This is a genomic window from Terrabacter sp. 01T434, from assembly GCF_056398545.1.
Genome location: NZ_JBFTPP010000013.1, coordinates 1 through 57,671, shown reverse-complemented (window position 1 = coordinate 57,671; position 57,671 = coordinate 1). Strand labels below are relative to the sequence as shown.

Below are 57,671 nucleotides of genomic sequence, written 5' to 3'. Positions count from 1 at the left end.
TGCGCTCACCGTTGTCGATCTCGAGCTGCACCCGGTAGGCGGAGCGCTCGATCTCGCTCTTCTGGAAGCCCTGCTCGATGGCCGCGACGGCACCACCCTTGTCCTCGACGGCCTGGATCAGCGCGAGCGCCGCCGCCTCGATCTCGTCGGTCATCGACTCGACGACGTACGAACCGGCAAACGGGTCAACGGTTTTCGTCACGTCGGTCTCGTAGGCGATGACCTGCTGGGTGCGCAGCGCGAGGCGCGCCGCCTTCTCGGTCGGCAGCGCGATGGCCTCGTCGAAGCTGTTGGTGTGCAGCGACTGCGTGCCGCCGAGCACCGCGCCGAGGCCCTGGAGCGCGACGCGGACGAGGTTGACCTCGGGCTGCTGGGCGGTCAGCTGCACGCCCGCGGTCTGGGTGTGGAAGCGCAGCATCATCGACTTCGGGTTCTGGGCGCCGAACTCCTCCTTCATGATCCGCGCCCAGATGCGACGAGCCGCACGGAACTTCGCGACCTCCTCGATGAGGGTCGTGCGCGCGACGAAGAAGAAGGACAGGCGCGGCGCGAAGTCGTCGACGTGCAGCCCGGCGGCCTGCGCGGCGCGGACGTACTCCATCGCGTTGGCGATCGTGAAGGCGATCTCCTGCACGGGCGTCGCCCCGGCCTCGGCCATGTGGTAGCCGGAGATGGAGATGGTGTTCCAGCGCGGCATCTCCTTGCGGCAGTAGGCGAAGATGTCCGCGATAAGGCGCAGGGACTCGCGCGGCGGGTAGATGTAGGTGCCGCGCGCGATGTACTCCTTGAGCACGTCGTTCTGGATCGTGCCGGTCAGCTGGTCACCGGCGACGCCCTGCTCCTCGGCGACGAGCTGGTAGAGCAGCAGCAGCGTCGAGCCGGGCGCGTTGATCGTCATCGACGTCGAGATCTTGTCGAGCGGGAGCCCGTCGAAGAGGGTGCGCATGTCGTCGAGGCTGTCGATGGCGACGCCGACCTTGCCGACCTCGCCGTGCGCGATGGCCTCGTCGGAGTCGTAGCCCATCTGGGTCGGCAGGTCGAAGGCGACCGAGAGGCCTCCGGTGCCGGCCTTGACGAGCTGGTGGTAGCGCTGGTTGCTCTCCTTGGCCGTGCCGAAGCCGGCGTACTGCCGCATCGTCCACGGCCGCCCGGTGTACATCGACGGGTAGACGCCCCGCGTGAACGGGTAGCTGCCGGGCGCGCCGAGCTTGCTGTCGGCGTCGAAGCCGGCCAGGGCGGACGCGTCGTAGACGGGCTCGATGGGCAGGTCGGACTCGGAGCGCGCACCAGTGCTGTCAGCCATGCTGCCGAGCGTATCGGCGAGAGGGTCGGCCGCTGCCGTCCGGCCACCGAACGTTGTCGATCTCACGTCACCGAGGGCGTATGCCGTCAGCCCGGGTCCCGACCAAAGGCGGCCTTTCGACGGCGCCGAGGCGGCCACACGTGGCCTTTCGACGGGTGGGAGGCGGCCACACGTGGCCTTTCGACGGTTGAAGGGAGGGGGCGGGCTGGGGCGGGGGGTGGGGTGGGTCAGGCGTCGGTGGGCCAGGCTCTCGTGAGCTCGGCCTTGCGCTCGTCCCACTCCCCCTCGAGCGCCCCGAGCCGGTCGCCGAGGAACTCGAGGAACGCGACGGACAGCTGCAGACGCCGCCCGGCCGCGGTCTCGAGGCCGCCGACGGCCGGCACCCCGGCGCGCAGGCTCGTCTCGATCTGGGCAAGCACCCGGTCGCGCGAGAGCATGGCCCCGTGCCAGGCGTCGGCCTGCACGACGTAGACGTCGCGGCGCGAGCCCCGCTCGCGCTCCTTGCCGATGAGGTACGTCTGGGTCAGGTAGCGCACCGCCCCGGAGACCGCTGCCGGGCTGACATCAAGGGCCTCGGTGAGCTCCGCGGCGGTCATCCGGCCGTCGTCGTCGGCGAGCAGCTGCGCGAAGACGCGGGAGGCCAGTCGCGGCATACCGGCGTCGGTGAGGGTGTCGCCGAAGCGCTCGACGTAGGCGGAGACCGCCCGGTCGTCCCGCGTCGTCCTCGGTCGCGCTGTCGTCACCACGTCTCCTCCGTCGTCTGCGTTGATCCTGTCTCTACCATCATATCATTCAGTAAATCGTGAATCTTGTGTACTGTCGAATACATGACATCCGCGATCCAGGTGCAAGGGCTGCACAAGAGCTTCGGTCGCACGGTCGCCCTCGACGGACTCGACCTCGACGTGGCGACGGGCGAGATCCACGGCTTCCTCGGTCCCAACGGCGCCGGCAAGTCCACGACCCTGCGCATCCTGCTCGGGCTGCTGCGCGCCGACGGCGGCAGCGCGACCCTCCTCGGTGGCGACCCGTGGCGCGAGGTCGAGTCGCTGCACCGACGCCTCGCCTACGTCCCCGGCGACGTGGCCCTGTGGCCCAACCTCACCGGCGGCGAGGTCATCGACGTCCTGGCCCGCCTGCGCGGCGGGGTCGACGAGCAGCGCCGAGCCGAGATGATCGAGCGCTTCGACCTCGACCCGACGAAGAAGGGCCGGTCCTACTCCAAGGGCAACCGGCAGAAGGTGGCCCTCGTCGCGGCCCTGTCCTCCGACGTCGAGCTGCTCCTGCTCGACGAGCCGACCTCGGGTCTCGACCCGCTCATGGAGGCGGTCTTCCGCGACGTCGTCCGCGAGTTCCGCGAGGCCGGCGGCACGGTCCTCCTGTCGAGCCACATCCTCTCCGAGGTGGAGCACCTGTGTGACCGGGTCAGCATCATCCGCGAGGGACGCAACGTCGAGTCCGGCACCCTGGCCCAGCTGCGCCACCTGTCCCGCACGACGGTCCGCGCGACGTTGGCCCACCCTGTCGACGCGGCGCAGGTCGAGGCGCTGCCCGGGGTCGCCGACGTCACCGTGTCCGATGACCACGTGATGTGCACCGTCGGGAGCGACGACCTCGGGCGGCTGCTCGAGCTGCTCGGCTCGCACGGGATCACCGCCCTGACCAGCGCTCCCCCGACGCTGGAGGAGCTCTTCATGGAGCAGTACCGCTCGACCCCGGCGGCGGCGACATGACCACCGTGACCGCGCCGGCGCGCCCACCCGCTCCCCCGTCCACCCTCCGAGCCGGCGCCGGCCTCACCGGGACGATGGCACTGCTGCGTCTCGCCAGCCGCCGCGACCGGGTGCTCGTGCCGGCCAGCGCGTTCGGCCTCGCCGCCTTCGTCGCGCTGTCGGCCAAGGCGACCTTCGACCTCTTCCCCGACCTCAAGACGGCCCAGGCGTCGATGGCGTCGACGCTGGCCAACCCGGCCCTCGTCGCGATGTACGGCCCGATCTCGAGCCTCGGCATCGACTCGATCGCGACCTTCAAGTCGGTGCTTCTCGGGGCGGTCTTCCTCGCCCTGCTCGCCTACGTGGTCGTCCGACGCCACACGCGCACCGAGGAGGAGGCCGGTCGCCTCGAGCTGCTCGGCGCCGGCGTCGTCGGCCGGCGGGCTGCGCTGACGGCAGCCGTGCTGCTCGGCACGTTCGCCGTGCTGCTCACCGTCGTCCTCATGGTCGTGTGGGCCATCGCCGTCGGACTCGACCCCGCCGGCTCGGTCGCCCTCGGCGTCACGTGGCTTGTCATCGGCCTGTCGTGGGTCGGCGTCACGGCCGTCGCCGCCCAGCTGACCTCGAGCACCCGCGGCACGGCGGGATGGTCACTCGGGGCGCTGGCCGTCGCGTTCCTCGTGCGCGCCGTGGGCGACACCGCGGCCGCCGACAGCCCGGCGCGGTTCCTCTCCTGGGTCACGCCGCTCGGCTGGGGCGTCAAGGTCTCGCCCTTCGGGGAGAACCGCTACTGGGTGCTGGCGCTCGGCGTCCTGTTGTATGCCGGCCTCGTCGTCGTCGCCTTCGCGCTCCTCGACCGTCGCGACCTCGGAGCCGGGGTGCTGCCCAGCCGGGCCGGCCACGAGCGCAGCGCGATCGTCTCGCCGGTGGCCCTGACCGTGCGGCTCGCCCGCCCCACGCTCATCGGCTGGGTCGCGGCCTACGTGGTGCTCGGCCTGGTGCTCGGGTCGATCGCGGGCAGCGTCGAGAGCTTCGTCGACTCCCCCCAGATCGCCGACATGCTCAAGGCGATGGGCGGTGCTGCCGGCTCCGTCACCGATCTCTTCTTCTCCACGGAGCTGCACTTCGCGGCCGTCGGCGCGGCGGCGCTGGCGATCGCCCTCATCACGCGGATGCACACGGAGGAGACGACCGGGCACCTGGAGGCCCTGCTCGCGACCCCGGTGCGGCGGGTCGCGTGGGCGCTCGGCCACGTCGGGCTCGCGGTCCTCGCCACGGCCGTCGTCATGCTCGTCGGTGCCACCGTGGCCGGCGTCGTCCACGGAGCCGACGTCGGCGACATCGGCGGCACAGTGGGTCGCCTCGCGGGCGCGGCGCTCTCGACGCTGCCGGCGGTGTGGGTGGCCATGGCCGTCGCGCTGCTGCTCTACGGCGCCCTGCCCCGGTTCACCGGACTGGCCTGGGCCGCGCTGATCCTCTTCCTCCTGCTCGGTGAGTTCGGTGACCTGCTCGACCTGCCCGGCTGGCTCGTCGACCTCTCCCCGTTCACGCACCTGCCCGCGATGCCGGGAGGCGTGCTGGAGTGGGCGCCGCTCGTCGGGCTGACCGTCGTGGCCGTGGCCGTCGGCGCCGCGGGCCTGGCGGCGCTCCGCCGGCGCGACCTCGGCATCGGCTGACGGGTCGCCGACCTTCGCGTCCCCCGGGAACTGGATACGGTGTGCCCCATGACAGGCATCCCCGGTTTCTGGGCCGTGATCCCCGCAGGCGGCTCCGGCACCCGGCTGTGGCCGATCTCCCGGCGACACTCCCCCAAGTTCCTGCACGACCTGACCGGCTCCGGCCAGTCGCTGCTGCGCGCCACGTGGGACCGGCTCGAGCCGCTCGTCGGCGAGCGGATCCTCGTCGTGACCGGCGTCGCCCACGAGGAGGCCGTCCGCCGTCAGCTCCCGATGCTCGGCTACGACGCCGTCCTCGGTGAGCCCTCGCCCCGCGACTCGATGCCGGCCATCGGCCTCGCCGCCGCCGTCCTCGAACGCCGCGACCCGGAGGCCGTCCTGGGCTCCTTTGCCGCCGACCACGTCATCACCGAGCCCGACAACTTCCGGCGCGCCGTCGCCGAGGCGGTCGTCCTCGCCCGGCGCGGCGAGCTCGCGACGATCGGCATCGACCCGACCGGGCCGGCGACCGGCTACGGCTACATCCGCCTCGGCGACCCGCTGGACGTCGTCGGTGCGCCGAGCGCCCACCGCGTCGACGAGTTCGTCGAGAAGCCCGACCTCGAGACGGCGACCCGCTACCTCGACAGCGGTGAATACCGTTGGAACGCAGGCATGTTCGTCGTCGGTGCGACGACCCTGCTCGAGCTGCTCGCCGAGAACCACGCCGACATGGTCGAGAGCCTGCGCACGATCGCCGCCGACCCCCGCCGGATGCCGGACCTGTGGCCGTCGCTGCAGAAGATCGCCATCGACCACGCCGTGGCCGAGCCCGCCGCCGCCGCAGGCCGCGTCGCCGTCGTGCCCGCGGCCCTGGGCTGGGACGACGTGGGCGACTTCGCCTCGCTCAGCCGGCTCGCCCCCGTGTCGACCTCACTGCCCGGGATCACCGCCATCGGCCCGACCGACGACATCATCAGCATCGACTCGCGGGCCACGGTCGCGGCCGGCGGCCGGCTCGTGGCCCTCATCGGGGTCGAGGACCTCGTCGTCATCGACACGCAGGACGCCCTGCTCATCACCAGCCCCGACCGGGTCCAGGAGGTCAAGCAGGTCGTCGAGATCCTGACCGCCCGGGGCCGCACCGACCTCACCTGATCCGGCCCCCTTCCCGATCCTGCGAAACGCCGCCCGCGAGCGCCGCCCGGGTCGACAGTGGTGGCATGACCTCGATGCTGCCCGAGGAGGGTGAGCACCTGACGACCGGCTGGGAGGACGGCCTCGCCCCGACCGACTCGCTCGTGCGCCAGGCCGTCCTGGCGCACGTCTCCTGGGCCCGCGCCCTGACGACCGCCGCGCGCGGCACCTTCGCCGAGGGCCCGGACTGGTGCGCCGGCCGCGGGGGCGCCCCCTCGGCGCTGCACAACTGGGCGATCGTCACGCGACCACCGCGGGACTGGGCGCAGACCGTGGGAGCCATCGCGACGGCATACCCCGACGGTGTCGCGGCGCTCGTCATCAGCCCCTTCCCGACGCCGGACCTGACGCGGCACGGCCTCGGGCTCGTCGGTCACCCGCCGCTGATGTTCCGCCCGACGACCACCGTCTCGACGACCCCGGCCACCCCGCTCGACGTCCGGGAGGCGACGACGGACCAGCAGCTGCGGGACGCCGAGAGGGTCCTCATCGAGGGCTACCCGATGCCCGACATGGCCGACCTCCCGCCCGGCGACTTCTACCGCCCGGAGGTCGTGGTCGGTCCGACCAGGGTCTTCGTCGGCTACGACGGTGAGACCCCGGTCGCCACCTCGGCCGCGCACTCGGCCGCCGGTGTGACCGTCGTCGAGAACGTCGCGGTGCTCGCGAGCGCCCGCGGCCAGCGCGCCGGCGCCGCGCTCACGTGGGCGGCGACGACGGCATGGCCCGGGCAGAGCGCGGTCCTCATCGCGAGCGACGACGGCCAGCCCGTCTATGAGCGGCTCGGCTACCTGCGCCTCGAGCGCTGGACCTGCTGGCTCCGTCCCTGAGCCCCCACCGAGGGCGTATGCCGTCCGCGCGCCTCAGGCTCCCGGCGCCCCGGTGGGTTCAGTCCCCGCTCACTGCTGTGTGGCTTTGAAGGCCATGCACGCGGCGTAGGACGGAAGCAGCCCCGACTCCTCGGCAGCGGCGAGGGTCGGCGCGGCGGCGTCCTTGGGCGACAGGAGGGGCTCGATGCCGTCAGGGAGTCGCAGCCCCACGGTCGGGTCGAGCGGGTGGATGCCGTGCTCGGCGCCCGGGTTGTAGGCCGCCGAGCACAGGTAGTGGGCGGTGGTGTCGTCCTCGAGGGCGCAGAACGCGTGGCCGAGACCCTCGGAGAGGTAGACCGCGCGCCGGTCGACGGCGTCGAGCAGCACCGAGTCCCACTGCCCGAAGGTCGGCGAGCCGACGCGCAGGTCGACGACGTAATCGATGAGCGAGCCGGACACGGCGGTGACGTACTTCGCCTGCCCGACCGGCACGTCGGCGAAGTGGATCCCTCGCACCGTGCCGCGCGCGGACAGCGAGACGTTGCTCTGCACGACGTCGAGCCGGTGCCCCACGACCTCGGCGAGCAGGTCACCGCGGAACGACTCGAGGAAGACGCCACGGTCATCGGGGAAGATCCGCGGGGTCACCTCCCACGCGCCGTCGATCGACAGCGGTCGGATGTCCATCAGTGACCGTCCTTGCCCTCGGCCAGCAGGCCGTGGAGGTAGAGACCGTAACCACTCTTGGCCTGCTCGTCCGCGTGTCGGCGCACGCCGTCATCGTCGAGCCACCCGTTGCGCCAGGCGACCTCCTCGACGCAGCCGATCTTCTGGCCCTGCCGCGCCTCGACGACGTGGACGTACTGGCTCGCCTCGATGAGGCCCTCGAACGTGCCGGTGTCGAACCACGCCGTGCCGCGGGGCAGAACGCTCACCGACAGAGCTCCACGGCGGAGGTACTCGTCGTTGACGGCGGTGATCTCCAGCTCGCCGCGGGCACTCGGCGTCAGGTTACGTGCGATCTCGACGACGTCGTTGTCGTAGAAGTAGAGGCCGGGCACGGCATAGCTCGACTTCGGGTGCTCGGGCTTCTCCTCGATGGACACGACACGACCGTCCGAGCCGAACTCCACGACGCCGTAAGCCGTGGGGTCGGCGACCCGGTAGGCGAAGACGTGCCCACCGCACACGTCGGTGTTGTCCTTCAGCCGGGTGCCCAGGCCGGGACCGAAGAAGATGTTGTCGCCAAGGACCAACGCCACCCGGTCCTCGCCGATGAAGTCGGCCCCCAGCACGAACGCCTGCGCCAGGCCCTCGGGACGCGCCTGCACGGCATACGAGATGCTCATCCCCCACTGGGACCCGTCGCCGAGGAGGCGCTGGAACTGCTCCGAGTCGGCGGGCGTCGTGATGACGAGGACCTCGCGGATGCCGGCCATCATCAGCGTCGAGAGCGGGTAGTAGACCATCGGCTTGTCATAGACCGGCATCAGCTGCTTGCTGATGCCACGCGTGATCGGGTGCAGCCGGCTACCCGTGCCCCCCGCGAGAATGATCCCCTTCATGGTCGCCCACAGTAGGGGACGCCGCGGCCGGGCCCGTGACCCGGCCGGCAGGCGCCGGTTGGTGGGGATTTGGGTAGGCTCCGGGAATGCGTCTTCTCGTCACGGGTGGGGCCGGATTCATCGGCTCGAACTTCGTCCTCCGCACCCGCCAGACCCGGCCCGACTGGTCGATCACCGTGCTCGACTCCATGTCGTATGCCGCCAACCGGGCCTCGCTCGAGCCCGTCCTCGGCGACGGGGCTGGTGACGGGGCCGGCGACGTTCGCCTGGTGGTCGGGTCGGTGGCCAACGCCGCCGTCGTCGACCCGCTCGTGGCCGACTGCGACGTCGTCGTGCACTTCGCGGCCGAGTCGCACAACGACAACAGCCTCGACAGCCCGTGGCCGTTCGTCGAGAGCAACGTCGTGGGCACCTTCACCCTGCTCGAGGCGGTCCGCAAGCACGACAAGCGGATCCACCACATCTCCACCGACGAGGTCTACGGCGACCTGGAGCTCGACGACCCGCAGCGCTTCACCGAGACGACCCCGGTCAACCCCTCGAGCCCCTACTCGGCGACGAAGGCCGGCGCCGACCTGCTCGTCCGGGCGTGGATCCGGTCCTTCGGCCTCAAGGCGACCGTCTCGAACTGCTCGAACAACTACGGCCCGCGCCAGCACGTCGAGAAGTTCATCCCCCGCCAGATCACCAACATCCTCCAGGGCACCAAGCCCAAGCTCTACGGCTCCGGGCTCAACGTCCGCGACTGGATCCACGTCGACGACCACAACGACGCCGTCATCGCGATCCTCGAGCAGGGCCGTCTCGGCGAGACCTACCTCATCGGCGCGGACGGCGAGCGCAACAACCTCGAGATCGTTCAGCTGCTGCTCGAGCTCATGGGCCAGCCGGCCGACTGGTTCGAGCACGTCAACGACCGGCCCGGTCACGACCTGCGCTACGCCATCGACTCCTCCAAGCTGCGCGCCGAGACCGACTGGCGCCCCCACTACAGCGACATCCGCGCAGGCCTCGAGGCAACCATCGACTGGTACCGCGACAACGAGGCATGGTGGCTGACCGCCAAGGACGCCGCCGAGCACACCTACGCCAGGTTGGGTCGATGAGCCCGCTCCCAGGCGACTCGCTGCGGGTCCTCGTCACCGGCGCCAGCGGGATGCTCGCCTACGACCTCGTCCCCGCGCTGCGCGCCGCCGGGCACGTCGTCACCCCGCTGGGCCGCGGCGACCTCGACGTCACCGACCCGTCCGAGTGCCTCGCCGGCGTCGAGGGCCACGACCTCGTCGTCAACTGCGCCGCGTGGACCGCGGTCGACGCCGCCGAGACCGACGAGGCCGGAGCCTTCGCCGTCAACGCCGTCGGCGCCGCCAACCTCGCCCGCGCCGCGGCGCGCGCGAAGGCCCGCTTGGTGCAGATCTCGACCGACTACGTCTTCGACGGCAACGCCAGCGCGCCCTATCCCGTAGACCACCCCATCGCTCCCCGCTCGGCCTACGGCCGCACCAAGGCCGCCGGAGAGTGGGCCGTGCAGGCCCTGTGCCCCGAGTCGTGGATCATCCGCACCGCGTGGCTCTACGGCGCCGGCGGCGGCAACTTCGTCAAGACGATGCTCCGCCTGGCCGACGAGCGCGACACCCTGACCGTCGTCGACGACCAGGTCGGCCAGCCCACCTGGACCCGCGACCTGGCCGACCTCGTCGTGCGGCTCGTCGCCGACCAACCGGCATACGGAGTCCACCACGGCACCGCGTCGGGCCGCACCACGTGGCGCGGCCTGGCCCAGGCGGTCTTCGAGGAGCGGGGCCTCGACCCCGAGCGAGTGCAGCCGACGACGAGCGCGGCCCTCGGGCTGCCGGCGCCGAGGCCCTCGTGGAGCGTGCTTTCCCACGACTCCCTTGAGCGCGCGGGGATCGCGCCCATCGGCGAGTGGCGCGCCTCTGTCGCGGCGTATCTTGCGGGGAGCGCGACGGCCTGACCCACCGAGGGCGTATGCCGTCCGCGCGCCTCAGGCGCCCGGCGCGGGCTGCTCGGTCGCGTCCAGGACGAAGTCCCAGAACTGTCCCACCTGTTCGGGCGTCTCGATCCCGACGGGCGCGTAGTGCGTCGGGCGGCGGCGCCGGTCGTGCCAGAAGCCGCCGGTGCCGATGGCGTCGTCGGTGGCGGTGAGCCACACGGCGGTGTCGGCGCCCGAGTCGGCATCGCGCAGCAGCGGGCCGGTGACGGCGGCGAAACGGGGCAGCGAGTCGGTGACGCCCGGGGTGTCGGCCCAGCCGGGGTGCATCGAGTGGACGCTGATGCCGCCCGGCTCCAGGTCGCGGGCCCAGAGCTCGGTGAGCACGAGCTGCATGCGCTTGGTCCGGGCATAGGCCGTGACCCCGGAGTAGTCGCCCTCGGCATACTCCGGGTCAGCGGCGTCGAGGCGCTGGCCGTAGGCACCGCCCGACGTCACGAGGACGACCCGACCGCCGGCGAGCGCCTTGCGCAGGCCGTAGGTCAGCACGTGCGGGCCGAGCACGTGCGTGGCGAGGGTCAGCTCGTGCCCCTCCGGCGTGACGGTGCGCTTCGGCGGCATGGCACCGGCGTTGTGCACGACAGCGTGCAGGCGCGGCACGTCGGCGGAGAACTGCCGGGCGAACTCCGCCGTCGCGGCGAGGTCGCTGACGTCCGCGACGTGGGTCGTGACGTCGGCGACGGGCTGCTCCTCGAGCAGCAGCGACCGCGCGTCGTCAAGCCGCGAGGCGTTCCGGCCGGTGAGGTGCACGGCGGCCCCGAGCCGAGCGAGCCCGCGGGCGGTCGCGAGACCGAGCCCGCCGCTCGCGCCCGTGACGAGGACGTGGCGTCCGATCAGGGCGCCGGGCGCCGGGTCGTGCGGCCACCAGTTCCGGCGAACGGCGGGGCCGATCTTCGTGTAGCCGAGGACCAGCGACTTGTCCATCACCCAGTCGAGAGCCGCGGCCGCTTCATGGAGCACCATGCGCCCCACCCTAGGTGCGCCTGCACCACACGCCAGTCGGTCGTGATCACCCAGATGCGACGCACGGTGACACTAGAGTGAGCCGCGGCGCCCGACCAACGACGGTGGAGGTTCGCACGATGAGTGAGACGAGGCTCGACCCGGCTTCCAGCGGAAGCGGATCGTACGCGGGCGGAGTCGGCTCGCCGGGACGGGCGCAGATCGCCGGGCGCACCCTGCGCGGCGACCGGTGGTGGGTCCAGCCCGTCATCACCGCCACCCTGCTCGTCATCTGGCTGCTCTACGCGCTGGTGCGGACCTCCATGCAGCGGTACTACTTCGTGGAGCCGTACCACTACCTCACCCCGTTCTACTCCCCCTGCGTGACCGCCTCGTGCGTCCCGGACGCGCGCCACCTCGGCACCTGGATGGGTGAGCTCCCGCCGCTCGTTCCGTTCGCGTTCTTCGTGCTGCCGTTCCTGCTGGGCTTCCGCCTCACCTGCTACTACTACCGCAAGGCCTACTACCGGTCGTTCTGGCTCTCACCGCCGGCCTGCGCCGTGGCCGAGCCGCACGCCACCTACACCGGTGAGACCCGCTTCCCCTTCATCCTGCAGAACATCCATCGCTACTTCTTCTACGCCGCGATCGTCGTCTCGGCGATGAACACGCTGGACGCGTTCGACGGCTTCCACGGCAAGGACGGCAGCGTCGGCATGGGCCTGGGGACGCTCATCATGCTCGTCAACGCAGGCTTCCTCTGGCTCTACACGGCGTCGTGCCACTCGTGCCGTCACCTCATCGGTGGCCGCCTCAAGCACTTCTCCAAGCACCCGGTGCGTTACCGCGCCTGGACCGTCGTGTCCCGCCTCAACACCCGGCACATGCAGCTCGCCTGGATCACCCTGGGCACGCTGATGATCACCGACGCCTACATCGCCCTGGTCGCGTCCGGGGCCCTGACCGACCTGAGGTTCTTCAACTGATGACAGCGGCGCTGGAGACCTACGACTACGACGTCCTCATCATCGGGGCCGGCGGGGCGGGCCTGCGCGCCGCGATCGCCGCGCGCGAGGCGGGACTTCGCACGGCCATCATCTGCAAGTCCCTGTTCGGCAAGGCGCACACGGTCATGGCCGAGGGCGGCATCGCCGCGAGCATGGGCAACGTCAACAGCCACGACAGCTGGCAGGTGCACTTCCGCGACACCATGCGCGGCGGCAAGTTCCTCAACTCGTGGCGGATGGCCGAGCTGCACGCCAAGGAGGCCCCCGACCGCGTGTGGGAGCTCGAGACGTACGGCGCCCTCTTCGACCGCACCCCCGACGGACGGATCAGCCAGCGCAACTTCGGCGGCCACGAGTACCCCCGACTGGCGCACGTCGGCGACCGCACCGGGCTGGAGCTGATCCGCACGATGCAGCAGAAGATCGTCTCCCTGCAGCAGGACGACGAGCGTGAGTCCGGCGACCCCGAGAGCCGGCTCAAGGTGTTCGCCGAGGTGACGATCACCGATCTGCTCCAGGACCCGAGCGGGGCCGTCGCCGGCGCTTTCGGCTACTGGCGCGAGTCGGGCCGGTTCGTGCGCTTCAACGCCCCCGCCGTCGTCCTCGCCACCGGTGGCATCGGCAAGTCGTTCAAGGTCACCTCGAACTCGTGGGAGTACACCGGCGACGGTCACGCCCTGGCCCTGCGGGCCGGCTCCAACCTCGTCAACATGGAGTTCATCCAGTTCCACCCCACCGGCATGGTGTGGCCGCCCTCGGTCAAGGGGATCCTCGTCACCGAGTCCGTGCGCGGCGACGGCGGCGTCCTGAAGAACTCCGAGGGGAAGCGCTTCATGTTCGACTACGTCCCCGATGTCTTCCGGGGCCAGTACGCCCAGACCGAGGAGGAGGGCGACCGTTGGTACACCGACCCCGACAACAACAAGCGGCCGCCCGAGCTGCTCCCGCGTGACGAGGTCGCGCGCGCCATCAACTCCGAGGTCAAGGCCGGGCGCGGGTCACCGCACGGCGGCGTCTTCCTCGACATCGCCTCCCGGCGCAGCCCGGAGGAGATCCTCAAGAAGCTGCCCTCGATGCACCACCAGTTCAAGGAGCTGGCCGACGTCGACATCACGAAGGAGCCGATGGAGGTCGGCCCCACCTGTCACTACGTCATGGGCGGTGTCGAGGTCGACCCCGACACCGCTGCTGCCGCACGGGTGCCCGGTCTCTTCGCCGCCGGAGAGGTGTCGGGCGGCATGCACGGGTCCAACCGCCTCGGCGGCAACTCCCTCTCCGACTTGCTCGTCTTCGGCGCCCGCGCCGGGAGCGGCGCCGCGGCATACGTCCACGGTCTCGGCGACCGCCGGCCGGAGGTCGACCAGGCGGTCATCGACGCCGCCGCGGCGGCCGCGCTCGCGCCGTTCGAGGAGGAGGGCGGCGAGAACCCCTACACCCTCCACCAGGAGATGCAGCAGACGATGAACGACCTCGTCGGCATCATCCGCACGGCCGAGGAGATCGAGCGCGCGCTCGAGCGGCTCGAGGACCTCAAGGCCCGGGCGCAGCACCTGACCGTCGAGGGCCACCGGCAGTTCAACCCGGGCTGGCACCTCGCCCTCGACCTGCGCAACATGCTCGCCGTCAGCGAGTGCGTGGCGCGGGCCGCGCTGCTGCGCCAGGAGAGCCGCGGGGGCCACACCCGCGACGACTTCCCGACGATGGACCCGCACTGGCGGGGCCGCAACCTCATCTGCTCGGCGGACGGCGACGGCATCGTGGTGCGCGAGCAGCCGATGTCGGCCATGCGCGGCGACCTGCTGGCCCTCTTCGATGCCAGCGAGCTGGGCAAGTACCTCACACCGGACGAGCTGGCCGCCCTGCCGGCGCCGGCACCGCACAGTGACGGGAGCGGGACATGAGCTACGACGCGAGGTTCCGGGTCTGGCGCGGCGACGCCGACGGCGGCGGCCTCGTCGACTACACGGTCGAGGTCAACGACGGCGAGGTCGTGCTCGACATCATCCACCGCCTCCAGGCCACCCAGTCGGGCGACCTCGCGGTGCGCTGGAACTGCAAGGCCGGCAAGTGCGGCTCGTGCAGCGCCGAGGTCAACGGCCGGCCGCGGCTGCTCTGCATGACCCGGATGTCGACCTTCAGCGAGACCGAGACGATCACGGTCACCCCGCTGCGCGCCTTCCCGGTGATCCGTGACCTCGTCACCGACGTGTCGTTCAACTACGCCAAGGCGCGCCAGATCCCCGCCTTCGCCCCGCCGGATCTGGCGCCGGGTGAGTACCGCATGCAACAGGTCGACGTCGAACGCTCGCAGGAGTTCCGCAAGTGCATCGAGTGCTTCCTCTGCCAGGACACGTGCCACGTCGTGCGGGACCACGAGCAGAACAAGGAGGCCTTCGCCGGCCCGCGCTTCCTCATCCGCGCGGCCGAGCTCGACATGCACCCGCTCGACGCGCGCGACGACCGTGCGGACTTCGCCCGCGATGAACAGGGCATCGGGATGTGCAACATCACGAAGTGCTGCACCGAGGTCTGCCCCGAGCACATCAAGATCACCGACAACGCGATCATCCCGATGAAGGAGCGCGTGGCCGGGCGCCACTACGACCCGCTCGTGTGGCTCGGCACGAAGATCGGGCTGCGCAAGCGCTGAGGCGGGCTGACCGGGCGCGACAGTGGAAATGGTCACACTCGGCGCGTACTGGAGGGTAGCCGTCGGACCCGGCGAGGACTCGGGGATAGGGTTTCGACCGTGGCCACCAAAACTCTCCCGGTGACGGGATCGAATCGACCTGCATCGGCCCGCCGGAGCACCGTGTTCATGAAGATGCTCATGGCCGTGTCCGGGGCGTTGTTCGTGTTCTACGTCCTCGTGCACATGTACGGCAACCTCAAGATTCTGGGCGGCGTCGGCGCCTTCAACGAGTACGCCGACCACCTCCGGACGCTGTTCACGCCCTTCCTGCCGTTCGGCGGCTTCCTCTGGCTCTTCCGGGTCGTCCTCGTCGTCGCGCTCGTCGCGCACGCGTGGGCCGCGTTCTCCCTGTGGGGCCGGGCCCATGGCGCCCGACCGACGCGCTACGTGGCCAAGGCCGCTGCCCGCGCCACGGTCAAGAGCAAGATGATGCGCTGGGGCGGCGTCGCACTGCTCCTCTTCCTCGTGTGGCACCTGCTCCAGTTCACGATCGTCAAGTTCAACGTGGGATCGATTCCGGCCCAAGGCAGCCCGGGCCTCCTCGTCATCAGCAGCTTCCAGGTGTGGTGGGTCGTCCTCATCTACCTGCTCGCTCTCGTGGCCTTGGGCCTGCACCTCTACCACGGCGTCTGGAGCGCCACCCAGACGCTGGGCTGGGCCGGCAACGCGACCGCGCGCCGGCGCGCCAAGACGCTCGGGATGATCATCGCGCTCGTCACGAGCGTGGGGTTCGCCCTCCCGCCGCTCGCCATCCTCTTCGGACTCGTCAAGGGAAGCTGACCTGTGACCACGACCTCCACGACACCCGACTCGCCGCTGCCCGGTCTCGTCCACGGCCTGTATGCCGAGGGTGAGCCGATCCGCGACACGAAGGCCCCGACCGGTCCCATCGACCGCCGCTGGAACAAGCGCAAGTTCGAGGCCTCGCTCGTCAACCCGGCCAACCGCCGCAAGCTCTCGGTCATCATCGTCGGCACCGGTCTGGCCGGTGGCGCGGCCGCGGCGACCCTCGGTGAGGCGGGCTACAACGTCAAGTCGTTCTGCTACCAGGACTCCCCGCGCCGCGCCCACTCGATCGCCGCGCAGGGCGGCATCAACGCCGCCAAGAACTACAAGGAGGACGGCGACTCCGTCTACCGCCTCTTCTACGACACCGTCAAGGGCGGCGACTACCGCTCGCGCGAGTCGAACGTCTACCGCCTCGCCGAGGTCAGCACCAACATCATCGACCAGTGCGTCGCGCAGGGCGTGCCCTTCGCGCGGGAGTACGGCGGACTGCTCGACAACCGCTCGTTCGGCGGTGTGCAGGTTTCCCGCACCTTCTACGCCCGCGGCCAGACGGGCCAGCAGCTGCTCATCGGCGCCTACCAAGCTCTCGAGCGCCAGGTCGCCGCCGGCACGGTGGAGATGTTCAGCCGCCACGAGATGCTCGAGGTCATCGTCGTGGACGGCAAGGCCCGGGGCATCATCGCCCGTGACCTCGTGAGCGGTGAGATCGAGACCCATCTCGCCGACGCCGTCGTGCTCGCCTCCGGCGGCTACGGCAACGTCTTCTACCTCTCGACCAACGCGATGGGCAGCAACGTCACCGCGACGTGGCGCGCGCACCGCAAGGGCGCCTACTTCGGCAACCCCTGCTACACGCAGATCCACCCGACGTGCATCCCCGTCGCCGGTGAGCACCAGAGCAAGCTGACGCTCATGTCGGAGTCGCTGCGCAACGACGGTCGCATCTGGGTGCCGAAGAACGCCGCCGACTGCGAGAAGGACCCCCGCGAGATCCCCGAGGAGGACCGCGACTACTACCTCGAGCGGATCTATCCCTCGTTCGGCAACCTCGTGCCGCGTGACATCGCGAGCCGTCAGGCCAAGAACGTCTGCGACGAGGGCCGCGGCGTCGGCCCCAAGGTCGGCGACTTCCGCCGCGGGGTCTACCTCGACTTCACCGACGCCCTGAAGCGGATGAGCGCCGAGGCCGTCGCCGAGAAGTACGGCAACCTGCTCGACATGTACCAGCGGATCACGGGTGAGAACCCCTACGAGGTGCCGATGCGCATCTACCCCGCCGTGCACTACACGATGGGTGGCCTCTGGGTCGACTACGACCTTCAGTCGAGCATCCCGGGCCTCTTCGTCACGGGCGAGGCGAACTTCTCCGACCACGGCGCCAACCGCCTCGGCGCCTCGGCCCTCATGCAGGGCCTCGCCGACGGCTACTTCGTGCTCCCGCACACGATCCGCGACTACCTCGCCAAGGGACCGTTCGACAAGCTCGACGAGTCGCACGAGGCCGTCGTCGAGGCCCGCGCCTCGGTCGACGCCCGGGTGCAGAAGCTGCTGTCGATCAACGGCGACCGCTCGGTCGACTCCTTCCACAAGGAGCTCGGCAACATCATGTGGGAGTTCTGCGGCATGGAGCGCTCCGAGGAGGGGCTGCTCAAGGCCATCGACCTCATCCGGGGCCTGCGCGACGAGTTCTGGCGCAACGTCAAGGTGCTCGGCGCCGCCGACACGCTCAACCAGAGCCTCGAGAAGGCCGGCCGCGTCGCCGACTTCCTCGAGCTGGGTGAGCTGATGTGCATCGACGCCCTGCACCGCCGCGAGTCCTGCGGTGGCCACTTCCGCGCCGAGTCCCAGACCGAGGACGGCGAGGCGCTGCGTCACGACGACGAGTTCGCCTACGTCGCCGCGTGGGAGTGGGGCGGGCAGGACGGTGCGCCGGTCCTGCACAAGGAAGACCTGGTCTACGAATTCGTCGAGCTGAAGCAGCGGAGCTACAAGTGAACCTCACCCTCAAGATCTGGCGCCAGGCCGGCCCGACGACCAAGGGCGAGATGGTGACCTACCCGGTCACCGACATCTCCGAGGACATGTCGTTCCTCGAGATGCTCGACGTCCTCAACGAGCAGCTCAACGCCCGCGGCGAGGAGCCGATCGCCTTCGACTCCGACTGTCGCGAGGGCATCTGCGGCATGTGCGGCCTGATGATCTCCGGCAAGGCCCACGGCCCCGAGGTCACGACGACGTGCCAGCTGCACATGCGCAGCTTCTCCGACGGCGACGAGATCACCATCGAGCCGTGGCGTGCCGACGCGTTCCCGGTCATCAAGGACCTCGTCGTGGACCGGTCGAGCTTCGACCGGATCATCCAGGCCGGCGGCTTCATCAGCGCCAACACCGGTTCGGCGCCCGAGGCCCACTCCGTGCCGGTGCCCAAGGCCAAGGCCGACCGCTCCTTCATGGCGGCCGCCTGCATCGGCTGCGGCGCCTGCGTGGCGGCCTGCCCGAACGCGTCAGGCATGCTCTTCATGGGCGCGAAGATCACCCACCTCGGCGAGCTCCCCCAGGGCCAGCCGGAGCGGGACGCTCGCGTCGTCAGCATGGTGAACCAGCACGACCACGAGGGCTTCGGCGGCTGCACGAACATCGGCGAGTGCTCGCTGGCGTGCCCGAAGGAGATCCCCATGGACGTCATCAACCAGCTCAACAAGGACCTGCGCCACGCCCTCACACACGGCGAGTGACACCGCGTCCGATACCGCACGACAGACGAACCCGCCCCGGATCACCGGGGCGGGTTCGTCTTTGGCTGCGAGGACGACAACGTATGCCGTCTCCTCGAGTTCTCGGGGTCAGTCGCGGCCGTAGATGTCGCGCGTGTAGACCTTGTGACGGACACCTTCGAGCTCGTCGGCGTGCCGGTTGGCCACGATGACGTCAGCCAGGGACATGAACTCGTCGAGGTCACGGATGACGCGCGAGTGGAAGAAGTCGTCGTCCTCGAGGGACGGCTCGTAGACGACGACCTCGATGCCCTTGGCCTTGATGCGCTTCATGATCCCCTGGATGCTCGAGGCCCGGAAGTTGTCAGAACCCGACTTCATGACGAGCCGGTACATGCCGACGACCTTCGGGTCGCGGGCCAGGATGTCGCCCGCGATGAAGTCCTTGCGGGTCGTGTTGGACTCGACAATGGCGTGGATGAGGTTCTGGGGCACCTCGTCGTAGTTCGCGAGCAGCTGCCGGGTGTCCTTCGGCAGGCAGTAGCCGCCGTAGCCGAACGACGGGTTGTTGTAGTGGGAGCCGATGCGCGGGTCGAGGCCCACTCCCTCGATGATCGAGCGCGTGTCCAGACCGTGGGTCGCGGCGTACGTGTCGAGCTCGTTGAAGTATGCGACCCGCATCGCGAGGTAGGTGTTGGCGAAGAGCTTGATCGCCTCGGCTTCCGTGGCGTCCGTGAGCAGGACGGGCACATTCTCCTCGTCCGCGCCCTCGACCAAGAGGGACGCGAACTCCTTCGCCTCCGCGCTGGTGTCGCCGACGACGATGCGGCTCGGGTGCAGGTTGTCCCAGAGCGCCCTCCCCTCACGGAGGAACTCCGGGGAGAAGATGATGCGCAGGGAGGGCTGGGCCTCGCGCATCCGGACGGTGAAGCCGACCGGAACCGTGGACTTGATGACAACCGTCGAGTCCGGGGCGTGCCGGGCCACGGCGGCGATGACCTGCTCGACCGACGTCGTGTCGAAGTGCATCGTGTCGGGGTCGTAGTCGGTGGGCGTCGCGATCACGACGAAGGAGGCCCCAGCGTAGGCGTCCTCGGGATCCGTCGTCGCTCGCAGGTCAAGGCCGCCGCGCTCGAGGTAGGCCTCGAGGTCGGCGTCGATGATCGGGGACCGGCCGGCGTTGACGAGTTCGGCTCGCGCCGCGTCCACCTCGAGGGCGACGACCTCGTTGTGTTGGGCGAGGATGACGGCATTGGACAGGCCCACGTACCCAAGGCCGACAACAGTGATTTTCACATCCATACCCTACCGGCGCTCCCGATCTACGCGTTTCGGACGCCAGCCCGGTCCCGGAGACGGGTTAGTCTGTGCCCGCGATGACGCCTCCGGAGACCTCCCGACGTCGCCCGCGGGCGACGCCGGCCGCGGGCGTGACGCTCGGTGCCCTCGCGCTGGGGCTCACGCTGACGACGACGTATGCCGTCCCGCCCGCCGCGGCTGCAACGCCGAGCTGTGCGCCCTGGCAGGCACCTCAGACCGTCCCGGCGGGAGTGACCCTCGCGCCGAGGATCTTCCCGACGGACGCGGCCACTGCACACCCGCCCGCTCCCTCTCAGGCGACGCCGACCACGTCGACACACCCAGCAGCGACGCACCCGACGCCGACGCCGACGCCGCATGTCGTGTGCCGTGCCGTGCCGCCTACGCCCTTCGCCCACCCGGCATGGGAGCCCGAGACGGTCGTCGGCGGGTCACGTCTCGCCGAGACCGGCGTCGTCGTCGACCGACCCGTCTCCGTGCCGGGGCCGCCCGAGGTCTTCGACGTCTCCTACGTCATCGCCGACCTCGGCACGGGTGAGATCCTCGCAGCGAAGTCGCCGCACGCCTGGCTGCGCCCGGCCAGCACGCTCAAGACCCTGACGGCGCTCACGCTGATGCCTCGCCTCGACCCCCGACGGGTCGTCGTCGCCAAACAGGACGCCCAGGACGCGGCCGGCTCACGCGTTGGCGTCCTGGCCGGCAACCCCTATCCCGTGTCGAGCCTCTTCGACGCAATGCTCATGTTCTCGGCCAACGACGCGGTCTATGCCCTGGCCGATGCGGCTGGAGGCTACGACGCGACGGTCGCGCTGATGAACGAGAAGGCCGAGCAGATCGGTGCGCACGACACCGTCACTGTCGACCCGAGCGGGCTCGACGAGGGCGAGCAGCGCTCGAGCGCCTACGACCTCGCGCTCATCGGGCGAGACGCGATGCGGCTGCCGGCGTTCCGGGCCACCATCACCAAGCGGGACGCGGTCTTCCCGGGTAGCAAGGACAAGCAGGGCAGGGTGTTGCCGGCCTTCCACGTCTACAACATCAACGAGCTGCTGACGCATTACCCCGGCACGATCGGCATCAAGCCTGGACGCACGGACCGCGCCCAGCACACCTTCATCGGGGCAGCGACCCGGGGCGGTCGAACCCTGATCGTGAGCCAGATGGGCAGTGTCACCGGCTCGTGGAAGCCGACGGCGGCCCTGCTCGACTGGGGCTTTGCCAACGCCGAACGGGTGACGCCTGTGGGCCGGCTCGTCGAGCCCGGCGAGGCCGCTGCACCGATCGCCGCACCAACGCTGTCCGGGCTGCTCGCTGGGGACGACAGCGCCGCAGCGCCTGGATCCAGCGGGGCGGACGGGGCAGCCGCCCTCGCGCCCGTGGGAGCCTCTGCGGCCGGAACGACCTGGGCGACGTGGGCGGCCGCCTTCGACCGGAAGACGGCGCTTGGCGTGCTCGGGGCTGCGGGCGCTGTCGCGACGGCTGCGGCTGCACTGCTCGTCGCCCGAAGGCGCGGACGAAGCCGGAGACGACGGGCCTGAGCACCCGGCTCGGTCCGCGCCTCAGCGGCTCCCCGTCAGCGTTGGCGCAGACGTCGTGCTGCCGTGACGGCCAGGGCCCCGGCCGCGCCGACGACTGCTCCCGCGGCCACGCTGACGCGGTCGGTGGCGCGTGAGCGTGGCTCGTCGCGCTGGGAGGTGACGGCGGCCCTCGCGACGGGCGTGGCGGCATACGGCACGAGGCTGGTGTCGGCGGGGGCCCGGAGCGGGGCGATGAACGCCGGCCGCAGGGCGCGCGCCATCGGCGAGCGCTGGGTGTCGTCGCCGAGGTCGTCGAGGTCGACGTCGTTGGCGGCCCAGGAGGCCGAGAGCAGGATGACCTTCGCCATGAGGTTGAGCCAGAAGAGCAGGCCGACGGCGACCGCGACGGTGCCGAGCACGGGGTTGTGACTGGCCCGGCTGACGAGGAAGCCACCGAAGAGCTTGAGCACCGTGAGGATGGCCGCGCCGAGCAGGGCTCCCTGGCGGACGTTGTGCATCGGCAGCGGCACCCCGGAGAGCATCCGGAGCAGGACGATGAGGATGAGGGTGTCGAAGACGACCCCGACGACGAGCCCGGCGACGCCGACCAGGAAACCGTTGCCCGCGAGGCCGATCCAGCCCGCGACGCGCTCGGCGAGGCCTCCGACGGTGCTGGTGAGGATGGCCGAGAGGGCGATCGCCAGGCCGAGCGTCACGAGGACGAAGAGGTCGCGGGCCTTGGTGCGCACCATGTTGTCGGTGGACGCCTCGAGCCCGAAGACCCCGCGGATGCCGGTGCGCAGAGCACCCACCCAGCCGAGGCCGGCGAGCAGCAGCGTCACGAACGAGATGATGCCGGTCACGGTGAGGGTCAGGCTCGTCGGTGCCTGGACGCTGATGATGCCGTCCGGGTGGGATGCCGTCTTGACCATCCCGGGCAGGGTGCTGTTGAGGGACTCTGCGATCGTCTCTACGAGGTCGGGCCGGCCCTGGAGCACGAAGCCGAAGATCGCGAAGGCCAGGGCGAGAGCCGGGAAGATGGAGAAGAACGCGAAGTAGCCGACGCCTGCCGCGAGGAGGTCCCCGTTGGCCTCGCCGTAGCGGGTCCAGGCGCGGTAGCCCCGGGTGGCCTTGAGCCGGTCCAGGATGCGCTGGAGGGCAGCCACGGCTCAGCTCCCGTCGAGGGTGAACTCGTCGACGGGACGCCAGGCGCCGTCATCGCCCTGCTCGTAGAGGTGGTAGGCGTCGACCTCGAAGGTCACCGAGTAGTCGGCGAGGTCGGTGAAGGCGCGGTCGAGCGAGTCCGCAGGGACGTTGTGCGCGACGGTGACGTGCGGGTGGTAGTAGAAGTCGAGGTTGCGGGTGACCGGGCCGGACCGGAGCGCCCGCTCGAGCGACTCGCAGTTCGAGACGCCCCGGGCGACCTGGATGAAGACGACGTCGGACAGCGGCCGGAACGTCCCGGTGCCGCGCAGCACGACGTCGAACGGCGTGTGGGCGGCAGCGACTGCGGTGCAGTGGCTGCGGAAGGCGGCATACGTCTGCTCGTCGACCTCGGTCGGCGGCAGCAGCGTGATGTGCGTGGGGATCCGCCATGCCTGGGGGTCACCGAAGTCGGCCCGGCGGCGCTGGAGGTAGTCTCCGTGCGGGGCGGGGATGGGGATGGAAACGCCGATCGTCGTCAGGCGCGCAACACTCACGCCCAGACGGTATCGAATGGGGCGCCCCCGCAACGCACCTGGGTGCGCGCGGCTTTCAGCGGCCCGGTCGCGAAAGCAGACCGACCTTGTCGTAGACGCGCCGCACCGTGGCCTCGGCGACGGCGCCGGCCCGGTCCGCGCCGTCAGCGAGGATGCGGTCGAGCTCCGCGCGGTCGGCCATCAGCTCGAGCGTGCGGGTGCGGAACGGAGTGACGGCCTCGACGACGACCTCGGCCACGTCCTTCTTGAGGTCGCCGTAGCCCTTGCCGGCGTAGTGCTCCTCGAGGAGGGCCACCGGCGTGCCGGACAGGGCGGAGTGGATGGAGAGCAGGTTGGACACGCCCGGCTTGTTGTCCTCGTCGAAGCGGATCTCGCGCTCGGTGTCGGTGACGGCGGAGCGGATCTTCTTCGCGATGCGCGACGGCTCGTCGAGCAGGCTGACGAGCCCGGCGTCGGATGCCGCCGACTTGCTCATCTTGGCCGTCGGGGCCTGGAGGTCCTGGATCTTGGCCGTCGCCTTCATGATGTGCGGCTCGGGCACGACGAGCGTGTCGCCGAAGCGCTGGTTGAAGCGTCCGGCGAGGTCACGGGAGAGCTCGAGGTGCTGGCGCTGGTCCTCCCCGACCGGCACGACGTTGGCGTCGTAGATGAGGATGTCGGCGGCCTGAAGCACGGGGTAGGCGAAGAGGCCGACGTTGGTGTTGGTCCCCTTGGCCGACTTGTCCTTGAACTGCGTCATGCGGCTCGCCTCGCCGAAGCCGGTGAGCGTGCCGAGCACCCAGTAGAGCTCGGTGTGCTGGGCGATGTGGCTCTGGACGAAGAGCGTTGAGCGCACTGGGTCGACGCCGCCCGCGATATACTGCGCCGCCGTGATCCGGGTGCGCTCACGCAGCACCTTCGGGTCGGGCGCCACGGTCAGTGCATGCAGGTCGGCGACGAAGTAGAAGGCGTCGTGCGTCTCCTGCAGGCGCACCCACTCGACGAGCGCACCGATGTAGTTGCCGAGGTGGAGCGAGTCGCTCGTCGGCTGCATGCCAGAGAGGCTGCGCGGCGTCGTGGTCGAGAGGGAAGGCGTCGAAGACATGGGTGCATTCTGGCCCATCGCGGCCGCGCTCCCCCAACCCGGGGCGTTCAGCGACCGGCTTCGGCTCAGGGCTTCAGCGCCCTCACCACGGCGGGCAGCACGTGCTCGACCGCGCCGGCCATCCGTGCAAACGCCTCGGGGCCCTGCTGGTAGGGATCGGGAATGTCGGACTCGTCCAGCGACAGGGGCGCCACGATGCCGCGCTGTGACGCGGCGACGCCAGCGACGTGCGCCACCCATGACTCGCCCGCGTCGGAACCACCGGGCTCGTCGACCTGGTCGAACGCGTCGAGGTCGTCGGCATCGGCGGCGACGAGATGGGCGAAGTCGCCGAGGGTGAAGCATGAGGCCATGGCCCGGGGGCTGAGCCGGACCACCTCGGCGCGGTGCGCGCGGGTCGCGGTCAGCACGAGGTCGGCGTCCGCTACCATCGCGGCCGTGAGCTGGCGAGCCGCGAATCCATCTGTCGCTGCACCGCGCTCGTGCAGCTCGACAACCGAGCCCGGGTCGATGGGTGAGCCGACGAGGGCGCCCGTGCCGCCGCTCGACACCTCGATGCCGGTGCCGTCGAGCAGTTGGGTCAGGCGCCGCTCGATGTAGGGCGAGCGGCACACGTTCCCCGTGCACACGACGAGCAGGCCCCCCACGCTCTTCACGGGCGAGCCTCGACGAGCGCCCGCGAGTCGAAAGGGCCGTCATCAACACTGGGCAGCAACCCAGACTCGGAGGTCTCGGCGAGCCCACTGGGACGGTGCTGGCAGTTTTCCGAGCCGGCGGGGGTGCTTATGACGAGAACTTCGCGGATGCTGGCCATTATCGGTTGGCTGCCCCGCGCTACCCGAGTGGATGTCCCCTTCATGGTCGGCCAGCCTAAGGGGTCGGGAAACCTCAGAGCCGACCGGGTAACACGGTCGGTCGCCACGTCTCGAGCTTCGCGTCCGAGCGCCACGTTGCCCCAGCGACGCCGAGCCAGCCGCCGTCCCCCACGACGCTGAGCGAGACGCGGCCGGTGGCGCCCTCGAGTGAGGTCAGAACGCACGCGATCCGGGTGGCTGGACCTTCGGCGACCTTAGCGACCTCGACCCCCGCGCAGCCGTCGGCCACACGGGCGACGTAGACCGTGGGGACGCCGTTGACCTCACGTGCACCGACGGCCAGCGCGCCCTTGACCGTCGCGGCGATCGGCCACGTCGCGCCCCCGTCTGAGGAGCGGACGAGGCGCCCGTCCGCGCAAACGACGACGGCAGCCTTGGCGCTCACCCGTGCGAGGTCAACGACCGGCGTGGTCCCGCATGGGCGGGCGTCGGTTCTCTGCGGCGTGATGACCAAGACATGGTCACTGTCAGGGACGCGGGACCAACCGCCGACGACGGCGCGAGGACCTTGCCAGGTCCCGGCGTCGTCGCCGGTCGAGTACTCCCCCAAGGTGCAGGCCCCGTCCTTTGCACCGATGACGAAACCACGGCTGGCGGCGACGGGCTGGAAGCGCCCCACGGCGCGTGGCGGTGCGGCGCGCTTCATCCACGTGAGGCCGCCGTCCTCAGTGACGCTGAGACTCGCGCCGCCGTCCCGGCACGAGCCGAGAATGCCGCGCCAAGCGCGTTTGCCGTCGACAGCGGCGATCGCCTCATGGACGGGTGCCGGCTCGACTAACGGAGCAGCGGTGGTCTCTGGCGGCGCGCTGCTCGCAGCGTGCACCGGCGTCGCAGCAAAGGACGCCGAGGCTGCTGGCGGGGAGGCCTCGGCTGTCTCCGGCCGGAGGGCGAGCGCGACGAGGAGCACGTCCAAGACAACCAAGGAGACGAGGCCCCCGAGCGCTAGGCGCCCAACCGATTTGTCCGACATCCGCGTCATCACGATCGTCACTCTACGGAGCCGATGGTCTGGATCAGCGCATCTCGGGCAGACGGCATAGGATGCGTCGAGTTATGTGTCGGAATTGTCTGACGCGGAGTCGTGTGACCAGGCACGGCCGACGAGAAGAGACGGCGACTGTGGAACTGCAGGACTACCTGAACGTCATCCGGAAGCGGTGGATCATCATCGCGGCGGTGGCGCTCGTGACCCTCGGCCTCGCGGCCGCCTACACGACCCTGTCTCCGCGGACGTATGCGGCGACGGCAGAGTTCTTCGTGTCTACCTCGAGCGAGGACACGACCTCGGCCCTGCAGCAGGGCGCAACCTTCACACAGGCACGGGTCAAGACCTACTCTCAGCTGCTCGATTCCCCTAAGGTGCTCGACCCCGTCATCAAGCAGGTCGGGCTCACGACGACGCCCGACAAGCTCGCCGACCAGGTCACTTCTACGATTCCGCTCGACACACCCATCATTGATGTCACCGTTACAGATTCCACCCCGGCCGGAGCCCAGCGCATCGCCGCCGCCGTCGGCAACGTTTTCCCGCAGACCATCCAAGAGCTCGAGCGCAAGGGGACCCAGGCGAGCCCGGTAAAAGTCACCATCGTCAAGGAGGCCACTGCCGACGCAGCGCCGGTCAGTCCCAAGCCGACACGCAACCTCGCGCTCGGCCTCGTGCTCGGCTTGCTCCTCGGCTTCGGCGTCGCCCTTCTCCGCGACATGCTCGACAAGTCGATCAAGTCTCAGCGCGACCTCGAGACCGTGACCGACCGGACCATCCTCGGCAGCATCGCCTTCGACGCCGATGCCAAGGCCCACCCCCTCATCGTCCAGGTCGACCCGCACTCCCAACGCGCCGAGGCGTTCCGGTCGCTGCGGACCAACCTGCAGTTCGTCGACGTCGCGAACCCGGCCAAGTCGATCGTCGTCACCTCCTCACTCCCCGGCGAGGGCAAGTCGACGACGGCGGCCAACCTCGCCCTCAGCCTCGCCGAGACGGGCCTCAAGGTCGTCGTCATCGAGGGCGACCTGCGCCGCCCACGGCTGCTCGACTACCTCGGCTTCGAGGGGTCGGTGGGCCTCACGGACGTGCTCGTGGGTCGCGTCGAGGTCGACGACGTGCTCCAGCCCTTCGGCCGTACGGGGCTGCGGCTGCTCGGCGCCGGCCCGATCCCGCCCAACCCGAGCGAGCTGCTCGGGTCGGCCAACATGGAGCAGCTGGTGGCTGACCTGGCCGAGCGCTTCGACTACGTCATCATCGACGCCCCACCCCTGCTCCCAGTCACCGACGCGGCGGTGCTCAGCACGCTGGTCGACGGCGCTCTCGTCGTCGTCGGTGCCGACGTGGTCGAGCGCGAGCACGTGCGTCGGGCTCTCGACACGCTCGATCAGATCAACGCCTCGCTGCTCGGCCTCATCCTCAACCGGGTCAAAGCGAAGGAGATCGGTGCGGGCTATGGCACGTACGAGTACACCTACCGCCCCGAGAGCGAGCGGCAGCGGGCCAAGGACCGCCCGGGCAGAGGTCGCCGCCCCACTGTGGCGTCCGCCGATGAGGTGGGCCCGGTGACCCCGCGTCCGACCGCCGCGGGCAGCCGGACGAGTCGGGAGCCGGGAGCGTCGCCAGAGACCTCGGCGGCGGATCGCGCCGAGTCCGCGCTCCGAGCGCCGGTGCCTCCGCAGCCGAACGGGGCCAAGCCGGTTTTCCCTGCGGACGACTCGATCTTCCACTGACTCATCCCTGAGGACGCTTGTCGTCACACAGAGAGGCCTCGTGACCAGCCGGTCGGGGGCCTCTCTGTGTGTCAGTGGTAAGCGGGTGTCCTCGAAGAGTAGCTCGCCGTGCCAAGCACGCCAACGACCACCTCGAGGAAGTCCTCGATGCGGCCGAACGCCTCGGCGTGCATCCGTGCTGAGCCACCGTAGGGGTCGACGATGTCGATCTGTGAGAGGTCTCGTGGAGCGACTGTGCCACGGACAGCGGCAGCCTCGGCGACGACCTGCGGGAGCCAGGGGCGCGCCGGTGCGATGGGCCGCCACGACCTCGACGAGCAACACAGGTCGGCGAAGTCCCCGAGAGCGAAGATCCGGCGCATCGCCGCGGGGCGCAGCCGCGCCACCTGACCGCGGTGCGCGCGCGTCATCGTGAGAACCAGCTCGGCCCCGTCCAGCATCCGCGCCGTCAGTGCCTGCGCGGCAAAGCCTGTGTCGTCGGCGCCCATTCGGCGCAGCTGGTCGGTCGCGGCGGGCTCCAGTTCGGCACCGACGACAGCCGCAGTCCCCGCGCTGGCTATCGACGCTCCCGCGTCAGGCAGCAGCTGGCGCAGGCGCCGTTCGGCGTACGGCGACCGGCAGATATTGCCGGTGCACACAAACAGGATGCCTCCGGTACTAGCGATGTCCCCAAGCATCTTCCCCCCTGACTCTTGGTCCAGACCCAGCGAGACCTGATCGTAGAGCCGGCTCAGGTGGCGCAGATGCGGAAACTGCAGATTGGGGGTTTGCTGCCAGTTCGCTCTCAGGTCGCGGGCCACCTACGCGAGAGAGCGGCGCGTGTCTTTCACCGGGTGCGCAGCGACCTGGACGCACTCGCGGAGTAACTGCTCCTCTTGGCATCCTCTCGCGCCCGGCCCGCCACCGAGCACGAGAGGTCGCCAACCGACCGGGGCAACCTCAATGCATGAAACCTATGCTAACTTTGTAACGCCTTGCGACCCAAAATCCTTGTATGCGCTTGGAGCAAATGCCACCGCCCACGCAAATCTCGGATCCCTTAGCGTCAAGTCTCGACTGACGTGGCTTGCCAGGGCGCTGACAGGCCGAATCAAGCGCACGTTCCGTGTTCACCGAGGTCGCGGGCTCAAATTTCTTCACCAACCGGGGGACGCGATGACCTGCGCCACAGAAGGCAGATCGACACAACGCATCACTAGCCTTGATGGCCTCCGGGGGCTCGCGGCCCTCGCCGTCGTGCTTCACCATGCATTCCTGACGTCGCCTGCATTCTGGGCAGCGAGACAGGGCGAAGACGCGCCCTATTACGCAACCGCGCTTACATATAGTCCAGTTCACCTCCTGTGGGGCGGGCACGAGGCAGTGTTGATATTCTTCGTTCTCAGCGGGCTTGTCTTGACATTACCCTTCACCCGCGCCTCAGGCGCACCGTGGAGAAGGTATTACGTCGCCCGGGCAATTCGCCTATATCTGCCGGTTGTCGCCTCGGTGCTTTTCGCTTCAGCGTTAACCCTAGCCTGGCCCCGAAATGGATCGAACCCTGCACTCACACCTTGGGTGAGATCACACGATATCGCCGTTACTGCGATTCTAGTCTTAAAGGATTCATTCCTCCTTGGCGGAGTCTCGAATTTGAACTCTCCCCTATGGTCATTGCGCTGGGAGGTCATTTTCTCCATTCTTCTACCGATTTATGTGTTGCTGGCGAAGAAGCTTGGCACAAAGTATTGGGCGCCGCTACTGCTTCTTTCGATCGCTTTCACGGCCACTGGGCGATTCATAGGATATGACTGGGCGCAGTACCTCCCCCTCTTCGGAGTGGGAGCGCTGATTGCAGTCAACATTGAACGACTGCGTCTCGCTGGACGAATTCTCTACGCAGGTCGCATGGCAAGATGGAGGGCGCCAGCGATCCTCAGTTTGGCGGCGCTGCTCACCATCGCAGAGTGGGCCATAACAAAACCAGTCAGCAACACGCTGGATAGGCTGAATCCAATCATCGTCGTACCTGGAGTCGCACTGCTGGTCGTGCTCGCATTTTCGTCACGAGGGTTCAGCGGCTTCCTCGAGTCCCCTCCACTGCGCTTCTTGGGGACCATCTCTTTCAGCCTATACCTCGTGCATGAGCCCATCCTTGTGAGTATCGCCACGATCATCCCGGTTGGAGCTTCATACTTAGTCTTCATACTCGGCATCCCTATCTCCATTTGCGCGGCATGGCTATTCTTCCGTATTGTCGAATCAAATTCTCACAAACTTGCGCGTCTTGTTCAGAAGAGACGCTCAACTTCAGCGTCCACTCCCGCGCCGGCCACCGCCTCATACTGAAATCGCCATGCTTGATGCCGTCCTCCTTAAATCAATTCCTCGCCGTGTCGCAGACGGCATCACGGCTGTGAGCTGAGTCGGGGAGTCAGGTATGCGCAGACGCAAAGCGCGGTCCTTCAGCGGCTCTTCGTAATCAAGCATGGGCACAGGCTCGTCGATAGGGACGGGATCTCCTAGCATCTGTGGGCACCAAGCTGCCTAACTGAAGTCCTCGACATGGATCACCGTACGTGTGGTGTCGGCGGCGGCTTGCGTGCCCGCGCGGACGCGATATTCAACGACTCGGGCTTGCATGTGTTCGACGTGCACTCGGAGGAGCTTGCTCAGCTCGTCGTGTCCGTGGAAAAACGGACGCGGACGTGGGTGACTGCCCAAGATGCATGGTGGTTGCGGCCGGCGCGGCCGCGAGGCCGAGGAAGGCGCCCTGTTTCGGCGCCGTGACGTTAGTGCGGTGACGCAAGCAGGTCGGCCGGTGCACCGAGGTGGGCTGCCCGGTCGTCACGTCGAGCGAGCGGCGGGATCTGATCGCGAGCCCGGCGAACTGACCTCGCGAGCGGTCGGGTGGGTGACTCATGCGCTGGGCACGGCGACACCACCGTGTCCACGCTGGCCCACCACCTCGGCTGGACGGGCGCACCCTGTGGGACGCGATTGAGGGCTCTCCGCATTTGCGTGCGGCGGGTGCTGCTTTCACGCTGGTGGTCTCTGCCCTCGTGTGAGGGCGATGTGGAGCATGATGCGCCTTCGGTAGTTGTCCATGTTGGTGAAGCCGCATCCGACCGCTGGTCTGCTTGATGATCCGGTTGAAGCCTTCGGTCCGGGCGTTGGTGACGTCCTCGGTGAGCGCGACGAGCACCGCCGGCGACCACGTCTCGATCTTGCGCGCGAGCCGGGTCGTCTTGTCTATCTCGGCGCGGGCGGCGGCGTCATAGAAGTCGTACAAACGGCGGCGGATCAGGTCTGGCTCGGACTAGCGCGACAGTCCCCTCTTGGGACCTGAGGTGGGAGCTGTGGTGACACGCCCACGCTATTGATGCGCCGAGGTAGGGGGTCGAGGCCCTCAGGATCAGAAGCGACCAAGCTTCTGCTCCGCGAGGACCTCGACGATGACCGAGCCTACGGCGTGCTCTGCTGCGCGCTGCTCTTCCCCGGCCGCGTACTGCGGCAACTGCGATCTCCTGGTCGGCCTGAACGGGCTCCACGTGGTGGAGGTGGTCCAGGACGAGGAGCAGCTTCGGGTGCGGGTGGAGTCGCCGCCGGGACCTACGGGTTGCCCGTCGTGCGGGGTGGTGGCTCTGAGCCACGGCCGGCGTGAGGTCGAGCTGATCGACGCGCCCTGCTTCGGGCGGCCCGTGCGGGCGCTATGGCGCAAGCGGACCTGGACCTGCCCCGAGCCGGCCTGCCCGGTCGGGGTGTTCACCGAGCAGGACGAGCAGGGCGCCCACCCGCGGGGCTTGCTGACGGTGCGGGCGTGCTGGTGGGCGGTGCGGCAGCTGCGCCGGGAGCACGCCTCGGTGCTGGGTCTGGCCCGGCAGCTCGGGACGTCGTGGAAGACGGTGTGGCGCTCGATCCGGCCGCTCCTGCAGGTCATGGACGCCGACCCGGCCCGGTTCGAGAGCGTGCAGGTCCTTGGCGTCGACGAGCACATCTGGCATCACGTCAGCCCCCTCAAGCGTGGCCCGAAGGAGCTGACCGGGATGGTGAGCCTGACTCGTGACCAGGACGGCAACACGCGGGCAGCACTGGTGGACTTGGTCCCTGGCCGTTCAGGGGCGGTGTACGCCGGCTGGTTGAAAGAGCGCGATGCGGCGTTCCGTGCTGGCGTGAAGATCGCAACCCTGGACCCGTTCCAGGGGTACAAGAACGCCGTCGATGACGAGCTCGAGGACGCGGTCGCGGTGGTCGATGCCTTCCACGTCGTGAAGCTGGGCGGCCACGCGGTCGATGAGGTCCGGCGCCGGGTCCAGGAGGAGACCCTCGGCCATCGCGGCCACGCCGGCGATCCGCTGTACGGCATCCGGATGAGCCTGCGGTGCGGTCGTGAACGTCTCACCGAGCGTCAGCAGGCTCGACTCGAGGCCGCGGTCGCTGCCGACGAACGCCACGACGAGGTGTTCGTCGCATGGCAGGCCGGACAGGAGCTGCGCTCCGCGTTCCACCAGAAGGAGCTCGCGCAGGCCGCCGGATCGCAGAGCACGTCCTCGCCTCGTTCCCCTTGTGCCCGATCCCGGAGATCGCCCGCCTCGGCCGGACCTTGAAGCAGTGGCGTGAGCCGTTCCTGGCGTACTTCGCCACCGACCGCGCCAACAACGGCGGCACCGAGGCCGTCAACGGGCTCATCGAGCTCCACCGCCGGGTCGCCCGAGGCTTCCGCAACCGCGACAACTACCGGCTCCGGATGCTCCTCATCGGCGGTGCCTTCACCGACCCCCGGCTGGCATGACCTCCCAGCTCAGGTCCCAAGAGCCCTCAAAGCGCTTCGGCCGACGTGGAAAGCGCGCCTTCGGTGGCGCTGCTTCGCTGGACCGCCAGACTCACTGCATCAAGGCAGGAACCTGATAGCAAGGACGCGGTCTCCCTCATCAATGGCAGTCGACAAGACTCCACGACTCACACAGTCCGTCTCCCGCATGCTCGGGATGAAAAGCCAAATGCGAAATTGTCAAATGTCGCCACCGAACAGCAGCCACTCCTCGGATTGGTCACGACCAGCAACTCGTGGGAGCGGATAGGTCGGTCGCAAACCATCTACCCACTCTTGCAAATGTCGAACAACCGCCTGAGCGACATCATGCGATGACGAGGGCACATGTAGGACGGATTGATCGACGCTCCTTAGCCAGCCTGCCAAGCCCGTTTCCTCCGTAGCGACAACGCTGCAACCGAACGAGATCGCTTCAACTATCGGGAGACCCAACTGCTCGCGCCACCTACTCATAGGCTGCGAGGGAAGCACGCACACTTGGGATCGTTGAAACGAATCCAAGATTTCAATCCTCGGAGGACGAACGCGAACCGTCACACTGGAATCATTTGCCGCCAGCTCGGCCGCCGCACTTTCGAGTGGGCCATGCCCGACGAGCTCAAGTGAGGCCCCGGGAAACTGCGATCGTATCTTCGGCCACGCATCAAGCACTAAATGGAAGCCTTTCCGCACCTCAAACCCACCCACGAACAAAACCGATGCAGCTTTGCGCGTCAGCACCGGTCGGTTTTGAGACGAGACGTTGAGGCTTGGTAGCTGCAAGATGATTCGCGATCTGCGGCGCAACCTTTCCCGTAGAAATTTGGGCGTCGCACTGATATAAGCGTCAAAGGCGCCTTGGGAACCAAAGGCCAGTGCATCAAATGCCATGACACAAAACCCGATCCAGGCCATCACGGGTAACCGCCAAGCCCACTCAGGAAGTCGCAGAAAAGAACGAGGGACCCGATCTAGACCCGCGTTTTCAATACAGTATGCCACGATCTTTGTATGCTCGTTCGCAGCCAGATCATACACACGAGTTCCCAAAATCGCGAAAGCTGATATGAATGCGACGTCTAGCCACAAGGGTTCGGGCAATTCTAGAACATCAACGCGAGAACAGGCAAGGGTACGAATGGCGCCAAATTTGCTGACCCGTCGCGTTCCGCCTACACGAGAGCTCTGCTCTTCGTCGAAGTCCTCACGCTCGTCTAAATAGATGGTAAGACCGATGGCAATCTGTTCCGTTTCAAAATGAGACGAGCGAATCTGCGGATAAAATCGCAACACATTCATAACAGTTTCAGATGACCTTAGAACGTCGGGCAAGAATGTTGCAAGAACGATCGGCCCGACCAGCGGGCCCCCGGATACGAATATTTCCAACTTTACGTTATCGGCCAGACTGGCCGTTGCTACCACGAAAGCATACGTCGCTACGCATGGAACTTAATCGCTTGACGCACCGACCACGGGGATGAGCATTCAGCTGGCGACCCGCGCCTTGATCAAGCACTCCTCCCAGTAGACCCCGCAACTTCGCAAGTCTGTGATTCCAAATTCCCGGAATCCTTATACGACATCCTACCCTCGCCCCAATTGGGTAATGCGAAGAGCAGTAACGAAACCAAAGTGGCATTCACCAGAGCTTCGGCCGGGATGGCCCACGCCGCCAAGACGGAAGTAATGAGATACGCGGGCGCGACACTCCTTCGAAGCAACACCCATATGACAACGGCAAGTACAAGCGTCGTGGTCAGCCCATATTCCGTAAGTAGCTTCATGCTGGTGCTGGTTTGAACCCCTCCCTCAGATGCAGCAACCGCAATCAGCCTTGACGCGGCGCCTGGCCCATTCCCCAGAAGCGGCGCGTCAAGCCAGTAGGGAAAAAGCGTCTCATAAGGCAACGTAAGGCGCATCGCCGTACTGGTAGTTCCTGTGACCCCCTCGGAAGCCTTACCGATGACTAGGTCGAAAACGCCCAAGTACCAAGCCGGGACCAAGGCGGCAATGACGGCAACGAGCATTCGCCGGTTTCGGCGAGTGGTCAAGACTAAGACCGGAATCGCAGTCCCTAGAACGACGACGCCCGACGCGCTAGCCGAGACCGCGAACGCAGCTACAAGGACCATTCCCCACACGGCATCCCATTTTCTCCGAGACTCCGGATGCTGAACTGCTTGGCCCACCAGGTACGACAGTGCCAAGCCCGCGTATAGGGAGAGAAACGACGGTTCGAGAAAGATGACGCCGTTGGGTTTGAACTGACCTGAAACCCCGCCCTGAAACTGAAACTCGTAGTAACTGTTGAAGCCGGGACGTAGCCAGGCCTCTGGGAGAGAACGGATTGGGTCGAAAAAACCTCTCCCAAGCCTTTGGATGACGTATTGGGCTACCGCCATCAGGGACCCCAACTTGATGGCCCACACTGCGCCGACGAAGAAGCCCGTCCCACCGCCACGAAACGTGTCACCGGTCAGGATGACGACATACGTACTCAAGAACAGGACCAAGCTTGGAAGCGAGACTCCAGCACTTCCAGTACTCGACGAGACTAGAGTTGATGTGATGGCGAGGATCGTCAGAACGGTATACGCCAGCAGAGCTGCAGGCCGGACCCGTGCGCGGCCCGAGAATATCGCCCAGGCAACCGTGAAGAAGAGCACCGCACTGACAAGTGGGTAATCGCCTCCCCCGGAGGAGCCGACGCCGAAGCGCTGTGCTGCGATAATCGCGAAACCCAGTACCGCAGGCATACGGGTACGCCCGCGCGACCCATCAGTACTTGACGGCTTGCTCTTGCGCCGTAGAGGAGGCCCCTCCACCGCTAAACCTAAAGGACTCATAGATTCCTACTTCCTGGGCGGGGTCTGAATCGACGAAATTGCAAATTCATCCCTTGGGGCCGAGCACTGCCGCGGCGCGGCCAACGAGCCATACGGCCAGAGGCGACCCGGGCAGGAATTGCAAAGGAACACACGCTGCGAGCTGTCGCGATCGACAGCACAAGTGGAGCCTCGGATTACCCTCACGTCCTGCCGCGCAACTGGCCACCCACTCGCGTTGCCGCGGCTCTCATCGATGACAGATCGCTACGCCGTATGCCATAAAAATCCCCAATACTAACGCCGAAGTGAATTCGAACAAATACGATATTCAAGTTACTGGCAGCCAGATTACCCACGAGAGTGGCAATAGCCGCACCCATCGCCCCCAGCCTCGGTACAAGAAGGACAATCAAGATGACGTTGACAGCGCAAGCAACTGCAAGCGACCAGCTACGAAGTCCAGGACGGCCCCTGCCGCCTAACATGCTGCCTGCAATCGAACCGGGGGTCCCCGCAACCACAGCAACTAGGAGAACCTGAGTGATTGAAACGGCGGCACTAAAGTCCCGACCAAACACTGGCGTGACCCAGATATACATCGTCAACCCGATGCCGGCTGCAACAAGTCCACACAGAATCGTAGAAACTCGCGCGCTTGCGCACAGACGAGATGAATCCGAACTCATGGCTTCGCTGACAAAGGAAACGTCGCGGACTGCAGAGTTGAAGACGAGGGGCACCTCGGATATGGATACGGCAACTACGTAGAGACCCAAACTCTCCGCCGACGAAAGCGGTGCAACCAGAACTTGATCGATTCTCATCAGAATCACGCCCGAAACAGAACCGGCCCACACGCGCCATCCATAGGACAGCATACGTTGCGCGCTGATACCGCGCGCCAGGTCACGCGTATCGACTTCCGCCCGACGCCGCAATAGCCTCAGATAAGCTATACCCCCCACCGCAGGAGTAACGACCAGAATCAAGACAGCCGTCGTCGGCGTGAGTTCCCCTGTCAACCAAAGCGGTAGGAGCAGAGCGATGCGAGATAGCGCCCCAATAGCGCGCTCTTTAGTGACCAACTGCCATTGGTGAAGTCCGGATGCCACGCCCCTGAATGCACCGACCAAAAGATTTGGGACAATAGCGCAGGTAGCTATGATTGTGAGCCGAAACGCTTGGGACTCTTCGACCGACATTCTTGCTGCAAAGGCAACGACGCCCATGGTTGCAACCAGTCCAGCGCCGGACAAGAGAGCGCAGCTTTTTGACAGAATACTGCGGCTCAACCTCGGGAACATCGCAACGAAGTAGGCCGCCGCTTCAGGAATGCCGATCGTGGCAACCGCCGTCATTAGCAGGAACGGCGCCGTTGCCGCCGCTACTTCGCCTCGTCCCGAAACGCCTAAGGACTGGGCAAGAATCGGTGCGCTAAGGATTGCGACGGCTGGAGGAAAGATGTTGCCAACTAAAACGGTTAGCACCCTAGCAGATGTCACACCGGGATCAATGATTCTTGGCGCCGAGGAGCTCACAACGCAGATCTTTCAACCGCGCCGGGAGAGTCCCCCAAGTGGCTACGAGAGGCCCCGGAGAGGCGCCCATTGATCGCGCCGCTAAGCGCCGCCAGCTCTCCAGGGCCATAACAGGACCCTATCTGCTTGTCGTTCTCATCCATGAAGACGTTCGTCTTGTATAGGGCGCCCGCCTGAGAAAACGGAATAGTTGGAAGCTCTAGAGGCCGATCTGCAACCTGCCGGCTTTCGATTCCGGCCCTGACCAGGACAGAATGCACCCATACGTCGTCGGCGCGCGGGGCAAGTTGCATGAATCGGTCGCCCTCTTCTTTTAGCGCTCGCAAAGCCGAAGGTGGGTAGGCCACGCCCGAAACGCCTGTGCAGAATATCTGAATCGATGGCTCGCAGCTGCTCGCTAAAGCCCAAGAAGAGTAATCCGCAACTTTCTCATCCGCGAGCGACATAAGGTAGGCGCGATGGCCGTGAACAACGTTCGGCATGCGAAGGAGTGCCTCCGCCAGCTCGGTCAGCCATGTCTTGGGGTAGATTGCGTCATCGTCGGCAGTCGCGAGACTCGTCGTCCCATCAAAGATCTGAGTCACATAGGGATACTGCTTCTTGTGAGGCCCATAATCCGAACATTGCAGAATCTCCAGCCCTCGGCGCTGCAATCGCTTCAAACCGCGGGGGAGATCAGCGAGTATTCGCTCGTCGTCGACCCAGAGAATCAACTTTCGGGGTCGCGTCGACCCCCGCGCGATGGACTCAAGGGCAATATGTGCCACCTTCGCTCTCGCCCCGAAGGTCGTCATCGCCACATCTATGCCAGAGTCCTGCGTCACCCTCTGACGAGAGAAGATGTTGACAACGTGCAAACGCGCGGCACTGAGGGTAGCGCGAGCTATCACGCCCCTGTCGCCGGGTTGGTTTGCAAGCCGGATGCCCATAGCAAACGCTCTACTCACAGCCGACGGCCCGCCAGTGCGCCACCGGTCAAACATCGCGGAGTCTCCCCTGACTTGAACTAGTCACATAGGTCCCTTGGGCATCGCGATTCGCACTGAGCCCATCCCAGACCCCCAAAAGCGACGCTCTAAACCGCCTGACACTTCCAGACCTACGGCGAAATGGGAACACCAACAACCGTAGCGTCTCAAAAGCACCTTGCCCCAGGAGGAGGTTCAAGATTGAACTGTATCTCCTGTATATGATCAAGCGATTTCGCTGTACGAAATAGTAAAAGGTCGCGCTGGGGCCGCCGGATCCACTCGAACCGCCTTCGGCGTGAGTAACGACCGCGTCGCGGCAAAAGCCAAGCTTCATACCGCGGTCGTACCAGCGCATAGATAACTCGGCATCCTCGCAGTAGAGGAACAAGTCTTCCCGGAAGCCCCCCAAGGTCTGCCAAGATTCGATTCGGATAAGCGGAGCCGCGCCGGTCACAAAAGAAACGTCCTCGACACCCTCAGACTCGTCGGTGAATAGCTCACCGATGCGCGAATGTATCGACCGCCCTGCGCGCCGGTCTACAACTCCCCCGGCATACCAAATTCGGCTTGGTGTGGAGGGAGTAAGAATCAGGGGTGACAGAATATCGTACTTGTGACGTTTCGCGGCAGCGACGAGATTCTTCAAAGCGTCCGCATGGATCACCACATCAGGGTTCAACACCCATGCGAATTCGATATCGTGTGCCCGCGCAACTGCGTCGACAGCTTGGTTAACCGCCGCGCCGAAGCCGAGGTTATCCGGTGACTCCACCAAGGTCACGCTAGGGTAGGCGCCGCACGCGAGCCGGAGCTGCTCAACGTCGTCATGTGCTGAACCGTTGTCCCACACCAGACACGGAATACTGTCGCCCGAGTAGAGGGACGCTAAACACGCGGCCACGTGATCGCAAGAATTGAAGTTTACTATGACCGCCGCCACGGAGGACGTCAGCACTTCAGGCCCTATCACTCGTCTGACCCCCAATGGCCGACCCTCTCGGCTTCTGCGGTCAAGCTTCGCAGAGCGATATCCCAGCGGTAGTCATGTGCCAAAACACGGACGTCCTCCCGCTCTGCTAGGCCGTTAGCCACTTCCACCACAGCCGACGCAAACTCAGTTGGCTTTTCCGCGATTGTCATCGCCCTGCCCTCCAGTCGCTCCAAACCGAGCGCGCCTAGCGGAGTTGCCACGACGGGCGTCCCTACCGCTAGTGCTTCAAGGATCTTGAGCCTAGTGCCGCCGGCCGCCAGCAGTGGTGCGGTCGCCACTAGCGCCGATCCCACGAATGGGAGCGGGCTTGGAACGTTGGGAAACACAGCTACGTCATGGTTCTCGAGCGCAAGTACTTCTGACGAAGGGTCGCGTCCGACCAGATGCAGCGCGAGATCTGGCCGGCGCGCCCGCACGTGAGGCCAGACCTCATGAACCAGCCAAACCGCCGCATCAATATTCGGGCGCCAACCGAGATGAGCAACGAAGACCACGGCGTTTGTGCGTTCCCCGACGTATTCGAAGCACTCGCTTTTTACTCCATTGGAGGCTACAACGATATGAGGTGGCGCCACTTTCGCGGCATGATGCAACTGCTCAAGAACCTTCCGATCATGATCGCTCACCACCGCAACGGAACGAAAGTCCTTGCCCAGCCGCGACTCAAGCCGAGCCATCCTCTTCGATTCATGGTGAGCAGCCAAGCGCCTGACGACGGTCGAGCCCGACTGGGCATAGTTCCCCAAGAGCTCGGATTCGATGTTGTGCATGTCAAGGAGGACCGGCAAGCTCACCATCTTCTTGTAGGGAGCGAGGTGCGTAAACTCGATGACCACCAAGCCATACGGATTCTTACGGTCGGATAATAGTAGCCCTATGGTAACCGCGGCGCGAGGACTGAACCACTTGAATACTGACGCACTTAATGTCGAAAGAAATGCAACCAGTGTCCTAACCACATTCCACACGACCATAGGTGTCAAGAGGCCGCGGATTGAGGCGTTGCTGAAACCGGGGCGAACGCAGACACAATCTACCTCGAAGCCTTGGCTGCGGAGCTCATCAACAACTGCTCCGGCACGCATGGCCCCGCCGTCACGTTGCTCAAGGAAGTCGTTCTTAGTGATGACTAAGACGCGTTTCGCTTCGTGCGCGTGCACATCGGACTGCTCATGCACCACTGAGTCTCCTGAGTTTGACGGGCAAAATATCCACAAGTGGGGAAGAGCGCGAAGTGAGTCTCAGCGACCTGAGCAGTCGACCGCCCGCCCCACGAGCCAGCTGCTCGACAAACCCCACACCCCAGCTGTGGTGGGAAACAACGGCCGCCGGGGCGGCGAAGAGAACCGCATAGTCTCGGCTCGCCCACGCGCCACGAAGCGCGACGCTCGAACACACCGCCAGGTAGGCGGTCACAGACAACTGCGCCGCTCGGGGGCGACGGCCGTCGAGTCCTTCCAGGACGGCACTCAACGACACGAGTGTGATCACGAGCGGAACCATCTGCCTCAACCGTGGTCGCGTACGATGCTTCACCAGGTTTTGGGCCCTGCCGCGTCCGTAGTTGCGGTACTGTCTCGCCAGCGCGGGAAGCGAACTCCGCGGGACGTACTCGATACTTTTGCTTGTGTCGAGGTACACCCTGCCCCCGGCCGCGATCAGTCGTCGGTCGAGTTCGGCGTCCTCATTGGAGATCATTGTTTCGTCGTACCCGCCCACACGCTCGAAGGCATCGCGCGCAAGAGCGGCATGGTGACCGTGGTCGACGTAACTCGATCTCCCGAGCCTCCGATGCGCGGAACCGCCGTTGCCGATCACTGAGTTTTGAGCGAACGAAATCCCCCGTTGCACGGGTGTCGTTCCAACCGTCACCATCGGGACCACAACAGAGACGCACCCCTCGGACCGTCGCTGCTTTAGTGAATCGGTGACGCCGGCCACCCAATCCTCTGGGTAGTTCGCATGGCAGTCGGCCCGAACAATGATTGAAACTTCTTCCTCAGCGAGGCTTGCAGCGAGGTTCAAAGCCGCTGCTTGAGTTCGATGAGGGTTCTGGAGCAGCGAGACTCGGTCGTCCAGCGCCGCTTCGCTCAGCACGACATCCGTCGTGCCGTCCGTGCTCCCGCCGTCCACAACCACGAGGCGGACCGGTAAATCCTCCGATCCCGCCAGGAGTTGGTTGATGACGCGCCTAATGTGCGGCTCTTCGTTCAAGGTTGGGACTACAACTAGAATGGTCACGCTGCGGGATCCTCTGCGTATCTTTTGGAAAAGTTCGCTACATCGCGCCATCAGCGCCGACCACTGCCCGCATCGTCCTCAGCAGAATCAAGAAGTCGCCAAAGAGAGTCCAGTTCTCCACGTAGAAGACGTCCAAGCGAACGCTGTCCTCGACGCTGAGGCTTGACCGCCCGGAGACCTGCCATAGGCCGGTCATCCCGGGCTTAACGAGCAAGCGCCGGTGCGCCCGGCGGTCGTATTGCGCAACTTCACGGTCGATCTGGGGGCGCGGCCCCACAAGGGACATCTCACCGCGTAGCACGTTGAAGAGTTGCGGCACTTCGTCGATTGAGTAGCGCCTCAAGAAGCGCCCGACTGGCGTGATCCTAGGGTCGTCCGCGCGCTTGTAGAAGAGCGACACGTCGCCGCCGAAGACCTCGTCGAGTCGAGCGTCAGCGTCCCGCTGCATGGACCTGAACTTGAAGACGTCGAACGTCTTGCCATTCCTACCAATGCGAGCCTGTCTGTAGATGACCGGTCCAGGGCTCGAGAGCTTCACCAGGGCCGCCACAGTGACAAGCACCGGAGACAGGGCGGCCACGATTGCCGCCGCCGCGACCCAATCTGCGACCGACTTCAGCCAGTACTTCATACCGGTGAACTCGGGCTCATCCACAAAGACCATCGGCAGCTTCGCATCCGGATGAAGCAAGAAGCGTGGCCCCGCGACATCGACGAGAGCGATCGTCACGGAGAGGTCCACCCCGGAGCCTTCAAGATCCCACCCCAGATGCTGCACCGCCTCGGCTGTAATGGTGTCTGCTCCTGACACCGCGACGAGGTCAACTCCATGACGACGCGCCACAGTCGCGATCTCCGAGAAATCACCGAGCACCGGGACGCCGCCCACCGTCTGCGACTCTGGCGAGGCGCCCGACGACGGGATGCAGATCCCAACGACCGTATAGCCCTCCTGAGGACTCCGGGAGAATTCCCGAGTGAGACCAGCGGCCTTAAGGGGTGTGCCGACGACCAAGACCCGTGACATGCATAGGCCCTTAGCGCGGCGACGATGCAGCCATTTGCGCCAAGCCCACCTGTTCGCCATGAGCAAGAAAGTTCCGAGCACGAAGGCCAGCGCCAAGTACAGGCGCCCCGTGCGCATCTGGAGCAGGAACGAAGCCAAGCCCGTGGCGGCAAATAGCCGCCACGACAGGGTTACGACACGCTGATACTCCGTGTTGCCGCTGCCGATGATCCGGCGGTCGCACGTGCGCAGACCGACGATGGCGGTCATCCACATCAGGACCAGCAGCACGGATGCGACGGCGTAGGGAAGGTCGAACCTCCCAGCGACATCGCGATGTGCCGAGGCGACGCCGACCAGTTGGGCTACGCCTAAGGCAACGACAAGGGATAGCGCGTCCGAGAGGTGCACCAGACGCCGGTAGCGCGCCCACCAGCTGGATCTTGGAGTCCATGTCTCAGGGCGGTAGGAGGGCCTGCGTGCCCGTTTGCGCAAAGACGCTGACGACGGGCGGTCGGTGCCAGGCACGGGCAAGGGGCCAGTCTCGAAAGCCCACTGACTGGAAAGCACATCGCCAGGGGCTTGCGCCGCCCCGCTGGACCCATCCATCGTTCATCCCCCGTGCGTCTGGCCGCGAGGCCACGTTTGTCTGTGTCTAGAGGAGTCGCAAGTCATACCCAAAGCGGCCCACGTGACAACACCGGTTATCCTACCCATATCAGGAGCAGTCCGGCCGACCACAGGCCTAGCCCGCGCCGCCCAGTGGGCGCCGTCCACTGACGACAAAGGACACCATGGACGCCTTCATCGCCGCTGCCGAGACCGCGGCGCACACGCCCTACGAGTACGACCTCGGAGACCGCGACCCGACGACCGACATCTTCGTGGCCGAGCGGCCGTGGGGCGCATTCCAGCAGTTCGTCTCCAATGAGCAGGTCACCGTCAAGATCATTACCGTGCAGGCCGGCCACCGGCTCTCGCTCCAGCGTCACGACCACCGCGGCGAGATGTGGCAGGTCCTCGACGTGCCGATCGACGTCACGGTGGGCGACCGCACGTGGAGCGCCCAGCCGGGCGAGACGGTCTGGGTGCCGCGCAACTCGATCCACCGCATGGGCAACTCCGGAAGCCGCCCGGGGCGGCTGCTCGAGGTCGGCTTCGGCCACTTCGACGAGGCCGACATCGAGCGCCTCGAGGACGACTACACCCGCTGACTCATCATCGTGCGGAACTCAGCGCGTCTGCTGGGTGCCGCACGATGGCGCGGTGACGTGTGTGGTCTGAGGCCGAACCAAAGGCTGTACCCATGTCCGCACGGGCCCCCTCGCGGCGGCAGGCTCCTCCACGTGCAGCACCAGCGTACGAGTCGCGCCTGCAGGGATGTCGACCGTCGCAGTGAAGACTGGGCGCCCGCGCTCGGTGTCTGCCGAAAGGAAGGTTGGCCGGCCGTCGAGGGTGGGGCTGTTGAAGTGAGCACCCTTGCTGGCGTAGTAGCCCACCAGCAGCCGGCTCGTGCCGAGCGGCTGTGTGGCTTGGTTCGGATCTGCGCTGCCCGCGGCGTATTGGCCCAGTCCCGTGGCAGGGGCTGTGTTGGTCAGCTTGATGGTGACCGTGGCCGTGGGCTGCGGGCCGGGGCAAGCGGACGTGTAGGTGACGTCGCGCGCGAGGTAGTAGTCGAGCTTGTTGCCGCCCGCGTTGTTGATGATCACCCCGGAGAAGAGCCCATTGGTGTCGTCGAGCTGGCCGGCCACCGGGTACCGTGCGAGCACCCGTTGCTCCGGCGCCGCCGCACTGTAGACCAGGAGCCGCCGCTCGCCGATTGCGTGGCCGAGAGCAGTGGCCAGAGCCCCGGTCCGTTCCGGACCGCGGCTCAGCACCGTGTCGGCGACAGCCTTCGCCACCTCCCCGAGGAAGAGCTTGCGGACCGCTGGGTCGGTGAAGCGGGCGTAGGCATCACGCTCGGTCAGCGCCACGACGTTGTCGGCCGTCACGCGGGTGCCGTCGTTCAAGCGCGTCGGGCCGGTGACCTTGAGCAGCATCGCGAGCGCTGAGGGATCCGTGGCGATCGCGCCATCGAGGCGCTCCCCCGTCTTGGCCTGCCAGAAGCGCAGCATCAGCTGGGCGGCATACGGGAAGTGCGGGCTCACCGTCGAGTTGACGAAGACCTTGTCCACCGCCGAGCCCTGGTAGTGGTCGAGGAAGTCGGCGTCGAGACCCGCCGTCGGCACGGTCACGCCATCGAAGTCGCCGTCGTTGCCGAAGTGCTCGAACGAGACCTTGCCGTGGTCGGCCCGCAGGATGGCGTAGGCGCCGGGCAGGCCTCCGAGGCCTCGGGCCTCGGCGTTGTTCTCGAAGGCCAAGATGTATCGTCGGCTGCCTTGCGCCCCGAGCATCGACGGGAGCAAGTCGACCGTGTCGCGGGTCGTGCGGAGCTGCCCCGAGAGGTCCACCACCTGCTTGAGCAGGGTCGCCCGGGCGCTGTCGACGGGGCCTACGGCGGTGTCAGGCAGGGCGCGCACGCCGTTCATGATGCGATCGGTAGCGGCCGACGCGTGCGCGAGCGGCTGCTGCGCCGCCACGAGCGGGGCGAGGTCGATGCTGCCGTGACCGGGCGAGAGCTTGCCGCCGAGCACGTCGCCGTGAACAGCGCCCAGGTCGGGAAGCACCTGGGTCGCCAGGTCATCGATGGCGCCAGCCGCCCCGCGGACCGTGACAAACGGACGACCCAACCACGGGAGCAAGGCAGGGGCGCCCCACGCCGGACCGTCCGTCAGGGACCGAGCCGCAGCCGACTCCCGCTGCACGGTCGCTAGGTGGTCATTGACCCGTGCGGCGGGCGCATCCTTCGCGACAAGGTCGGCCCGGAGCAAGGCAACCGCCACCTGCGCGTCGCGCAGGTGGCGGTTGACTTGGTATGCCGTGTAAGCCAGGACGATGCCGTAGACCACGAGCAGTGCAGCCACGGTCACGAGGACCGCGCGCCAGGGGCGGCGCGGCCGACCGTGCCTCACTGATCAGACAGCAGGGTTGACGTGCTTGCGGCGCCGCGAGGCGACCATGAGCGCGCCACCGGCGAGCACGAGTGCCGCACCGCCGCCGACGACCCCGGCCACGTTGGTGCCGGTCATCGCAAGGCCGCCGCCGTTGCCAGTGCCACCGGTCGTGGTGCCACCGGTCGTGGTGCCTCCGGTCGTGGTGCCTCCGGTCGTGCCGCCGGCAGGGGCCCCATCGACGGTGAACGAGAACGTCTTGACGACGCCCGAGCTGCGGCCACTCAGGACGAAGGTGTGGGTACCGTTGGAGAGGGTCGAGGGGATCGTGAAGGAGCCGGTGATGACGCCCTGGGCGTTGGCGACGTACGTGCCGACGTGGATCGGAGCCGAGTGCACGTCGCCGTCGGCGTTCTCGCCCGGCTTGTAGCCGTCGGCGTCGAAGTCGAACTTCTCGCCGCGGTGACCGTGGTCCTTGTCGTGCTTGACCTTGCAGTCCTTGGGCGGGTAGCCGCCCTTGCAGTGGCCGTAAGCGTGACCATTGCCGTCGGCAGCGGTCGCGGCGGTGGCCCCACCAATGGCGCCACCGGCGAGGACTGCCGACAGGCCGAGGACGGCGAGAGATGCTTTGGTAGCGCGCATTAGTTGTTCCCCTAAGAGTGTTGGCCAAGTGTGGCGAGCACGATCGTAGCGGTAAAACCGGACAGTTGCCCCTTTTGCCCCACGACTGTCCGCAAACTGGTGAGTAACAAGAGAACGTGAGCTCCCGGTGCCCACCAACACGGACATCGCGCCCCGATCTGTGACGGGCGCGTTCCACTACGCTGCGGGCACCGGGAGCCTCCCGGACGGTTCGGCAACGACGTCCCCGCTGGAGGAGCCCGATGTACACCCCAAGATGAGCTCGCGCCTCGCCGTCGAGGCGCTTGGGGCCTTCTGGCTCGTCTTCATCGGCTGCGGCTCGGCCATCTTCAACGCGAAGTTCGCCGTCCAGGCGCTCGACGGGCAGTCCGTCCAGCTGGGCATCGGCCACCTCGGCGTCGCCATCGCCTTCGGGCTCGCCGTCACGACCATGGCCTACGCCGTCGGGCACGTCTCCGGAGCCCACTTCAACCCGGCCGTCACCATCGGCATCGCCGTCGCGAAGCGCTTCGAGTGGCGCGAGGTGCCTGCTTACGTCGGCGCCCAGGTCGTCGGTTGCCTGCTCGCCGGTGGTGCGCTCGCCGGGCTGCTCTCCTCGACGGGACGCCCGGTCATCGGCAACCTCGCTGCCAACGGCTACGGCGCCCACTCCCCCGGCGGGTTCGCCCTCGGCGGCGTGCTCGTTGTCGAGGCCCTCGTCACCGCCTTCTTCGTCTACATCATCCTCGGCGCGACCAAGGACGACGCCCCCAAGGGCTTCGCCCCGCTCGCCATCGGGTTCGGCCTGCTGCTCGGACACCTGGTCGCCATCCCGATCAGCAACGCCTCGCTCAACCCGGCCCGCTCGACGGCCGTCGCCTTCTTCAACGGCAACGGCGCCGTCGGCCAACTCTGGGCCTTCTGGGTCGCCCCGATCGTCGGCGGTCTCATCGCCGGCGCAACGTACGCATGGATCACCGGCGAACAGCGCGAGAACCTCGACATCAGCGGCTCGACCGACACCGTCTCCAACGCCGCCGTCGACGTCGAGGGCCGCCCGATCCTAGACGACTGAACCCCGACGATCTGAAGACTCAGGCTCCATTTCTCTCAGATGAAGTTATGATCTTCAGATGACAGAACTGAAGGTCATACCTTCACCAGTGGCGCTCATCGGTGACATCGTCGAGTCCCGGACCCACCGCGAGCGCCAGGCGCTGCACGAGGCGTTCGAGGCCGCCGTCGGCCGCGCCAACGCCGACGTGCCGATCGACGACCCCGCCGTCATCACGGTCGGCGACGAGTTCCAGGGCGTCTACCCCACGCTCGGCGCGGCGCTCCGGGCCAGCTTCGTCGTCCGGACCGAGCTCTTCCCCCGCGCCGACATCCGCTTCGGCCTCGGCCGTGGGGACGTGACGACCCTCGACCCGGGGCGCGGCATCCACGACGGCCCCGCCTACTGGGCCGCCCGCGAGGCGATCACCTTGGCGGAGGACCGCGCCCAGCGAGCGCAGACGCGGACGTCGCGGACGGCATACCTCGCCCCGGACGAGGCGCCGGCCACCGTGGCGGCCGTGCGGGCCGCGCTCGACTGTCTGGACTTCATGATTGGCTCCATGTCGACCACTTCACGCGCGATCCTCGGAGGACTCATGCACGGCCTCGCCCAGCACGACGTGGCCGAGCAGGTCGGGATCAGCCCGTCCGCGGTGTCGCAGCGCGTGCGGCGGGACGGCATCGGGGTCGCCCTCGAGGCGATGGCGACGCTCGAGGACCTGCCGTGACCTGGCTGTCCATCGTCCTCGCCGGCATCGGGGTCGGCGACATCCTCCGGTCGACCTCCTGGCGGTGGGGACGCGTCGCCGGGCACGTCGTCGCGCCGGTCGTCATCCTCGCGCTCGCCCTGCTCGCCGGGCTGCACGCCTGGCCCGACCTGCTCGCCCTCGTCCTCGCTGCCGCCGCCGGCGCGGCCTGGGCCGAGCTGTCCCGGCGCACACAGATGACCGGACGGGGAGCACTGGCTCCCCTGGCCGCCTTCGCCGCGATCGTCGTCGGGCTCCTCGCCTTCTCCGGAGCCGCATCCCCGGCGGGCGGAGCGCTGGCGACGTGGCTGGCCTGGGCCGACCTGCCCGGGCACGGACCGCTGCCCGCGGCCCGGGTGCTGCTGCTGACCGGGCTCGTGCTGTTCAACGTCGCGACGGCCAACATCATCGTGCGCCTCGTGCTGCTCACGATCGGGGCGCTGCGACCCTCCGACGTCACGAACGCCAACGCCGCCGCTGCGGCTGCCGCCTCCCTGAGCGGACAGACCGCTCCCCTGACGTCCGGACAGCCCTCCGACCGGCTCAAGGGCGGTCGGCTGCTCGGGCCCATGGAACGCCTCGTCATCCTCGGGCTCGGTGTCGCCGGGCAGTTCGGGGCGGCCGGGCTCGTCATCGCCGCCAAGGGGCTGCTCCGCTTCCCCGAGATCCAGGCCGCCGCCCGCAACGGCAACGGCAGCCCCGCCGCCGCGGCCAACGGCTCCTACGCCGGCGGTCCCGCAGGCATCGACGACATCACCGAGTACTTCCTCGTCGGCAGCTTCGTCAGCTGGCTCATCGCCCTGGGCTCCCTCGCGCTGACCGTCTGAGAACGCCACCCACGGCGGTCCGCGTGATCGTCGTCACGCCGCGCGTCACGGCATACGCCAGCGTCGCCGGTGAGCACGGCCACCCGTCCAAACGGGCCCGCACGCACTGGTAGCGTCGGAGCGTCCAGCGACACACCGATGCGAAGGGCCTTCCTGTGAGCACTACCCCCGTCAAGGTCGCCGTCACCGGCGCCGCCGGCCAGATCGGCTACAGCCTCCTGTTCCGCATCGCGAGCGGTGCCCTGCTCGGGCCCGACACCCCGGTGGAGCTGCGCCTGCTCGAGGTCACCCCCGCGCTCAAGGCGCTCGAGGGCGTCGTCATGGAGCTCGACGACTGCGCCTTCCCGACGCTCGCGGGCGTGCAGATCGGCGACGACGCGTCGCAGGTCTTCGACGGCGCGAACCTCGCGATGCTCGTCGGCGCCATGCCGCGCAAGGAGGGCATGGACCGTGCCGACCTCCTCTCGGCCAACGGCAAGATCTTCACCGGCCAGGGCAAGGCGCTCAACGACGCCGCCGCCGACGACATCAAGGTGCTCGTCACCGGCAACCCGGCCAACACCAACGCGCTCATCGCCATGACGAACGCCCCCGACATCCCCAACGAGCGCTTCAACGCCCTGACGCGCCTGGACCACAACCGCGCCAAGACCCAGCTCGCCAAGAAGCTCGGCGTGCCGGTCACCGAGATCAGCAACCTCGCGATCTGGGGCAACCACGACGACTCGATGTATCCCGACCTCTACAACACCAAGGTCGGCGGCAAGGTCGCGGCCGACCTCGTCGACGAGTCCTGGATCACCGACGAGTTCATCCCGACCGTCGCCAAGCGCGGCGGCGCGATCATCGCCGCCCGCGGCCTGTCGTCGGCGGCCTCCGCGGCCAACGCGACGATCGACCACATGCGCGACTGGGTGCTCGGCACCGACGACTGGGTGTCGATGTCGGTCCCGTCCGACGGCTCCTACGGCGTCACCGAGGGCATCGTCTCCTCGTTCCCGTGCACGGTGAAGGACGGCGCCTACGAGATCGTCCAGGGCATCGAGCTCTCCGACTTCTCCCGCGAGCGCATCCAGGCCTCCGTCGCCCGCCTCGAGGGCGAGCGCGACGCGGTCAAGGAGCTGGGCCTCATCTGAGCCCCCTGCACGTCGAGAGGCGCCGGTCACCCGCGGGTGGCCGGCGCCTCTTGCGTATGCCGTGACGCGGGTTCGGGCGCGCCCGCTCGCTCTGTGTCCTGGCGCGGCCTGCCGCGGGCGTCAGGAGGGCGTCAGCGGGTCGCCGTGCGCGCGGGCGGCAGGCGTTCGGGGTCGTCGGGTCGGAGGTTGACCGTCGCCGAGGCGATGAGGATGCCAAGGGCGAGCCCGACGAGGCAGACGACGTCGATGGTTCGCGAGCGGACCGTGAGGCCGCCGGCCCGGCGCGCAGGCTGGGCCAGGAGCCGGATCACGGCGCCGACGAGCAGGGCGAGGGCGACGACGCGGCCACCCCAGCGCACGTCGAGGAACGCCATGAGCAGGACGCCGGCGGCGGCGGCCCCGGCGACGAGGTACCACCAGCTGAGGACGACGAAGCCGCTACCCCGCCACTGCATCCGGCGCTGCTCAGGCGCCGAGTGCGACCGAGGCCTCGGCCGCCTCGACGATGTTGGTCAGCAGCAGCGCCCGGGTCATCGGGCCGACACCGCCCGGGTTGGGGCTGACCCAGCCGGCGACCTCTGCGACGTCGGGCGCGACGTCACCGGCGATCTTGCCGTCGACGCGGCTCACCCCGACGTCGAGCACGGCCGCGCCGGACTTGACCATGTCCTTGGTGACGATGCCGGGCACGCCGGCCGCGGCGATGACGATGTCGGCCTGGCGCACCTCGGCGGCGAGGTCCTTGGTGCCGGTGTGGCAGAGCGTCACGGTGGCGTTCTCGCTCTTGCGGGTCAGGATGAGCCCGAGCGGGCGGCCCACGGTGAGGCCACGGCCGATGACGACGACCTTGGCGCCGGCGATCTGCACGTCGTGGCGGCGGAGCAGCTCGATGCAGCCCATCGGCGTGCACGGCAGCGGGGCCGGCTTGCCGAGGGCGAGCCAGCCGAGGTTCATCGGGTGCAGTCCGTCGACGTCCTTGCTCGGGTCGACCCGCGACAGCAGGGCCATCTCGTCGAGTCCGGTCGGCTGCTGGACGAGGAAGCCGGTGCACGCCGGGTCGGCGTTGAGCTCGTCGATGACGGCCTCGACCTCCGCCTGGGTGGCCGTCGCCGGCAGGTCGCGGCGCAGGTTCGTGATGCCGATCTCGGCGCAGTCCTTGTGCTTGGCGTTGACGTACCAGTGGCTGCCCGGGTCGTCGCCGACAAGGACGGTGCCGAGACCCGGCACGACCCCCTGCTCGCGCAGGCGGGCGACCCGCTGGGTCAGCTCCACCTTGATCGCCTGGAGGGTGGCCTTGCCGTCGAGGATCTGTGCCGTCACGGTGGACATCCTGCCATCTCGGCCCGTGACCGCCCGTCAGGTCAGGTCGGCGAGAGCGACCTTCGGGTCGGCGAGGCGGTCGCGGTCGACGACCGTCTTGTCGCGCACCAGGCGCTGGACATCGTCGATGGTGTCCCAGACGTTGACGTGCATGCCGGCCAGCACGCGTACGCCATCGCCCTCGGGCACGACCCAGAACGCCATGAACTCGTTGCTCGACGGCTCACCGCGCAACAGCACCTCCGCGCCGCTCCCGCGGGGGACGTAGCCGGCATACTCCAGCCCGATGTCGTACTGGTCGGAGAAGAAGAAGGGGATCGGGTCGTAGGTGACGTCCTGGCCGGCCATGGAGCGGCCCGCGGCGAGGCCGCCGTCGTTGGCGTTGGCCCAGTGCTCGACCCGGACGTTGGTGCCCAGGGTGGTGCTGCGCCAGTTCGCGACGTCACCGGCGGCCCACACGCCCTCGGCCGAGGTGCGCAGCGCGGGGTCGGTGACGATGCCGTTGTCGGTCGTGATGCCGGCGCCCTCGGCGAGACCGGTGTTCGGGGTGATGCCGACTCCGACGACGACCGCGTCGGCCGGCACCGTGTCGCCGGACTTCGTGACGACGCCGGTCACCGACGTGTCGCCCTCGATGCGCTCGACGCCCTCACCGAAACGGAACTCGACCCCGTGACCGCGGTGGAGGTCGGCGAACCAGCCACCGACCTGCTCGCCCATGACCGCGACGAGCGGGGCCGCCTGCGGCTCGATGACGGTGACGGTGCAGCCCGCGTCGCGGGCGGCGGCGGCGACCTCGAGGCCGATCCACCCGGCGCCGACGATGACGATGCGGGCACCCTTGGCGAAGCGGGCCTTGAGCGCCTCGGACTCCTGCATCTCGCGGAGGTAGAGCACCCCGTCGAGGTCGGCGCCCGGCACGTCGAGGGCGCGGGGTGTGGAGCCGGTCGCGATGAGGAGCTTGTCGTAGGAGAGGGTTTCGCCGTCGGCGAGGGTGAGCGTGTGCTGCTCCGCGTCGAGGGAGGTGGCCGGGTTGCCGAGGCGCAGCTCGACGCCCTGCTCGAAGTACCAGTCGCGGTCGTGGGTGAACGCCGTCTCCATCTCGTCCTCACCCTTGAGCACCGCCTTGGACAGCGGCGGCCGCTCGTAGGGCAGCCGGTTCTCCTCGGCCACGAGGACGATCATGCCGTCGCTGTCGCCCTCCCGGATGCCCTCGACGGCCTTCGCCGCCGCCAGCCCACCGCCGACGATGACGTATGCCGTGCGCCCCTGCTGTCCGCCCGTGTCAGTGCTCATGTGCACACCTTCACACGCGCGTCCGCCCCCGTCGAGTGCGGAGCAGTGAGGTAGCGGTTCGGCACGGTAACCGGCGGGGAGGTGGGGGTTGGCGGCTACGCCAGTGCTCCCTTGGGTGGGGCAGTGACGTAGCGGCTCGGGATGGTCACCTGGCGGGTGGTGGGGGTGCGGCGGCTACGTCAGTGCTCCGGTGGGTGGGGCAGTGACGTAGCGCGTGGCGCGGGGACGCGAGCGATCACCTCGACCCTCAGCGTCTTCCTGAGCAACGGAGGTCAGGAGGTCCAGGCGCGCCAGAGGGCGGCGTACTCCCCGTCCCGCTCGACGAGCTCGTCGTGGCTGCCGAGCTCGGCCACGCGTCCGTCGATGACGACCGCGATCCGGTCGGCGTCGTGCGCGGTGTGCAGCCGGTGCGCGATCGCGACGACGGTGCGGCCCGTGAGCAGCGCGTTCATCGAGCCCTCGAGGTGACGGGCCGTGCGCGGGTCGATGAGCGAGGTCGCCTCGTCGAGGACGATCGTGTGCGGGTCGGCCAGGATGAGCCGGGCGAGCGCGATCTGCTGCGCGCGACCCGGGGTCAGCACCTGGTGGCCCGAGCCCAGCTTCGTGTCGAGCCCGTCGGGCAGCCGTTCGACCCAGTCGAGGGCGTCTACCGCGCGCAGCGCCTCACGGACCTCGTCGTCGGTCGAGCCCTCGCGCGCGAGCACGACGTTGTCGCGCACCGAGCCGATGAAGACGTGGTGCTCCTGCGTGACGAGCGCGACCTCGGTGCGCAGCTGGTCGAGCGGCAGCGACGTCAGGTCCACCCCGCCCACCGTCACCGACCCGGTGCGCGGGCCGTGGATGCCCGACAGGAGCCGGCCGAGCGTCGACTTGCCGGAGCCGCTCGGGCCCACGATGGCGAGCCGCTCACCGGTGCTGAGGTCGAGGTCGATGCCGTGCAGCACGTCGTGGGCGCGGTAGGCGTAGCGCAGGTCGGTGCCCACCAGCTCGGGGCCGGTCGGCCGACGGTCGCCGGCCTCACGGTCCGGGGGCACCGTGGCGATACCGAGCAGGCGCGTCGTCGAGGCGACGCCGACCTGCACGCGGTCGGCGGTGTGCACGAGCATGTCGAACGGGCCCCAGAGCGCCTCGGTGTAGAGGACCGCGGTCGTGATCTGTCCGAGCGTGGCCCAGCCCTCGGCATACCCGATGCTCCCGAGCATGAGCACGAGCACGCGCGGGAGGCTGAACGCGAGGTCCATGACGGCGAAGAGCAGGTTGCGCAGCGTCATCGTGTAGCGCTCGGCCTGGGCGGAGACCGCGATGTCCTCGTCGCCGCGACGCAGCCGGTGACGGGCGAGGCCGAGCGCCTCGACGGTGCGCGCGCCCTCGACGGTCTCGGTGAGCGCGGTGTTGATCCGTGAGTACGTGCCGCCCTCGGTGAGATAGCCCTTGCCGGCGCGCCTCAGGTAGCGCCGCACCTGGATGAGCGCGAGCGACATGAGCACGATCGACGGGAGCGAGAGCATCGGCGAGTTGCTCACCATGGCGACGAGCGTCAGGACGACCGTGATGCTCGCGATGATCGACTCGGGCAGGGCCCAGCGCACGCTCTCGCTCATCGTGCCGACGTCGCGGGTGACGCGGGTGACGAGGTCGCCGGAGCTGGCGCTCTCGACGCGCGACAGCGGCAGGCGCAGGATGGCGCGGACGATGTATTCGCGCGCGGTGGCGAGGACGCTCTGGCCGAGCACCGTCGAGGAGAACTTCGCAGCGAGGGTGAACGCGCTCTGCACGACGACGAGCCCGGCCACGACGAGCGCCGCCGAGTTGGCCCCGGCCAGGGCAGCGTCGGTGCGCCCCGCCTGGACGTCGGCGGTCGTGGAGTCGACGAGCTCGCCGAGCAGCCGCGGGACGAGCAGCCCGGCCGTCGCGGCCAAGGCGTTGGCGACGACGACGGCCACCACGAGGAGGCGCTGCTGCGAGAGGAGCTCGCGGATGAAGACGACGACCCTGCGGGTGTCGGCCATGGGCAGGCCGGTGCGGGGGTTCATCGTGTCGGCGACGAACTCCTGCGCGCGGCGTTCGCGCAGCAGGTGCCGACGGCGCAGGGCGCTGACGCGCTCCCCCACCGATCCGGACTCGGGCGGGCGCAGCTCGTCGGGGACCGCCGGCGCCTGGGTGGCGGCGTCCCACGTGCGGGCCGACTCGGCCGCGAGCTCGACGGGCAGCGGCGAGACCCAGCCGGGGGTGACGGCCGTGACGGCGGTGGCGCTGGTGGCGACCGTGCTGTCGGGCGGGGTCATCGGGACTCCTCGGACTGGTGCGAGAGGACGGACGGGTCGGCGTCGCCACCGCGGACGACGACGGAGCGGTAGGCCGGCGAGTCCGTGAGCAGGTCGACGTGCCGCCCCCGGGCGGTGGCGACGCCCCCCTCGAGCAGGATGATCTCGTCGGCGTGGTGGAGCAGGAGCGGTGAGGCGGTCATGACGACTGTCGTGCGTCCGGCGCGGTGCTCGCCGAGGCGGGCGGCGATCCGGGCCTCGGTGTGGGCGTCGACGGCGGAGGTCGGCTCGACGAGGACGAGGACCTCCGGGTCGGCGGCGAGCGCGCGCATGAGCACGAGCCGCTGGCGCTGGCCACCGGACAGGCCGCGGCCGCGCTCCTCGAGCTCGCCCTGCCAACCGCCGGGCAGGGCGTCGAAGACGTCGTCGGCCGCCGCGGTGTAGAGGGCGCGCTCGGCCTGCTCGCGGCTCAGCCGGCCGAGCGGGTCGACGGCCGAGCGCAGCGTCCCGGCGAACACCTGGGGTGCGGTGTCGCTGACGAGGATGTGACGGCGTACGTCGTCGAGCTCGACGCGGGACAGGTCGACCCCGCCGACGGTGACACCCCACGGCCGGCGGGCGCGCTCCTCGTCGCGGCGGGCCTGCTCCTCGCGCGCGCGGGCGCGGGCGGAACGCTCACGGCGCGCGGCCCGGCCCTTGAGGTCCTCGGGGATCTCGTCGCTGACGAGCGCCCCCTCCTCGCTGGGCAGGTAGCGGCCGAGACGGTCGGCGAGGGCGGCCGAGTCGTCGGGCACCGCCGAGACGACCATCGTCAGGATGCCCGGTCGGATGGTCGCCCCGGACTCGGCGTCGACGATCTCGGCGTGGGTGTCGAGCGTGGCCGGCTCGTCGGGGTGGACCCATGGCGGGCTCTGCGAGAAGACGGCGATGGCCTTGCGCGCCGAGACGACCGAGCGGGTCCACTTCTGGGCGAACTCGACGAAGGTGCGCATCGGCTGGATGAGGAAGAGGCCGTAGCCGAGGAAGCTGACGAACTGCCCCACGGTGAGGCGGCCCTGGACGACCTCGCGCGTGCCGAGCCACATCAGCGCCACGACGAAACCGCCCGAGAGCAGGACGCCGACGGACTCGACGGCGGCGAGCCACCGCCCGGCCGCGACCCCCGACTGGCGCACGCGCTGGGACTGGCCGGCGTAGTTGCCGCCGAACGTCTCCTCGCCGCCGATGCCGCGCAGGATGCGCAGCCCGCCCACGATGTCGGTCGCCATCGACGTCAGCTCCGAGTTGCGCGAGCGCTCGACGCCCTGCCACCGCTGCATCGGTCGGAGCAGGGGCAGGCCGAGCAGGACGAGCAGCGGCGCCGACGCGAGGACGAGGACCCCCATGCGCACCGACGTGCTGAGCACGATGGCGGCCACGACGAGGTAGGCCGCGAGCTGGGAGATCGCGCGGGTCGTGATCTCCATGAGCGCGCCGAACTGGTCGCCGTCGCTGCCCGAGACCGAGAGCACCTCGCCCGTCGGGGTGCGCCGGGTCAGGACGTGGCCGAGCTGGAGGGCCTTGCGAGTGACGAGCTTGGTCGTGCCGTAGAGGGCAATGAGCCACTCGCGCACGATGACGGTGTGGAAGGCGATGCCGCTCACGGCGCCGAACACGGTGACGGCGGCGAGCGCCAGCACCCATTGGGTGGTCGACGCGGAGTCGCCCGCGACGATGCCGGTGTCGATGGCCCGGCCGACCATCCAGGGCCCGATCGTCTGCGGCACCATCCAGATGAGCGCGACGAGCAGGCCGACCCAGAACAGCCCGCCGTTCTGCCGCACCATCCACCAGAGGAAGGCCCGCGGCGAGCGGGTGTCGGGCGCGTCGGCGCCGCGGTCGGTGTAGGCCCTGACGTCGGGCGGAAAGTCTCGCATGGCCTGTCCACCCTAGGTCCGGGCACCGACAGCGCCCCACCCATTTTCTCCCCCTTCGCGCAGAGCGAAGATCCCGTCGTGCGCCCCTCCCCGTCGAGTGCCCACTTCCCGACAGGCAACCCGCCCTCCCAGTCGAGTGCCCACTTCCCGACGGCAGTTGTCCACATCCCCTAGGGCAGGGCCGGGTCCGTCCACAGCTCGACTCGCGTCTGCCCGTGAGGCTCGTTGGTCGGGGCACCGTCGATGCATGGTCCTGACACTCCCCGCCGCGCCGTTCACCGTCGCCCACGGCCGAGCGCTCGGCTTCACCGAACGACAGCTCTCCTCCGAAAGCCTGGATCGACCCTTTCGTGGAGTTCGATGCCTCACCCCAGCCACGAACCTCATCGAGCGAGCCGAAGCGTTGGTCTGCGCCCTGCCCGACAGCGCGGCCTTCTCGCACATCACGGCGGCGCTGCTTCACGGCCTCCCGTTGTCCTACGCCTTGGAGGAGGACGAACGACTCCACGTCATCCGGCGCATCGACCAGCCCCACATTCGCCGAAAGGACGTCGTCGGTCATCGCGCGGTCCACGCCCGAGCATTGACGACGGTCCGTGGGCTGCCGGTGGTCGGCTTGGCCGACACCTGGGTGGACCTGGGGGAGCTCGTGGGTCGGGGCAAACCGATGGGCCTTGATGACGCCATCGTCGTGGGCGACGCCTGCGCCACGCGATTGGAAAGCGTCGATCCGCTCCGGCGCGCGCTGGACCGACGCATTCGTCCGCGAGGGAAGGCGCTGCTGACCGAGGCACTAGAGCTCATCCGCGTGAACTCCTGGTCGCCTCGCGAGACTCAGGCCCGGATCATGTTCGTGCGGGCCGGACTCCCCGAGCCGGCGCCCAACCGGCCGATCTTCGCCTCGTGGAACCCCGAGGTCCTCCTCGGTTACGGCGACCTCGTCTGGCAGTTGCACCTTCCAGACGGCCGGAAGGTGCGCCTCATCGGCGAGTACCAAGGAGCCGAGTTCCATTCCGGGACGGAGCAGAAGGCACACGACGATGTTCGCCGCACTCGCTTCGGGGACGACGGCTGGCTGGTCATCGAGATCTGGGCGGCTGACATGGCCACGCGCCAGGCGCGGTGGGACATCATTCGCCGGTTCGCCGCTGAGCTAGGTGTGCCGGAGTCAGCCCTGGCCCTTCACGACACCGACCCACACTTCTTCTCGCGTCATGCCATCGACGAAGCCATCGCGCGCGATGACCGTTGGCGCGCTAGGGCCGCTTGGTAGAGGCGTCGAGAACTGAGCACTCGACTGGGACTGGCCTGACGGCATACGGCCGACCCGTTGGGAACTGAGCACTCGACTGAGACTCGACCCGGGCGGACTCAAGTCGTCTGCGCAACGGTGAGTAGTTCGTTGAGCCTAACGGCGGGGGTGTGGAAGCCGAGGGTGGCTCGGGGTCGGGTGTTGAGCAGGTGTTCGACGTGGGCGACGCGTTCGTCGGTGACGGTGGTGAAGTCGATGCCTTTGGGG

General features: G+C 68.0%; 49 protein-coding genes and 1 pseudogene (1 of these 50 running past the window's edge). 22 read left to right on the top strand and 28 right to left on the bottom strand.

The genetic code is table 11. From position 1 onward, the window contains the following. Both AC1DIW_RS21140 and AC1DIW_RS21135 read right to left on the bottom strand, forming a co-directional pair. A protein-coding gene (locus AC1DIW_RS21140) for an acyl-CoA mutase large subunit family protein (RefSeq protein WP_478110732.1) crosses the window boundary here: on the bottom strand, positions 1 to 1,303 show its 5' portion. 290 nt of this gene lie to the left of the window's left edge; 1,303 of the gene's 1,593 nt are visible here — the first part of the coding sequence; the start codon lies at positions 1,301 to 1,303; its stop codon lies off the left edge, out of view. A gap of 227 nt (positions 1,304 to 1,530) precedes the next feature. Then, on the bottom strand, positions 1,531 to 2,046 hold the full coding sequence (locus tag AC1DIW_RS21135; RefSeq protein WP_478110730.1) for a GbsR/MarR family transcriptional regulator: 516 nt from the start codon (positions 2,044 to 2,046) through the stop codon (positions 1,531 to 1,533). A gap of 84 nt (positions 2,047 to 2,130) precedes the next feature. Between AC1DIW_RS21135 and AC1DIW_RS21130 the strand changes: the two genes are divergently transcribed. The 4 genes from AC1DIW_RS21130 (at position 2,131) to AC1DIW_RS21115 (ending at position 6,697) form a co-directional block, all read left to right on the top strand. After that, positions 2,131 to 3,036 carry an ABC transporter ATP-binding protein gene (locus tag AC1DIW_RS21130; protein WP_478110728.1) on the top strand — a complete coding sequence of 302 codons (906 nt, stop codon included), beginning with the start codon at positions 2,131 to 2,133 and terminating at the stop codon, positions 3,034 to 3,036. After that, complete coding sequence (locus AC1DIW_RS21125; RefSeq protein WP_478110726.1) at positions 3,033 to 4,691, top strand: ABC transporter permease; 1,659 nt, start codon at positions 3,033 to 3,035, stop codon at positions 4,689 to 4,691. Before AC1DIW_RS21130 ends, AC1DIW_RS21125 begins: the two co-directional genes overlap by 4 nt. Positions 4,692 to 4,739: 48 nt before the next feature. Beyond that, positions 4,740 to 5,828 (top strand): mannose-1-phosphate guanylyltransferase, encoded by a 1,089-nt coding sequence (locus AC1DIW_RS21120; RefSeq protein WP_478110724.1) that lies wholly within the window; start codon positions 4,740 to 4,742, stop codon positions 5,826 to 5,828. Positions 5,829 to 5,893: 65 nt separating this feature from the next. Beyond that, positions 5,894 to 6,697: a hypothetical protein gene (locus AC1DIW_RS21115; protein WP_478110723.1), complete on the top strand. Its 804-nt coding sequence runs from the start codon at positions 5,894 to 5,896 to the stop codon at positions 6,695 to 6,697. A 69-nt stretch (positions 6,698 to 6,766) separates the two neighbouring features. On the opposite strand, the gene AC1DIW_RS21110 is transcribed toward AC1DIW_RS21115, so the two are convergent. Together AC1DIW_RS21110 and rfbA are read right to left on the bottom strand one after the other, a co-directional pair. Next, positions 6,767 to 7,363, bottom strand: coding sequence for a dTDP-4-dehydrorhamnose 3,5-epimerase family protein (locus AC1DIW_RS21110; RefSeq protein WP_478110721.1), 597 nt, complete (start codon positions 7,361 to 7,363; stop codon positions 6,767 to 6,769). Then, positions 7,363 to 8,241, bottom strand: a complete 879-nt coding sequence (gene rfbA / locus AC1DIW_RS21105; RefSeq protein ID WP_478110719.1) for a glucose-1-phosphate thymidylyltransferase RfbA — start codon at positions 8,239 to 8,241, stop codon at positions 7,363 to 7,365. Before rfbA ends, AC1DIW_RS21110 begins: the two co-directional genes overlap by 1 nt. Before the next feature lie 86 nt (positions 8,242 to 8,327). Between rfbA and rfbB the strand changes: the two genes are divergently transcribed. Beyond that, positions 8,328 to 9,347, top strand: a complete 1,020-nt coding sequence (rfbB, locus tag AC1DIW_RS21100; protein ID WP_478110717.1) for a dTDP-glucose 4,6-dehydratase — start codon at positions 8,328 to 8,330, stop codon at positions 9,345 to 9,347. Next, entirely contained in the window at positions 9,344 to 10,216 is an 873-nt protein-coding gene (gene rfbD, locus AC1DIW_RS21095; RefSeq protein ID WP_478110715.1) for a dTDP-4-dehydrorhamnose reductase, read from the top strand. Before rfbB ends, rfbD begins: the two co-directional genes overlap by 4 nt. Positions 10,217 to 10,246: 30 nt before the next feature. Here the strand turns inward: rfbD and AC1DIW_RS21090 are convergent, their stop codons facing one another. After that, positions 10,247 to 11,215, bottom strand: coding sequence for an SDR family NAD(P)-dependent oxidoreductase (locus AC1DIW_RS21090; protein WP_478110713.1), 969 nt, complete (start codon positions 11,213 to 11,215; stop codon positions 10,247 to 10,249). Positions 11,216 to 11,334: 119 nt separating this feature from the next. On the opposite strand from AC1DIW_RS21090, the gene AC1DIW_RS21085 reads away from it, so the two are divergent. The 6 genes from AC1DIW_RS21085 (at position 11,335) to AC1DIW_RS21060 (ending at position 18,417) form a co-directional block, all read left to right on the top strand. Beyond that, positions 11,335 to 12,180: a hypothetical protein gene (locus tag AC1DIW_RS21085; protein WP_478110711.1), complete on the top strand. Its 846-nt coding sequence runs from the start codon at positions 11,335 to 11,337 to the stop codon at positions 12,178 to 12,180. Continuing rightward, positions 12,180 to 14,102, top strand: coding sequence for a fumarate reductase/succinate dehydrogenase flavoprotein subunit (locus tag AC1DIW_RS21080; RefSeq protein ID WP_478110710.1), 1,923 nt, complete (start codon positions 12,180 to 12,182; stop codon positions 14,100 to 14,102). Before AC1DIW_RS21085 ends, AC1DIW_RS21080 begins: the two co-directional genes overlap by 1 nt. Further along, positions 14,099 to 14,851 carry a succinate dehydrogenase/fumarate reductase iron-sulfur subunit gene (locus AC1DIW_RS21075; RefSeq protein ID WP_478110708.1) on the top strand — a complete coding sequence of 251 codons (753 nt, stop codon included), beginning with the start codon at positions 14,099 to 14,101 and terminating at the stop codon, positions 14,849 to 14,851. The genes AC1DIW_RS21080 and AC1DIW_RS21075 overlap by 4 nt, the downstream gene beginning before the upstream one ends. A gap of 168 nt (positions 14,852 to 15,019) precedes the next feature. After that, positions 15,020 to 15,673, top strand: a complete 654-nt coding sequence (locus AC1DIW_RS21070; protein WP_442277898.1) for a succinate dehydrogenase cytochrome b subunit — start codon at positions 15,020 to 15,022, stop codon at positions 15,671 to 15,673. Positions 15,674 to 15,709: 36 nt separating this feature from the next. Beyond that, complete coding sequence (locus tag AC1DIW_RS21065; protein WP_478110750.1) at positions 15,710 to 17,677, top strand: fumarate reductase/succinate dehydrogenase flavoprotein subunit; 1,968 nt, start codon at positions 15,710 to 15,712, stop codon at positions 17,675 to 17,677. Next, complete coding sequence (locus tag AC1DIW_RS21060; RefSeq protein ID WP_478110706.1) at positions 17,674 to 18,417, top strand: succinate dehydrogenase/fumarate reductase iron-sulfur subunit; 744 nt, start codon at positions 17,674 to 17,676, stop codon at positions 18,415 to 18,417. Before AC1DIW_RS21065 ends, AC1DIW_RS21060 begins: the two co-directional genes overlap by 4 nt. 108 nt (positions 18,418 to 18,525) lie before the next feature. Here AC1DIW_RS21060 and AC1DIW_RS21055 read toward each other — a convergent pair whose 3' ends face one another. Next, on the bottom strand, positions 18,526 to 19,692 hold the full coding sequence (locus AC1DIW_RS21055) for a nucleotide sugar dehydrogenase (protein WP_478110704.1): 1,167 nt from the start codon (positions 19,690 to 19,692) through the stop codon (positions 18,526 to 18,528). Between the two features lie 80 nt (positions 19,693 to 19,772). Here AC1DIW_RS21055 and AC1DIW_RS21050 point away from each other — a divergent pair, with 80 nt between their 5' ends. Next, complete coding sequence (locus tag AC1DIW_RS21050) at positions 19,773 to 21,254, top strand: D-alanyl-D-alanine carboxypeptidase family protein (protein WP_478110702.1); 1,482 nt, start codon at positions 19,773 to 19,775, stop codon at positions 21,252 to 21,254. A gap of 35 nt (positions 21,255 to 21,289) precedes the next feature. On the opposite strand, the gene AC1DIW_RS21045 is transcribed toward AC1DIW_RS21050, so the two are convergent. The 5 genes from AC1DIW_RS21045 to AC1DIW_RS21025 form a co-directional block, all read right to left on the bottom strand. Further along, entirely contained in the window at positions 21,290 to 22,399 is a 1,110-nt protein-coding gene (locus AC1DIW_RS21045) for a YihY/virulence factor BrkB family protein (protein WP_478110701.1), read from the bottom strand. A gap of 3 nt (positions 22,400 to 22,402) precedes the next feature. Beyond that, on the bottom strand, positions 22,403 to 22,933 hold the full coding sequence (locus AC1DIW_RS21040) for a 2'-5' RNA ligase family protein (RefSeq protein ID WP_442277894.1): 531 nt from the start codon (positions 22,931 to 22,933) through the stop codon (positions 22,403 to 22,405). Positions 22,934 to 22,988: 55 nt separating this feature from the next. Further along, positions 22,989 to 24,035, bottom strand: coding sequence for a tryptophan--tRNA ligase (trpS, locus tag AC1DIW_RS21035; RefSeq protein ID WP_478110699.1), 1,047 nt, complete (start codon positions 24,033 to 24,035; stop codon positions 22,989 to 22,991). Positions 24,036 to 24,082: 47 nt separating this feature from the next. Continuing rightward, positions 24,083 to 24,673 (bottom strand): arsenate reductase/protein-tyrosine-phosphatase family protein, encoded by a 591-nt coding sequence (locus AC1DIW_RS21030; protein WP_478110698.1) that lies wholly within the window; start codon positions 24,671 to 24,673, stop codon positions 24,083 to 24,085. 232 nt (positions 24,674 to 24,905) lie between these two features. After that, the gene (locus AC1DIW_RS21025) at positions 24,906 to 25,277 is read right to left on the bottom strand and encodes a hypothetical protein (RefSeq protein WP_478110696.1); all 372 of its coding nucleotides are present in this window, start codon (positions 25,275 to 25,277) and stop codon (positions 24,906 to 24,908) included. 734 nt (positions 25,278 to 26,011) lie between these two features. Between AC1DIW_RS21025 and AC1DIW_RS21020 the strand changes: the two genes are divergently transcribed. After that, positions 26,012 to 27,610 (top strand): tyrosine-protein kinase domain-containing protein, encoded by a 1,599-nt coding sequence (locus tag AC1DIW_RS21020; protein ID WP_478110695.1) that lies wholly within the window; start codon positions 26,012 to 26,014, stop codon positions 27,608 to 27,610. 71 nt (positions 27,611 to 27,681) lie between these two features. Here the strand turns inward: AC1DIW_RS21020 and AC1DIW_RS21015 are convergent, their stop codons facing one another. Then, on the bottom strand, positions 27,682 to 28,410 hold the full coding sequence (locus AC1DIW_RS21015; protein WP_478110693.1) for an arsenate reductase/protein-tyrosine-phosphatase family protein: 729 nt from the start codon (positions 28,408 to 28,410) through the stop codon (positions 27,682 to 27,684). Positions 28,411 to 28,765: 355 nt separating this feature from the next. Here AC1DIW_RS21015 and AC1DIW_RS21010 point away from each other — a divergent pair, with 355 nt between their 5' ends. Then, the gene (locus AC1DIW_RS21010) at positions 28,766 to 29,938 is read left to right on the top strand and encodes an acyltransferase family protein (protein ID WP_478110691.1); all 1,173 of its coding nucleotides are present in this window, start codon (positions 28,766 to 28,768) and stop codon (positions 29,936 to 29,938) included. Between the two features lie 274 nt (positions 29,939 to 30,212). Here AC1DIW_RS21010 and AC1DIW_RS21005 read toward each other — a convergent pair whose 3' ends face one another. After that, positions 30,213 to 30,881 (bottom strand): transposase, encoded by a 669-nt coding sequence (locus AC1DIW_RS21005; RefSeq protein ID WP_478110689.1) that lies wholly within the window; start codon positions 30,879 to 30,881, stop codon positions 30,213 to 30,215. Between the two features lie 235 nt (positions 30,882 to 31,116). On the opposite strand from AC1DIW_RS21005, the pseudogene AC1DIW_RS21000 reads away from it, so the two are divergent. Further along, positions 31,117 to 32,381, top strand: a pseudogene (locus AC1DIW_RS21000) (ISL3 family transposase). Positions 32,382 to 32,600: 219 nt separating this feature from the next. Here AC1DIW_RS21000 and AC1DIW_RS20995 read toward each other — a convergent pair. From AC1DIW_RS20995 to AC1DIW_RS20960, 8 genes are all read right to left on the bottom strand, one after another. Further along, a complete protein-coding gene (locus AC1DIW_RS20995; protein ID WP_478110688.1) occupies positions 32,601 to 33,827 on the bottom strand; it encodes a glycosyltransferase family 4 protein in 1,227 nt (408 codons plus the stop codon). Positions 33,828 to 33,913: 86 nt separating this feature from the next. Continuing rightward, the gene (locus AC1DIW_RS20990; RefSeq protein ID WP_478110686.1) at positions 33,914 to 35,161 is read right to left on the bottom strand and encodes a hypothetical protein; all 1,248 of its coding nucleotides are present in this window, start codon (positions 35,159 to 35,161) and stop codon (positions 33,914 to 33,916) included. Positions 35,162 to 35,433: 272 nt separating this feature from the next. Then, positions 35,434 to 36,771, bottom strand: coding sequence for an oligosaccharide flippase family protein (locus tag AC1DIW_RS20985; RefSeq protein ID WP_478110685.1), 1,338 nt, complete (start codon positions 36,769 to 36,771; stop codon positions 35,434 to 35,436). Then, complete coding sequence (locus AC1DIW_RS20980; protein WP_478110683.1) at positions 36,768 to 37,565, bottom strand: hypothetical protein; 798 nt, start codon at positions 37,563 to 37,565, stop codon at positions 36,768 to 36,770. Before AC1DIW_RS20980 ends, AC1DIW_RS20985 begins: the two co-directional genes overlap by 4 nt. A 181-nt stretch (positions 37,566 to 37,746) precedes the next feature. Beyond that, the gene (locus AC1DIW_RS20975) at positions 37,747 to 38,682 is read right to left on the bottom strand and encodes a glycosyltransferase family 2 protein (RefSeq protein ID WP_478110748.1); all 936 of its coding nucleotides are present in this window, start codon (positions 38,680 to 38,682) and stop codon (positions 37,747 to 37,749) included. A gap of 26 nt (positions 38,683 to 38,708) precedes the next feature. Continuing rightward, positions 38,709 to 39,914 carry a glycosyltransferase gene (locus tag AC1DIW_RS20970; protein WP_478110681.1) on the bottom strand — a complete coding sequence of 402 codons (1,206 nt, stop codon included), beginning with the start codon at positions 39,912 to 39,914 and terminating at the stop codon, positions 38,709 to 38,711. Beyond that, entirely contained in the window at positions 39,904 to 41,025 is a 1,122-nt protein-coding gene (locus tag AC1DIW_RS20965; RefSeq protein ID WP_478110679.1) for a glycosyltransferase family 2 protein, read from the bottom strand. The genes AC1DIW_RS20970 and AC1DIW_RS20965 overlap by 11 nt, the downstream gene beginning before the upstream one ends. Then, positions 41,012 to 42,391 carry a sugar transferase gene (locus AC1DIW_RS20960; RefSeq protein ID WP_478110678.1) on the bottom strand — a complete coding sequence of 460 codons (1,380 nt, stop codon included), beginning with the start codon at positions 42,389 to 42,391 and terminating at the stop codon, positions 41,012 to 41,014. Before AC1DIW_RS20960 ends, AC1DIW_RS20965 begins: the two co-directional genes overlap by 14 nt. Positions 42,392 to 42,774: 383 nt before the next feature. On the opposite strand from AC1DIW_RS20960, the gene AC1DIW_RS20955 reads away from it, so the two are divergent. After that, a complete protein-coding gene (locus tag AC1DIW_RS20955; protein WP_478110677.1) occupies positions 42,775 to 43,194 on the top strand; it encodes a phosphomannose isomerase type II C-terminal cupin domain in 420 nt (139 codons plus the stop codon). Positions 43,195 to 43,212: 18 nt separating this feature from the next. Here the strand turns inward: AC1DIW_RS20955 and AC1DIW_RS20950 are convergent, their stop codons facing one another. Then, entirely contained in the window at positions 43,213 to 44,943 is a 1,731-nt protein-coding gene (locus tag AC1DIW_RS20950; RefSeq protein ID WP_478110675.1) for a DUF4012 domain-containing protein, read from the bottom strand. Positions 44,944 to 44,994: 51 nt separating this feature from the next. Then, a complete protein-coding gene (locus tag AC1DIW_RS20945) occupies positions 44,995 to 45,612 on the bottom strand; it encodes a hypothetical protein (RefSeq protein ID WP_478110673.1) in 618 nt (205 codons plus the stop codon). A 256-nt stretch (positions 45,613 to 45,868) separates the two neighbouring features. Here AC1DIW_RS20945 and aqpZ point away from each other — a divergent pair, with 256 nt between their 5' ends. The 4 genes from aqpZ (at position 45,869) to AC1DIW_RS20925 (ending at position 49,356) form a co-directional block, all read left to right on the top strand. After that, on the top strand, positions 45,869 to 46,666 hold the full coding sequence (gene aqpZ, locus AC1DIW_RS20940) for an aquaporin Z (RefSeq protein ID WP_478110671.1): 798 nt from the start codon (positions 45,869 to 45,871) through the stop codon (positions 46,664 to 46,666). A gap of 58 nt (positions 46,667 to 46,724) precedes the next feature. Next, the gene (locus AC1DIW_RS20935; protein WP_478110669.1) at positions 46,725 to 47,375 is read left to right on the top strand and encodes a SatD family protein; all 651 of its coding nucleotides are present in this window, start codon (positions 46,725 to 46,727) and stop codon (positions 47,373 to 47,375) included. Then, the gene (locus AC1DIW_RS20930) at positions 47,372 to 48,220 is read left to right on the top strand and encodes a hypothetical protein (RefSeq protein WP_478110667.1); all 849 of its coding nucleotides are present in this window, start codon (positions 47,372 to 47,374) and stop codon (positions 48,218 to 48,220) included. The genes AC1DIW_RS20935 and AC1DIW_RS20930 overlap by 4 nt, the downstream gene beginning before the upstream one ends. Positions 48,221 to 48,375: 155 nt before the next feature. Further along, positions 48,376 to 49,356 carry a malate dehydrogenase gene (locus AC1DIW_RS20925; RefSeq protein ID WP_478110666.1) on the top strand — a complete coding sequence of 327 codons (981 nt, stop codon included), beginning with the start codon at positions 48,376 to 48,378 and terminating at the stop codon, positions 49,354 to 49,356. Positions 49,357 to 49,487: 131 nt separating this feature from the next. Here AC1DIW_RS20925 and AC1DIW_RS20920 read toward each other — a convergent pair whose 3' ends face one another. From AC1DIW_RS20920 to AC1DIW_RS20900, 5 genes are all read right to left on the bottom strand, one after another. After that, complete coding sequence (locus AC1DIW_RS20920; protein WP_478110664.1) at positions 49,488 to 49,811, bottom strand: DUF3017 domain-containing protein; 324 nt, start codon at positions 49,809 to 49,811, stop codon at positions 49,488 to 49,490. A 10-nt stretch (positions 49,812 to 49,821) separates the two neighbouring features. Further along, positions 49,822 to 50,676 (bottom strand): bifunctional methylenetetrahydrofolate dehydrogenase/methenyltetrahydrofolate cyclohydrolase, encoded by an 855-nt coding sequence (locus AC1DIW_RS20915; RefSeq protein WP_478110662.1) that lies wholly within the window; start codon positions 50,674 to 50,676, stop codon positions 49,822 to 49,824. Positions 50,677 to 50,712: 36 nt separating this feature from the next. Further along, positions 50,713 to 51,972 (bottom strand): NAD(P)/FAD-dependent oxidoreductase, encoded by a 1,260-nt coding sequence (locus AC1DIW_RS20910; protein ID WP_478110660.1) that lies wholly within the window; start codon positions 51,970 to 51,972, stop codon positions 50,713 to 50,715. 272 nt (positions 51,973 to 52,244) lie between these two features. Further along, positions 52,245 to 54,257: an ABC transporter ATP-binding protein gene (locus AC1DIW_RS20905; protein WP_478110658.1), complete on the bottom strand. Its 2,013-nt coding sequence runs from the start codon at positions 54,255 to 54,257 to the stop codon at positions 52,245 to 52,247. Then, complete coding sequence (locus AC1DIW_RS20900) at positions 54,254 to 56,152, bottom strand: ABC transporter transmembrane domain-containing protein (protein ID WP_478110656.1); 1,899 nt, start codon at positions 56,150 to 56,152, stop codon at positions 54,254 to 54,256. Before AC1DIW_RS20900 ends, AC1DIW_RS20905 begins: the two co-directional genes overlap by 4 nt. A gap of 247 nt (positions 56,153 to 56,399) precedes the next feature. Here AC1DIW_RS20900 and AC1DIW_RS20895 point away from each other — a divergent pair, with 247 nt between their 5' ends. Next, a complete protein-coding gene (locus AC1DIW_RS20895; protein ID WP_478110655.1) occupies positions 56,400 to 57,425 on the top strand; it encodes a hypothetical protein in 1,026 nt (341 codons plus the stop codon). The last annotated feature ends 246 nt before the right edge of the window (positions 57,426 to 57,671 follow it).

What these genes read in the sequence shown, in the direction of transcription:
- AC1DIW_RS20935 (WP_478110669.1), top strand. Translation starts at nt 46,725, where the DNA reads ATGACAGAACTGAAGGTCATACCTTCACCAGTGGCGCTCATCGGTGAC.
- AC1DIW_RS21115 (WP_478110723.1), top strand. Translation starts at nt 5,894, where the DNA reads ATGACCTCGATGCTGCCCGAGGAGGGTGAGCACCTGACGACCGGCTGG.
- AC1DIW_RS21085 (WP_478110711.1), top strand. Translation starts at nt 11,335, where the DNA reads ATGAGTGAGACGAGGCTCGACCCGGCTTCCAGCGGAAGCGGATCGTAC.
- AC1DIW_RS21010 (WP_478110691.1), top strand. Translation starts at nt 28,766, where the DNA reads ATGACCTGCGCCACAGAAGGCAGATCGACACAACGCATCACTAGCCTT.
- AC1DIW_RS21125 (WP_478110726.1), top strand. Translation starts at nt 3,033, where the DNA reads ATGACCACCGTGACCGCGCCGGCGCGCCCACCCGCTCCCCCGTCCACC.
- AC1DIW_RS21090 (WP_478110713.1), bottom strand. Translation starts at nt 11,215, where the DNA reads ATGGTGCTCCATGAAGCGGCCGCGGCTCTCGACTGGGTGATGGACAAG.
- AC1DIW_RS20945 (WP_478110673.1), bottom strand. Translation starts at nt 45,612, where the DNA reads ATGCGCGCTACCAAAGCATCTCTCGCCGTCCTCGGCCTGTCGGCAGTC.
- AC1DIW_RS21075 (WP_478110708.1), top strand. Translation starts at nt 14,099, where the DNA reads ATGAGCTACGACGCGAGGTTCCGGGTCTGGCGCGGCGACGCCGACGGC.
- AC1DIW_RS21050 (WP_478110702.1), top strand. Translation starts at nt 19,773, where the DNA reads ATGACGCCTCCGGAGACCTCCCGACGTCGCCCGCGGGCGACGCCGGCC.
- AC1DIW_RS20905 (WP_478110658.1), bottom strand. Translation starts at nt 54,257, where the DNA reads ATGACCCCGCCCGACAGCACGGTCGCCACCAGCGCCACCGCCGTCACG.
- AC1DIW_RS21120 (WP_478110724.1), top strand. Translation starts at nt 4,740, where the DNA reads ATGACAGGCATCCCCGGTTTCTGGGCCGTGATCCCCGCAGGCGGCTCC.
- AC1DIW_RS20900 (WP_478110656.1), bottom strand. Translation starts at nt 56,152, where the DNA reads ATGCGAGACTTTCCGCCCGACGTCAGGGCCTACACCGACCGCGGCGCC.
- AC1DIW_RS20920 (WP_478110664.1), bottom strand. Translation starts at nt 49,811, where the DNA reads ATGCAGTGGCGGGGTAGCGGCTTCGTCGTCCTCAGCTGGTGGTACCTC.
- AC1DIW_RS21110 (WP_478110721.1), bottom strand. Translation starts at nt 7,363, where the DNA reads ATGGACATCCGACCGCTGTCGATCGACGGCGCGTGGGAGGTGACCCCG.
- AC1DIW_RS20980 (WP_478110683.1), bottom strand. Translation starts at nt 37,565, where the DNA reads ATGACGACCTTCGGGGCGAGAGCGAAGGTGGCACATATTGCCCTTGAG.
- AC1DIW_RS21080 (WP_478110710.1), top strand. Translation starts at nt 12,180, where the DNA reads ATGACAGCGGCGCTGGAGACCTACGACTACGACGTCCTCATCATCGGG.
- aqpZ (WP_478110671.1), top strand. Translation starts at nt 45,869, where the DNA reads ATGAGCTCGCGCCTCGCCGTCGAGGCGCTTGGGGCCTTCTGGCTCGTC.
- AC1DIW_RS20965 (WP_478110679.1), bottom strand. Translation starts at nt 41,025, where the DNA reads ATGGCGCGATGTAGCGAACTTTTCCAAAAGATACGCAGAGGATCCCGC.
- AC1DIW_RS20910 (WP_478110660.1), bottom strand. Translation starts at nt 51,972, where the DNA reads ATGAGCACTGACACGGGCGGACAGCAGGGGCGCACGGCATACGTCATC.
- trpS (WP_478110699.1), bottom strand. Translation starts at nt 24,035, where the DNA reads ATGGGCCAGAATGCACCCATGTCTTCGACGCCTTCCCTCTCGACCACG.
- AC1DIW_RS20895 (WP_478110655.1), top strand. Translation starts at nt 56,400, where the DNA reads ATGGTCCTGACACTCCCCGCCGCGCCGTTCACCGTCGCCCACGGCCGA.
- AC1DIW_RS21130 (WP_478110728.1), top strand. Translation starts at nt 2,131, where the DNA reads ATGACATCCGCGATCCAGGTGCAAGGGCTGCACAAGAGCTTCGGTCGC.
- rfbB (WP_478110717.1), top strand. Translation starts at nt 8,328, where the DNA reads ATGCGTCTTCTCGTCACGGGTGGGGCCGGATTCATCGGCTCGAACTTC.
- rfbA (WP_478110719.1), bottom strand. Translation starts at nt 8,241, where the DNA reads ATGAAGGGGATCATTCTCGCGGGGGGCACGGGTAGCCGGCTGCACCCG.
- rfbD (WP_478110715.1), top strand. Translation starts at nt 9,344, where the DNA reads ATGAGCCCGCTCCCAGGCGACTCGCTGCGGGTCCTCGTCACCGGCGCC.
- AC1DIW_RS21070 (WP_442277898.1), top strand. Translation starts at nt 15,020, where the DNA reads ATGAAGATGCTCATGGCCGTGTCCGGGGCGTTGTTCGTGTTCTACGTC.
- AC1DIW_RS20955 (WP_478110677.1), top strand. Translation starts at nt 42,775, where the DNA reads ATGGACGCCTTCATCGCCGCTGCCGAGACCGCGGCGCACACGCCCTAC.
- AC1DIW_RS20990 (WP_478110686.1), bottom strand. Translation starts at nt 35,161, where the DNA reads ATGCCTGCGGTACTGGGTTTCGCGATTATCGCAGCACAGCGCTTCGGC.